The organism is Nostocoides veronense, assembly GCF_039531185.1.
In the GTDB taxonomy this organism is placed as follows: Bacteria; Actinomycetota; Actinomycetes; order Actinomycetales; family Dermatophilaceae; genus Nostocoides_A; species Nostocoides_A veronense.
Map to the genome: position 1 here is coordinate 1 of NZ_BAAAPO010000006.1, position 56991 is coordinate 56991.

General features: G+C 69.3%; 54 protein-coding genes and 1 tRNA gene (1 of these 55 only partly in view). 37 read left to right on the top strand and 18 right to left on the bottom strand.

Features of this window, described 5'->3' with window-relative positions; genetic code table 11:
• From ABD225_RS01040 to ABD225_RS01085, 10 genes are all read right to left on the bottom strand, one after another.
• The coding region (locus ABD225_RS01040; protein ID WP_425564293.1) for an IS110 family transposase at positions 1 to 356 on the bottom strand (356 nt) is incomplete at its 3' end.
• 201 nt (positions 357 to 557) lie between these two features.
• On the bottom strand, positions 558 to 1127 hold the full coding sequence (locus ABD225_RS01045; protein WP_344079978.1) for an AMIN-like domain-containing (lipo)protein: 570 nt from the start codon (positions 1125 to 1127) through the stop codon (positions 558 to 560).
• Between the two features lie 154 nt (positions 1128 to 1281).
• Positions 1282 to 2949, bottom strand: a complete 1668-nt coding sequence (locus ABD225_RS01050; RefSeq protein WP_344080663.1) for a solute symporter family protein — start codon at positions 2947 to 2949, stop codon at positions 1282 to 1284.
• Positions 2950 to 2956: 7 nt separating this feature from the next.
• Positions 2957 to 3292: a DUF485 domain-containing protein gene (locus ABD225_RS01055; protein WP_344079981.1), complete on the bottom strand. Its 336-nt coding sequence runs from the start codon at positions 3290 to 3292 to the stop codon at positions 2957 to 2959.
• A gap of 205 nt (positions 3293 to 3497) precedes the next feature.
• Positions 3498 to 5054 (bottom strand): HNH endonuclease, encoded by a 1557-nt coding sequence (locus ABD225_RS01060; protein ID WP_344079984.1) that lies wholly within the window; start codon positions 5052 to 5054, stop codon positions 3498 to 3500.
• 39 nt (positions 5055 to 5093) lie between these two features.
• Positions 5094 to 5327 carry a hypothetical protein gene (locus ABD225_RS01065; protein ID WP_344079987.1) on the bottom strand — a complete coding sequence of 78 codons (234 nt, stop codon included), beginning with the start codon at positions 5325 to 5327 and terminating at the stop codon, positions 5094 to 5096.
• Between the two features lie 205 nt (positions 5328 to 5532).
• The gene (locus ABD225_RS01070) at positions 5533 to 7032 is read right to left on the bottom strand and encodes a sodium/solute symporter (RefSeq protein ID WP_344079990.1); all 1500 of its coding nucleotides are present in this window, start codon (positions 7030 to 7032) and stop codon (positions 5533 to 5535) included.
• A complete protein-coding gene (locus ABD225_RS01075) occupies positions 7032 to 7415 on the bottom strand; it encodes a hypothetical protein (RefSeq protein ID WP_344079993.1) in 384 nt (127 codons plus the stop codon). The genes ABD225_RS01070 and ABD225_RS01075 overlap by 1 nt, the downstream gene beginning before the upstream one ends.
• Positions 7412 to 8152: a LytR/AlgR family response regulator transcription factor gene (locus tag ABD225_RS01080; RefSeq protein WP_344079996.1), complete on the bottom strand. Its 741-nt coding sequence runs from the start codon at positions 8150 to 8152 to the stop codon at positions 7412 to 7414. Before ABD225_RS01080 ends, ABD225_RS01075 begins: the two co-directional genes overlap by 4 nt.
• Positions 8149 to 9369 carry a sensor histidine kinase gene (locus tag ABD225_RS01085; RefSeq protein WP_344079999.1) on the bottom strand — a complete coding sequence of 407 codons (1221 nt, stop codon included), beginning with the start codon at positions 9367 to 9369 and terminating at the stop codon, positions 8149 to 8151. The genes ABD225_RS01080 and ABD225_RS01085 overlap by 4 nt, the downstream gene beginning before the upstream one ends.
• A 204-nt stretch (positions 9370 to 9573) precedes the next feature.
• Here ABD225_RS01085 and ABD225_RS01090 point away from each other — a divergent pair, with 204 nt between their 5' ends.
• The 8 genes from ABD225_RS01090 (at position 9574) to ABD225_RS01125 (ending at position 15252) form a co-directional block, all read left to right on the top strand.
• Positions 9574 to 10410, top strand: coding sequence for a Fic family protein (locus tag ABD225_RS01090; protein ID WP_344080665.1), 837 nt, complete (start codon positions 9574 to 9576; stop codon positions 10408 to 10410).
• A 61-nt stretch (positions 10411 to 10471) separates the two neighbouring features.
• Positions 10472 to 11209: a nucleotide-binding protein gene (locus ABD225_RS01095; protein ID WP_344080002.1), complete on the top strand. Its 738-nt coding sequence runs from the start codon at positions 10472 to 10474 to the stop codon at positions 11207 to 11209.
• The gene (locus ABD225_RS01100; protein ID WP_344080005.1) at positions 11206 to 12231 is read left to right on the top strand and encodes a TadA family conjugal transfer-associated ATPase; all 1026 of its coding nucleotides are present in this window, start codon (positions 11206 to 11208) and stop codon (positions 12229 to 12231) included. The genes ABD225_RS01095 and ABD225_RS01100 overlap by 4 nt, the downstream gene beginning before the upstream one ends.
• Positions 12232 to 12234: 3 nt before the next feature.
• Positions 12235 to 13419, top strand: coding sequence for a type II secretion system F family protein (locus ABD225_RS01105; protein WP_344080008.1), 1185 nt, complete (start codon positions 12235 to 12237; stop codon positions 13417 to 13419).
• A gap of 139 nt (positions 13420 to 13558) precedes the next feature.
• Positions 13559 to 13783: a DUF4244 domain-containing protein gene (locus ABD225_RS01110; protein ID WP_344080011.1), complete on the top strand. Its 225-nt coding sequence runs from the start codon at positions 13559 to 13561 to the stop codon at positions 13781 to 13783.
• 92 nt (positions 13784 to 13875) lie between these two features.
• A complete protein-coding gene (locus ABD225_RS01115; RefSeq protein WP_344080014.1) occupies positions 13876 to 14199 on the top strand; it encodes a TadE family type IV pilus minor pilin in 324 nt (107 codons plus the stop codon).
• A complete protein-coding gene (locus ABD225_RS01120) occupies positions 14199 to 14579 on the top strand; it encodes an Rv3654c family TadE-like protein (protein ID WP_344080017.1) in 381 nt (126 codons plus the stop codon). The genes ABD225_RS01115 and ABD225_RS01120 overlap by 1 nt, the downstream gene beginning before the upstream one ends.
• Before the next feature lie 232 nt (positions 14580 to 14811).
• Positions 14812 to 15252, top strand: coding sequence for a hypothetical protein (locus tag ABD225_RS01125; RefSeq protein ID WP_344080020.1), 441 nt, complete (start codon positions 14812 to 14814; stop codon positions 15250 to 15252).
• A gap of 109 nt (positions 15253 to 15361) precedes the next feature.
• Here ABD225_RS01125 and ABD225_RS01130 read toward each other — a convergent pair whose 3' ends face one another.
• Positions 15362 to 17707 carry a DEAD/DEAH box helicase gene (locus tag ABD225_RS01130; protein WP_425564295.1) on the bottom strand — a complete coding sequence of 782 codons (2346 nt, stop codon included), beginning with the start codon at positions 17705 to 17707 and terminating at the stop codon, positions 15362 to 15364.
• Positions 17708 to 17779: 72 nt separating this feature from the next.
• Between ABD225_RS01130 and ABD225_RS01135 the strand changes: the two genes are divergently transcribed.
• The 5 genes from ABD225_RS01135 (at position 17780) to ABD225_RS01155 (ending at position 24237) form a co-directional block, all read left to right on the top strand.
• Positions 17780 to 18130, top strand: a complete 351-nt coding sequence (locus tag ABD225_RS01135; protein ID WP_344080026.1) for an STAS domain-containing protein — start codon at positions 17780 to 17782, stop codon at positions 18128 to 18130.
• A gap of 146 nt (positions 18131 to 18276) precedes the next feature.
• The gene (locus ABD225_RS01140; protein WP_344080029.1) at positions 18277 to 20730 is read left to right on the top strand and encodes a sodium-translocating pyrophosphatase; all 2454 of its coding nucleotides are present in this window, start codon (positions 18277 to 18279) and stop codon (positions 20728 to 20730) included.
• Positions 20731 to 20909: 179 nt separating this feature from the next.
• A complete protein-coding gene (locus tag ABD225_RS01145; protein ID WP_344080032.1) occupies positions 20910 to 21911 on the top strand; it encodes a 2-hydroxyacid dehydrogenase in 1002 nt (333 codons plus the stop codon).
• A 4-nt stretch (positions 21912 to 21915) separates the two neighbouring features.
• Entirely contained in the window at positions 21916 to 22737 is an 822-nt protein-coding gene (locus ABD225_RS01150) for a hypothetical protein (RefSeq protein ID WP_344080034.1), read from the top strand.
• The gene (locus ABD225_RS01155) at positions 22738 to 24237 is read left to right on the top strand and encodes a DUF7059 domain-containing protein (protein WP_344080037.1); all 1500 of its coding nucleotides are present in this window, start codon (positions 22738 to 22740) and stop codon (positions 24235 to 24237) included. It begins immediately after the preceding gene.
• 121 nt (positions 24238 to 24358) lie between these two features.
• Here ABD225_RS01155 and ABD225_RS01160 read toward each other — a convergent pair whose 3' ends face one another.
• Complete coding sequence (locus tag ABD225_RS01160) at positions 24359 to 25567, bottom strand: CapA family protein (RefSeq protein WP_344080040.1); 1209 nt, start codon at positions 25565 to 25567, stop codon at positions 24359 to 24361.
• A gap of 81 nt (positions 25568 to 25648) precedes the next feature.
• On the bottom strand, positions 25649 to 26431 hold the full coding sequence (locus tag ABD225_RS01165; RefSeq protein ID WP_344080043.1) for a dioxygenase family protein: 783 nt from the start codon (positions 26429 to 26431) through the stop codon (positions 25649 to 25651).
• 141 nt (positions 26432 to 26572) lie between these two features.
• On the opposite strand from ABD225_RS01165, the gene topA reads away from it, so the two are divergent.
• From topA to ABD225_RS01190, 5 genes are all read left to right on the top strand, one after another.
• Positions 26573 to 29326, top strand: coding sequence for a type I DNA topoisomerase (topA, locus tag ABD225_RS01170; protein ID WP_425564296.1), 2754 nt, complete (start codon positions 26573 to 26575; stop codon positions 29324 to 29326).
• 5 nt (positions 29327 to 29331) lie between these two features.
• Positions 29332 to 30888 carry an AMP-binding protein gene (locus ABD225_RS01175; protein ID WP_344080049.1) on the top strand — a complete coding sequence of 519 codons (1557 nt, stop codon included), beginning with the start codon at positions 29332 to 29334 and terminating at the stop codon, positions 30886 to 30888.
• Between the two features lie 293 nt (positions 30889 to 31181).
• Positions 31182 to 31817 (top strand): dTMP kinase, encoded by a 636-nt coding sequence (tmk, locus tag ABD225_RS01180; RefSeq protein WP_344080051.1) that lies wholly within the window; start codon positions 31182 to 31184, stop codon positions 31815 to 31817.
• Positions 31801 to 32940: a DNA polymerase III subunit delta' gene (locus tag ABD225_RS01185; RefSeq protein WP_344080053.1), complete on the top strand. Its 1140-nt coding sequence runs from the start codon at positions 31801 to 31803 to the stop codon at positions 32938 to 32940. Before tmk ends, ABD225_RS01185 begins: the two co-directional genes overlap by 17 nt.
• A gap of 255 nt (positions 32941 to 33195) precedes the next feature.
• On the top strand, positions 33196 to 34755 hold the full coding sequence (locus ABD225_RS01190) for an alpha/beta hydrolase (RefSeq protein WP_344080055.1): 1560 nt from the start codon (positions 33196 to 33198) through the stop codon (positions 34753 to 34755).
• A 59-nt stretch (positions 34756 to 34814) separates the two neighbouring features.
• Here the strand turns inward: ABD225_RS01190 and ABD225_RS01195 are convergent.
• Positions 34815 to 34888 (bottom strand) — tRNA-Thr (locus ABD225_RS01195).
• Between the two features lie 89 nt (positions 34889 to 34977).
• On the opposite strand from ABD225_RS01195, the gene ABD225_RS01200 reads away from it, so the two are divergent.
• The 3 genes from ABD225_RS01200 to ABD225_RS01210 all read left to right on the top strand — a co-directional run bounded on the left by ABD225_RS01200 (position 34978) and on the right by ABD225_RS01210 (position 38546).
• Positions 34978 to 35745 carry a hypothetical protein gene (locus tag ABD225_RS01200; RefSeq protein WP_344080057.1) on the top strand — a complete coding sequence of 256 codons (768 nt, stop codon included), beginning with the start codon at positions 34978 to 34980 and terminating at the stop codon, positions 35743 to 35745.
• Between the two features lie 343 nt (positions 35746 to 36088).
• Positions 36089 to 36862 (top strand): SDR family oxidoreductase, encoded by a 774-nt coding sequence (locus tag ABD225_RS01205; protein ID WP_344080060.1) that lies wholly within the window; start codon positions 36089 to 36091, stop codon positions 36860 to 36862.
• Positions 36863 to 37112: 250 nt separating this feature from the next.
• On the top strand, positions 37113 to 38546 hold the full coding sequence (locus ABD225_RS01210) for a C40 family peptidase (protein WP_344080063.1): 1434 nt from the start codon (positions 37113 to 37115) through the stop codon (positions 38544 to 38546).
• Positions 38547 to 38568: 22 nt separating this feature from the next.
• On the opposite strand, the gene ABD225_RS01215 is transcribed toward ABD225_RS01210, so the two are convergent.
• Entirely contained in the window at positions 38569 to 39195 is a 627-nt protein-coding gene (locus ABD225_RS01215) for an inorganic diphosphatase (protein WP_344080066.1), read from the bottom strand.
• Between the two features lie 47 nt (positions 39196 to 39242).
• On the opposite strand from ABD225_RS01215, the gene ABD225_RS01220 reads away from it, so the two are divergent.
• From ABD225_RS01220 to ABD225_RS01265, 10 genes are all read left to right on the top strand, one after another.
• Positions 39243 to 40319, top strand: a complete 1077-nt coding sequence (locus tag ABD225_RS01220; RefSeq protein WP_344080069.1) for a D-alanyl-D-alanine carboxypeptidase — start codon at positions 39243 to 39245, stop codon at positions 40317 to 40319.
• The gene (locus ABD225_RS01225) at positions 40316 to 40741 is read left to right on the top strand and encodes a D-alanyl-D-alanine carboxypeptidase (RefSeq protein WP_344080072.1); all 426 of its coding nucleotides are present in this window, start codon (positions 40316 to 40318) and stop codon (positions 40739 to 40741) included. The genes ABD225_RS01220 and ABD225_RS01225 overlap by 4 nt, the downstream gene beginning before the upstream one ends.
• Positions 40742 to 40767: 26 nt before the next feature.
• Positions 40768 to 41889, top strand: coding sequence for a zinc-dependent metalloprotease (locus ABD225_RS01230; RefSeq protein WP_344080075.1), 1122 nt, complete (start codon positions 40768 to 40770; stop codon positions 41887 to 41889).
• A 110-nt stretch (positions 41890 to 41999) separates the two neighbouring features.
• Positions 42000 to 42974 carry a tRNA lysidine(34) synthetase TilS gene (tilS, locus tag ABD225_RS01235; protein ID WP_344080078.1) on the top strand — a complete coding sequence of 325 codons (975 nt, stop codon included), beginning with the start codon at positions 42000 to 42002 and terminating at the stop codon, positions 42972 to 42974.
• A 5-nt stretch (positions 42975 to 42979) separates the two neighbouring features.
• Positions 42980 to 43531, top strand: coding sequence for a hypoxanthine phosphoribosyltransferase (gene hpt, locus ABD225_RS01240; RefSeq protein ID WP_344080081.1), 552 nt, complete (start codon positions 42980 to 42982; stop codon positions 43529 to 43531).
• Between the two features lie 239 nt (positions 43532 to 43770).
• Positions 43771 to 45828 (top strand): ATP-dependent zinc metalloprotease FtsH, encoded by a 2058-nt coding sequence (gene ftsH, locus ABD225_RS01245; protein WP_344080668.1) that lies wholly within the window; start codon positions 43771 to 43773, stop codon positions 45826 to 45828.
• Positions 45829 to 45841: 13 nt separating this feature from the next.
• Positions 45842 to 46432, top strand: coding sequence for a GTP cyclohydrolase I FolE (gene folE / locus ABD225_RS01250; protein ID WP_344080084.1), 591 nt, complete (start codon positions 45842 to 45844; stop codon positions 46430 to 46432).
• A gap of 14 nt (positions 46433 to 46446) precedes the next feature.
• Entirely contained in the window at positions 46447 to 47253 is an 807-nt protein-coding gene (gene folP / locus ABD225_RS01255) for a dihydropteroate synthase (RefSeq protein WP_344080671.1), read from the top strand.
• A complete protein-coding gene (gene folK / locus ABD225_RS01260) occupies positions 47250 to 48143 on the top strand; it encodes a 2-amino-4-hydroxy-6-hydroxymethyldihydropteridine diphosphokinase (protein WP_344080087.1) in 894 nt (297 codons plus the stop codon). Before folP ends, folK begins: the two co-directional genes overlap by 4 nt.
• Positions 48144 to 48225: 82 nt before the next feature.
• Entirely contained in the window at positions 48226 to 48690 is a 465-nt protein-coding gene (locus tag ABD225_RS01265) for a DUF3180 domain-containing protein (RefSeq protein WP_344080090.1), read from the top strand.
• Between the two features lie 198 nt (positions 48691 to 48888).
• Here ABD225_RS01265 and ABD225_RS01270 read toward each other — a convergent pair whose 3' ends face one another.
• Positions 48889 to 49401: a DinB family protein gene (locus ABD225_RS01270; RefSeq protein WP_344080093.1), complete on the bottom strand. Its 513-nt coding sequence runs from the start codon at positions 49399 to 49401 to the stop codon at positions 48889 to 48891.
• Between the two features lie 8 nt (positions 49402 to 49409).
• On the bottom strand, positions 49410 to 50513 hold the full coding sequence (locus ABD225_RS01275; RefSeq protein ID WP_344080674.1) for an NADH-quinone oxidoreductase subunit D: 1104 nt from the start codon (positions 50511 to 50513) through the stop codon (positions 49410 to 49412).
• A 242-nt stretch (positions 50514 to 50755) separates the two neighbouring features.
• Between ABD225_RS01275 and ABD225_RS01280 the strand changes: the two genes are divergently transcribed.
• Positions 50756 to 51940, top strand: a complete 1185-nt coding sequence (locus tag ABD225_RS01280) for a cytochrome P450 (RefSeq protein ID WP_344080096.1) — start codon at positions 50756 to 50758, stop codon at positions 51938 to 51940.
• On the opposite strand, the gene ABD225_RS01285 is transcribed toward ABD225_RS01280, so the two are convergent.
• The gene (locus ABD225_RS01285) at positions 51924 to 52889 is read right to left on the bottom strand and encodes an SAM-dependent methyltransferase (RefSeq protein WP_344080099.1); all 966 of its coding nucleotides are present in this window, start codon (positions 52887 to 52889) and stop codon (positions 51924 to 51926) included. The genes ABD225_RS01280 and ABD225_RS01285 overlap by 17 nt on opposite strands.
• 58 nt (positions 52890 to 52947) lie before the next feature.
• Between ABD225_RS01285 and ABD225_RS01290 the strand changes: the two genes are divergently transcribed.
• The 5 genes in view from ABD225_RS01290 to nadC are tightly spaced (at most 11 nt apart) and all read left to right on the top strand, a layout consistent with a single transcriptional unit that may run on beyond the window.
• Positions 52948 to 53841 carry a Rossmann-like and DUF2520 domain-containing protein gene (locus ABD225_RS01290; RefSeq protein WP_344080677.1) on the top strand — a complete coding sequence of 298 codons (894 nt, stop codon included), beginning with the start codon at positions 52948 to 52950 and terminating at the stop codon, positions 53839 to 53841.
• Entirely contained in the window at positions 53838 to 54767 is a 930-nt protein-coding gene (gene panC, locus ABD225_RS01295; RefSeq protein WP_344080102.1) for a pantoate--beta-alanine ligase, read from the top strand. Before ABD225_RS01290 ends, panC begins: the two co-directional genes overlap by 4 nt.
• An 8-nt stretch (positions 54768 to 54775) precedes the next feature.
• Positions 54776 to 55201 (top strand): aspartate 1-decarboxylase, encoded by a 426-nt coding sequence (gene panD / locus ABD225_RS01300; RefSeq protein ID WP_344080105.1) that lies wholly within the window; start codon positions 54776 to 54778, stop codon positions 55199 to 55201.
• 11 nt (positions 55202 to 55212) lie between these two features.
• Positions 55213 to 56901 (top strand): L-aspartate oxidase, encoded by a 1689-nt coding sequence (locus tag ABD225_RS01305; protein ID WP_344080108.1) that lies wholly within the window; start codon positions 55213 to 55215, stop codon positions 56899 to 56901.
• Positions 56898 to 56991 carry the beginning of a carboxylating nicotinate-nucleotide diphosphorylase gene (gene nadC / locus ABD225_RS01310; RefSeq protein WP_344080110.1) on the top strand. It continues 785 nt past the right edge of the window, so the window shows 94 of its 879 coding nt (coding positions 1–94); it begins with the start codon at positions 56898 to 56900; its stop codon lies off the right edge, out of view. Before ABD225_RS01305 ends, nadC begins: the two co-directional genes overlap by 4 nt.

Consider the following 56991-nt stretch of genomic DNA (forward strand, 5'->3'; position numbering starts at 1 on the left):
GTCACCTCACCCAAATGCAGCATCCGCGCCAGCAACAACGCATCCCGACGATCGGTCTTGACCCGATCCCCCGGAGCCCGTAACAACTTCGACGAGGCCGCCACCGACGCCGTCACCCCGGCCGCCATCAACGCCCGATACAACCCGAACCCCGTCGGACCCGACTCATACACCGTCGCCACCGGCCCCGGGAGCTCGCCCAGCCACGCCAGCAACGGATCCACCTCATGCGGCCCGCCGAACCGGGCCTGCCACACCTGACCCGTCGCACCATCCAACGCCGCCGCTACCACCGACCGCGCATGCACATCCAAACCCACACTCGTACGATGACCACTCACCGGGGCCTCCCACATTGTCGGATAGGCCGAGCCGAGAAACCCTCCGCTCGGTAACCCACGAGCGTTGTGCGCGAGGCCCCGGCCCGCAACCCCCAACCCGGGGGCACCCCCATACCGTCTAGCACCAGTTAGGTGACTGGCACCAGGTTGCAACCAGTGTTCAGTCACCCAACGTGTGTTAGCAGAGGTTAGGAAACCCCGGCCCGGCCGCTCACCTCACCAGGCGTGGGCGACGTCGATCACGAGACGGCTGGTGGTGGCGTCGGTCAGGGTGAAGACGCGGAAGGGCAGGCGGGCTCGGACGCCGAGGCCGAGGTCGCTATAGCCCTCATACGACCCGAGCCAGCGGACCTGCCGGAAGGTCTGGTAGCCACTGACATTCACGACCTCCTTGGGGTTGGCCGGCTGGTAGGCCGGTGAGCCGTCGGGGTTGTATGCCGGTGCGTTGACCGTGATCTGCAGCTTCGCCCCGCCGCGGATCGAAACCGCGGCGCCCGATCCGGGCTGGGTGAGTTGGGAGACGTACTCGACCCGGTAGCCAGCCGGCTTGCCGCGCAGATCGACGACGAGCCGGTCGAAGCACGCGTGCCGTCCGGCGCGCACGTTGCTCATCGGTCCGGCCACCATGGTGGATTTCGTCTTCGGCAGCGATCCCCAGGTGACTGAGCAGGCCGAGTCGGCCGACGGTGTTGCTGTGCGCGTCGGAGTCGCCTGCGCTGACGCGGCGACCCCCGTCGCGGCCAGCGCGGTGACGGCCAGGATGGTGGTGGTGCGGACGGTCTTCATGGGGTGCTCCTTCGGATTTCGGTCATTGCTGTGGACACCTTCTCCACGCGCGACCGGGGCGGAGGGTTGACGTTCCCCACGGCATACGCATGAGCACAAAGAACGGCGGGCCCGCGCATGGTGCGCGGGCCCGCAGCGGGTGGAGCGGGGCGACTCAGTGCTCGAGCGCCTCGGCCACACCATGACCGGTGAGGGAGCGGACCTCCATCTCGGCATACTTCCCGGCATCGAATTCCTTGCTCGTCACAGAGCCCAGCCAGCCGAGGAAGAAGGCGAGCGGGATCGAGATGAGCCCGGGGTTGTCGAGCGGGAACCAGTGGAAGTCGATCGACGGGTCGGTGATCATCGAGGCAGACAGGCCAGTCTTGGGGTCGGCAGGCTTGCCGGAGACGACCGGGCTGAAGAAGATCAGAATGATCGAGGACAGCAGGCCGCCATAAATCGACCACAGCGCGCCGCGGGTGTTGAAGCGCTTCCAGAACAGGCTGTAGAGGATCGTTGGCAGGTTGGCCGAGGCCGCCACCGCGAAGGCCAGCGCGACGAGGAAGGCGATGTTCTGGCTCTTGGCGAACATGCCGCCGAAGATGGCCACCGCGCCGATCGCCAGGGCCGCGATCCGGGCCACCCGAACCTCGGCCTCCTGGGTGGTCTTGCCCTTCTTGAAGACCTCCTTGTAGAGGTCGTGGGCGAAGGTCGCGCTGGAGGTGATCGTCAGGCCCGCGACCACCGCGAGGATGGTGGCGAAGGCGATACCGGCCACGACCCCGAGCAGCACCGAGCCGCCCAGTTCGTAGGCCAGCAGCGGCGCGGCCGCATTCGCCTTGCCTGGGGCGGCGGCGATCTTGTCCGGTCCCACCAGGGCGCCGGCGCCGAAGCCGATGGTCAGGGTCAGTAGGTAGAAGCCACCGATGAGCCAGATGGCCCACTCGACCGACTTGCGAGCCTGCTTGCTCGTGGGCACCGTGTAGAAGCGCTGCAGCACGTGCGGCAGACCGGCGGTGCCCAGGACCAGGGCGAGCGAGAGCGAGATGAAGTCGATCTTGGTCGTCATGTTGAGGCCGTACTTCAGGCCCGGGGTGAGCAGGTGCTCGGCATTGGCGGCGGTCTTGGCGTTCGCCGAGGCCGCAGTGGTGTCGACCGCTCCCTGGAAGAGGCTGGAGATGTTGAAGCCGTACTTGGCCAGCACCCAGACCGACATGATGAAGGCGGCGAAGATCAGCAGGATCGCCTTGATGATCTGCACCCAGGTGGTGCCCTTCATACCGCCGATCAGCACGTAGAGGACCATCACGACGCCGACCACGGCGATGACCAGGTTCTGTGCTGCCTCGCCGGAGACGCCGAGCAGCAGCGAGACCAGGCCACCGGCACCGGCCATCTGCGCGAGCAGGTAGAAGAAGGAGACAGCCAGGACCGAGCAGGAGACGGCGATCCGGACCGGGCGCTGCCGCAGCCGGTAGGACAGCACGTCGGCCATCGTGAACCGGCCGGTGTTGCGCATCAGTTCCGCAACCAGCAGCAGGGCGACGAGCCAGGCGACCAGGAAGCCGATGGAGTAGAGGAAGCCGTCATAGCCCTGCAGGGCGATGGCGCCGGCGATGCCGAGGAAGGAGGCAGCCGAGAGGTAGTCGCCGGCGATGGCGATGCCGTTCTGCTTGCCGGAGAAGGCACCCCCAGCCGTGTAGTACTCGCCGGCGGTCTTCTTGCCGGCGGCGACCTTGATGACGATGCCGAGGGTGACGGCGACGAAGATCGCGAAGATCGCGATGTTCAGCGTCGGGGAGCCGTACTTCGCGGTCTCCGCCGTGACCAGGTTGATCATGCTCACGTCAGTGCTCCGTTCCACCGTCGAGGCGCCGGCCGATGGCGTCGGCGAGCGGGTCGAACTGTCGGTTTGCCCACCGGGCGTAGATGAACGTGATCACGAAGGTCGTCACGAACTGACCGAGGCCGAAGATCAGACCGATCGTGATATTGCCGAAAACCTTGGTGCCCATGAACTTTGGCGCGAAGATCGACAGCAGGACGTAAAGGAAGTACCACGCGAGGAAGAAGGCCGTGGTCGGGAAGACGAAGCTGCGGAACTTCTTCCGGAGCGTCTGGAACTCTTCGCTCGCCTGGACGGCTTGGTACGCCTCGCTCGTGGTGGTTGGGTTGACGCTCACGCGAATCCACCTTCGTGCTGACGCGGCGAGCCCCATTGCCCACCGGCTGTGAACTCACCTTTTATGACGCTCGCCGGTGCGCGCCATCTCGCCGCGCCTCCTCGCGCCGGGCGGGTGAGGTGATTCGGTGGGCGGGTCCGCCCGCTGCGCTGAGCGGTCGCCCTGGCGCGACGAACGGCGCGGCCAGGGGATCCCCCCTGGCCAGTCAGTCGAGTAGTGGGGGTGCGACGGAGCGGTATGTGTGGCCGGTGGGCGTGGTCACCTCGGTCACGTGGGTATGAGGTCCGGCTGCGTGCTCTGGCTGCGCTTCGAGGAGTTGGGTGGTGAAGCCGGGGAGTTCTTTGGTGTAGTTGCATCGGGCGCAGAGACCTTGGCCGTTGTGCAGTGAAGTGGGTCCGCCCTCGGCGACTGGTTGGATGTGGTCGGCGTGGCGGATGGTGGCGTCGCAGTATGGCGTGCGGCACCGGTCGTCGCGCAGGATCAGGGCGGCGCGCAGTCGCGGTGGGAAGAGCCGTGCGGTGGCGTCGAGGGCGAGGAGGTCGCGGCCGTCCGGGCTGGTGAAGACCCGGGTGAGGAAGACCTGCGCCGGATCAGCTACTCGATTTCTATCCGGATGCCCTGCGCACGGAGGGGACGAATCGTGTTGGGGTGGCATGGTTCTCGCGGCGCCTGGTGGTTCGCACCCGTGGAGGAGGAGTCGTCTGGCGAGTGCGGCGGGGAGTATGCCGTGGCCGGGGATCCGGGCGGGTGTCTCGGCGCTCCGCGGCCCACGCCTTGTGGCGGGCGCCGGGATCGGGTGGGCGCTGTCGCTGTCTGATGGGTGCGCCTGGGTGCCGCCGAACTTTGGGGTCTGGCCGGCCGCGGTGTTCTCGTCGCCCGTCGTGGTCGCCTCAGTGGCGGTGGAGTCGGTGGTCGTTATGTCGGTGTTGGCGGGTTCGGTCGCGAAGAGGCTTTCGGCGGGCATGACGAGGTTGAGGGCGACGGGGCAGGCTTGGCCGGGGGTCAACCCTGACAGCCAGCGCAGCGCGGCGTCGGCCATGACCTGGGTGTGGGTCCGCTCAGCGAGCGGGTCAGCGGGAGTCTCACCGTCGTCGGTTTCGTGGTGGCCGGCGACGACGGCGGTGGCGTGCCGGTGCAAGGCGGCATACGCGCTGACGATCCCGGTCAATGGTCCGAAGATCGACAGGTACGCCATCCCGTCGGGTGCGGGCCGGGTCCACACACCCCGTTCCGACATTGCGCGTTCGTGTTTGGCCACGACAGCGGCGGGGTCGAGTTCCGCGGCGTACCGGGCGGCGGCACCGGTGAGTTGTTTCAGACTCGATGTCGCGAGCCGTGGCGCGATCAACTCATCCACCCGGGCCCGCAGCTCGGGATTGAGGACGTTGGTTTCGCGGACGATCGCGGTGGCGGACCGTTCGTCGATGATCCCGGCGGTGAGCGCGGCTCGCGTGTGCGGCATCCCGGGTAATGCCCGCGCGAGTCCGAGGTGCCGGTCGGCGGTGGCGGGGGAGCAGCGGCGGGCGAGCGCGATCTGTGGCGCGATGGAGGATCGGGCTTTCGGCAGCGAGGCCCGGTTCGCGAGCGCCTCCCGCACCGTCGCCCGCCCGAAATGAGCGGTCGCACGAGCCTGCGCGGCCGCGATCGCACCCATGACCTGCTCCAGCCCGGCGATGAGGTCGATCAATTCCGCCAGTCCCAACTCGGAACCGGGGTTGTCCTCCGGTGCAAGGGTGGCGAGCCAGTCGACGAGGTCTCGCACCGCCGTGACCGGTGAGGCATGACTGGCTGGCTGGTCGCATCACCGCGGCTCCTTCGCGGCGAGTGCCCACGAGTCCCGCTCGTCGGCCTCGTCCACGTCATCCCAGCCGAGCTCGTCCTGCCACGCCTCAAAATCGGCGACCAACTCCTCGACATCCAGCGGCGGCCACCACGCGTCATCAAGTGGAGTTAACCCCTGACACCCGCCCGCCATGCGCAGTCCGGCAGCGGGCCCGAGGGGCCCGCCTGTGGGGTGCTGCGCCATCGCCGTCATCTTCAAATGGTACACCAGTTCGATTCGAGATGCGAGATCAGAGGGGCCGAAAATTATTGATGGACAACGGAATCCACGGATAACTGGAGCACGTCCGTGGTCCATGGATCGTGGCCAGCCCGCCGTGCGCAACGTGCAAGCACGGCCACGTGCGTGACCCGACTTGACACGCGGCATACGCCCTCGGCATACGGCGGTCGCGTGATCACGGAGGAAGCAAGGACTCTGGGGTGTGCAGTCGGTTCAGGGTCCGGTTGGTATGCGGAGGCCGCCGGGAGGGGGTGAGGTGGGAAACGATCACCATGGTCGCGAAGGCGAGTGGGGCGGTCCAGGCCGCCGGGCGGGCGATGAGCGCGGCGAGCCACCCATCGCCCGGGTCGACGCGCAGGAAGGCGCCGGTGAGGCTGATCAGGGCGCAGAGTGTGCCGACGCCTAGCCCCGCAGCGGCGCCGACCGTGGTGAGCCGGGGCCACCAGACGCCGAGGACGAGCAGCGGCGCGAAGGTCGAGGCGGCGACCGCAAAGGCGAGCGTGACCGTGGTCGCGAGCCCGAGTGGATCCAGCAGCCGCGACAACACAAAAGGCAGAAGCACCGCAATGGCGGTCGCCAGGCGATAGGTCGCCGCGCCCCGGGCATCCTCGCCGGACCGGCGGGCAATCAGTGGTCGAAGCACATCCTGATCGATCACCCCGGCCACCGAAACGATCAGGCCAGAGGTGGTGCTGAGGAAAGCCGCGAACGCCCCGCCGGCAAGCATTGCCGTGAGCACTGTCGCGAGCAGCCCGTCGGTCATCGCGCCGGGGAGTTGGAGGGCCATCGTGTCGAGGCGGGAGCCCGGCGCGAGGCGCGGCAATTCCAGGCGACCCAGGGCGCCATAGATCGGCGGGAAGAGATAGAAGACCGCGAGCAGGCCGATGACGCCGACGGTGGTCCGGCGCGCGTCGCGGCCGTCGGGATTGGTGTAGAAGCGGACGAGCACGTGCGGCAGCCCCATCGTCCCCAAGCAGAGCGCGAGCATGGTGCTGTATGTCGTGTAGAGACCGACCGGGTCGGTGCTCGGGATCGCCCAGTCGCCGAAGTCGACGGACCCGACATCGCCGCGGCTCCAGATCGCGAGCAGGACGAAAGCGGGGATGGCGATGGCCGTCAACTTGATCCAGTACTGCATCGCCTGGACCAGCGTGATCGATCGCATCCCGCCAGCGGCGACGGCAAGGAAGACCACCACCGCGACGACCGCTGATCCGGCCCAGGTCGGCCACCCGGTGGCCTGCCGCAACGCCAGCCCGGCGCCTTGGACTTGCGGCAAGACATAGAGGATGCCGATGCCAATGATCAGCAGCGAAGCGAACGCGCGCAGCGGCCGCGACTCCAACCGCAATTCGGTGAAGTCGGAGAGCGTATAAGCACCCGAGCGCCGCAGCGGCGCCGCGATCAGGACGAGCAGGACGAGATAGCCGACCGTATAGCCGATCGGGAACCACAAGATGTCGATGCCGCTTTGCCAGATCAGACCCGCAACGCCGAGAAAGGATGCGGCGGAAAGGTATTCACCCGCGATGGCGCTGGCGTTGCGCCGCGGGGTGATGGCGCGGCCGGCGACATAAAAGTCTGAGGTGGCGCGCGACATACGCAGCCCCAGGGATCCGACGCTAACGGTCGCCAGGCAGACCGCAGCGATTGCGAGCAGGCTCGCGAGCTGCATCAGCCGCGCCCGATCACATCGACGAAATCCGCCTCCAGTCGCTCGCTGGCCCGCACATAGAAGCGGGCCAGCAGCACGATCGCCGGATAGACCAACACCCCCAACGTGACCCACGGCAGCGGCAGCGGACCAACCTGCATCGACCGGGTCTGCGGCACGATGGCGAAGAGAATCGGCAAGCTCCCCAACAGCAGGACGGTCAACATCAACAGGCTTGCGGCGAGCCGCAATTGGGCTCGCATCAGCCCGCGGACGTAGATATCACCAAGGGCGGTCTGGTCGCTGAGTTCGTCTGCGACGGCGCGGGCGGTATGCCGTGGTGCACTGCGGCGAGATGCCGTCACCCGCACCCGCTCCGAGGCGGGGCGCTGCGCCGCACTCATGACCCGGTGGGGCGGGTGAGGAGTTGCTGGCGCAGCTCGCGCATATGCCGGCGGCTGACCGGCAGATCGGTGTCGCCGACGCGCACCGAGGCTTTCCCGTGGTCCATGCGCACCTGGGTGACGTGCTTCAGCGAGACCAGTGTGCTGCGGTGTATGCGGACGAAACCCGCTGCTGCCCAACGCTCTTCGAGCGTGTTCAGGGGTATGCGGACTAGGTGCGATCCGGTGTCGGTGTGCAGCCGGACATAGTCCCCATGTGCCTGGACGTAGCGAATGTCGCGGCGCGAGACGAATCGGGTGATGCCCCCGAGCTCGACCGGGATCGTCTCGTCCTCGTCGCGGCTTTCGGGGGCCGGGGCGACGGCGCCGACCACGCGGCGTACGGCCTCCGCGAGGCGCTCCGGTCGCACCGGCTTCATCACATAGTCGACCGCCGAGATCGCGAAGGCGTCCACGGCGTGCTGGTCGTGCGCGGTGACGAAGACCACCGCCGGTCGGTGGGCGAAGCGCGCGAGAACCCGAGCGAGCTCCATGCCGTCGAGCCCCGGCATGGAGATATCCGAGAAGACGACATCGACCGGCTCGTTCTCCAGGACGCGAAGGGCGTCGGTGCCCGACGCCGCAACGCGCACGCCGGCGATGCGCTCGTCCTGCTCGAGGAGGTAGCGCAACTCGGAACGCGCCGGCGCCTCGTCGTCGACGACGAGGGCGATCAGGCCGTGGGAATCGGAGGTCATGACGCTGCCAGCCTATGGTCGGCGGTCGCGTGGGCGGCCGGAAGGAACTTCGGAACCCGGAAACTGATCCGCATACCCGCTCCCGGAGCCGTCTCGACGACGAGTCCGCGCTCGTCGCCATAGATCGTGCGCAGGCGCGCGTCGACATTGCCCAGGCCGTGGGAACTGGTCTCCAGAGTGCCATCGAGGATGCCTCGAATTCGTTCGGGATCGGCGCCGGCGCCATCGTCCTCGACCACGATCTCGGCCTCCGAGCCAAGGTCGCCGGCGGTGATCGAAATCGTATGTGTCCCTTCGAGATTCGACATGCCATGCTGGACGGCGTTCTCCACGAGCGGCTGGATCACCAGATACGGGACGGTCACGGGTAGCACTTCCGGGGTGATGAGGAGCGAGAGCTGCAGGCGATCACCGAAGCGCGCCTGCTCCAACATCAGATAGCGCTCGACATTGCGCAACTCCTCGGCCAGGGTCGTGAAGGTGCCGCTGTGCCGTAGGGCATAACGCGTGAAATCGGCGAACTCCAGCAGCAGATCGCGGGCCAGGTCCGGGTCGGTGCGCACGAAGGAGGCGATGGCGCCAAGCGAGTTGTAGATGAAGTGCGGGGAAATCTGGGCCCGGAGCGCCGCGAGTTCGGCCTCGGAGGCGCGGGCGCGTTCCTTGCCGAGTTCGGCCAACTCGACCTGGGCGGAGAGCCAGCCGGCAACTTCGGAGGTGGCCCGGGCGAGGCCGGCGCCGACATATGGCGCATAGGCCGCGAGCGCTCCGACGACCCGGCCCTCGGAGGCGATCGGAGCGATCACGGCTACTCGGATCGGGCAATCGGCCTGGTCGCAGCCCACCTCGTCGGCGTCGAGAACGATGGTCTCGCCGTCCCGCAGGGCGGGGGCGGCGAGGCGGGCCGTGGCCTCGGCGTGGTGGCTGGACGGTCCGTCCCAGGTGACCGAGCCGCCGGGCCCGACGATGGCGATCGCCGGAGCGTCGAGGAGCGCGCGGACGTGGCGGGCGGCCTTGCCGCTGCCGTGGGGGGTCAGCCCGCTGCCGAGATGGCGGGCCGCGAGCGCGGCCGTATGCAGTGTCTCGTAGGTCGCCCGGTTGGCGTCGCTGAGGAAGCCACGAGAGCGGCCGCGGACCTTCGAGGCGAGGCGGATGGCGGCCCACACGACGGCGACAACCAGCAGCGTGACCAAGGCGGTCGGCACGTCGAAAGCCGTCATGGGTGCTCAACTTAAACCCCCGCACCGGCTTGGGGCATAAGGTGCGGGCCCGGCCGGGGGGGATCGGCCGGGCCCGCGGCGTTGAGATGCCCTCGGGGGGTAGGCACCCAACGCAGGTTGCTCAACCCGAAGGGAGCGACCTAATCAACTATGGTCCTGCACAGCCGCCTTGACCGCAACTGCACGCACTCTGGAGTGAGCGAAATGTCCGATCCGGTTGGTGCTCTGCGCAGCCTGGCTGAGCACGAGCGGATCGCGGCCGCATCGGCGGCCGCGCGCGAGGCCTGCACCCAGTTGCGCTGGCATCAGGCCTTGCGGCGCCGCATCCCGGAGGCGGCCGCGGAATCGCGGGTTCGGGGGGCCTGGGCGTCGGCCGAATTGGATGGTTCGCGCAGCAGCATCGCGTTGGTCCGTGACCTGATGCGGGGGGCCCGACCGTGGTCGCCAGACCCGGATCCGGGGGAGGAGGTCCTGCGGGCTGCGGTGGGTGCCACGGCGGCGACGGAGAGGTATGCCGATCTCGCGCCCTTCTCGACGCGGCAGGTTCTCGCGGGCGTGCATCTCGCGGCGGCCGGGCGCTTGTTGGTGGCGGAAGAGGTGGGGCGACCGCGCACCGGGGATTGCGGCGAGTTTGCGCTTTTGGGCCCCGCTCCGGCGCCGGCTGAGGCGGCCGCTCGGTTGGCGGCACTGGATGCCGTGGTGGCGGCGCGGGACCTGCCGGCCGTGCTCGTGCTGGCCATAGTGCACGCCGAACTCGCCCACGCGCGGCCCTTCGCGCGGGGCAACGGACTCGTGGCGCGGGCGATGGACCGGGTGCTGGCCCGCGTCCTCGGACTCGACCCCACCGGGGTCGCGGTCCTCGAAGCCGGCCATGGGGCCAGTGGCGGCGCGGCCTATCAAGGGGCGCTTCAGGCATACGGCCTGGGCACGGTGGACGGCCTGGTGCTGTGGGTGGAGCACTGCGGCGAGGCGATCGTCGCGGGAGCCCAAGAGGGGCACGCCATCGCCGACTCCGTGCTCGCGGGGCGCCTGAGCGACTAGTTATCCACAGGCTGGCTCGGGAGCCCTCGCCGGATCGGCACTTCGTGGGCACCCTTGGGGTATGACGATTCTGGGGGTGATCGGCCCGTCCGGCGGTGTGGGGTGCTCCACCGTGGTGGCGGCGCTGGGGATGCGCGCGGCGCAGGCTGGGGTGCGGGTTGCGGTCGTCGACGGCGACCCCTTGCGCGGCGGCCTGCAGGTGACGATGGCGGCCGAGCACTTGCCCGGTCATCGGTGGTCGCACCTCGTGGAAGTGGACGGGGAGGTGGGTGGCGAGCGGCTGCTGAACCGGCTGCCGACGGTGGAGGGGTGCGCAGTGCTCTCCGGTGGCCGGGCCAGCTCTGATTTGGAAGCCGTTGTGCCCGAACAGGTTCCGGACGAAGCCTTCGAGGCTGTGCTGGCCGCGCTGGACCGCGCGTGTGACCTGGTGGTCATCGATTGGGGTCGGGTGGCGCGCCTCGGGTGGGGTGCCTCGGTGCTGATCCTTCCGGTGACGGCGCGCGGCCTGGCGGACGCGCAGGCGTGGCTGGGCGGGAACGGGCACGAGGGTCTGGCGGGGGTGGTGACCCGCGGGTCCGGGCGTGAGCAGCGCATCGCGGACGATCTGGCGCGGGGCTTGGGTCTGCCGCTGCTCGGGCATCTTCGCGACGACCGGTCGGTCCGGGCGGCGGAGCGGCAAGGGGTGCCCCCGGGTCTGCGGAAACGCGGCGGGGTGGCCCGGCTCTCCGACAGCTTGGTGGCGTCCGTGCTGGCTGTGGCCGATGCCCAGGCGGGGGATCCCGTGGGGTCACGAGTATGAAGTTCGACGAGGGCATCGAAGAGGCCGTCCGGTCCGGGCGCGCGCCGGATCGCCGGGCCATCCGGGAGGTCGTCGACACCGCGGCCGAGCGGCTGGGGGAGCGTGGCATCGCGCGGACGACGAACCGTTTAGAGGCCGATCTGGCGGGCCTCGGGCCCCTCGCGGGTCTGGCGCGGCAGGCGGGCGTCACGGACATTCTCGTCAATGGCTCGGGGGAGTCGTGGGCCGACCGGGGTGGGGGTTTGGAGCGGGTCCCGGATCACGACTTCGAGTCCGGGGAGCACGTGCGCCGGTTCGCCGTGCGCCTGGCGGGCGTGGCGGGGCGGCGTTTGGACGACGCGCAGCCGTGGGTGGACGGCTTGCTGCCGGGGGCGGTGCGTTTGCACGCGATCCTGCCGCCGCTCGCGGCGGGTGGCACGTGCATCAGCTTGCGCATGCTGCGCCGCGATGCCGTGCGCCTGGACGATCTGGAGCGGGTCGAGATGTGCACGCCCGAGCAGGCGGCGCGACTGCGGCAGATGGTGATCGATCGGGATGCCTTCGTCGTGACAGGGGGCACCGGGGCGGGCAAGACGACGCTTCTGGCGGCCTTGCTCGGCGAGGTCGATCCGGCGGACCGGATCCTCGTGGTCGAGGACGTGCTGGAGATTCCCTTGAACACCGGCCACGTCGTGCGTCTGCAGGCGCGGCCCCCGAATGTCGAGGGGCACGGCTCGGTCACGCTGGTCGACCTCGTCCGCCAGGCCCTGCGGATGCGGCCGGACCGGGTTGTCGTCGGCGAGGTGCGCGGCGCCGAGGTGCGAGAGTTGTTGCAGGCGTTGAACACTGGGCACGAGGGTGGCTGCGCGACGCTGCACGCGAACCGGCCTGCCGATGTGCCGGCGCGCCTCGAGGCGCTCGGGGCCCTGGCCGGGATGTCGCCTGCTGCGGTGCGAGCGCAGGTCGCCACAGCGCTGAAAACCGTTGTGCACGTTGCGCGTACGCCGGCGGGTCGGCGGATTACTGCCATCGAGGATCTCTAGGCGATGGGCGCCGCGGTGGCGGTCGCCTTGCTCTTGGCGGCTGCGTATGCCGCCTGGCCCCGCCCGTCCGCGCCGGGGTCGAGGCGGGCTCTGGGGCGCGCGCCGGATCGGGTGGAATCGGTGGCTGGTGCGCTGGAATCGATCGCCCTGTGTTTGCAGGCCGGCTTGACTCCCGTGCAGGCGGTGTCGATTGCGCTGGAACAGCTTCCGGGCGATTCCCTGGGCTCGTTCGAGGACTCGACCGGGATTGCTGACGGCAACGATTCGCCGGCGGGTGCGGACGTCGCGGTCGATGACCGCGGTCTGATCCGCGATGTCCTCCTCGAAGTGCGGCGCGCGCTCGCCCGTGGTGCGCCGGGAGGGCCCGCCTGGACCCGGCATACGGCCCAGGTCCCGGAACTGCGGCTGGTGGCGGGTGCCTGGACGTTGACCGAGGCAAGCGGCTCTGCCCTCCACCCGGCCGTCATGTGGGCCGTCGGGCAGTTGCGGGAGAAGCGCGCGGCGCGAGAGCGGCTGGCTGCGGTGACGGCGGGCGCGACCTCCTCGATGGGGATGATGTTGATCCTGCCGCTGTCGGGTATGCCGATCGGTCTGCTGGTCGGGGTCACGCCGCGGGAGCTCTATGGCTCGTGGACGACCTTCCTGTGTTGTGTCGTTGGGCTTGGGCTGGCTGCGCTCGGGGTGGTGTTGTCCCGGAGGGCGTTGCGAAAAGCATTGGCGCCCAAGAAGATCGCCTCGGTGCCAGGTGAGGCGGATGCGACGATGGATGACTTGGCCGATGCCGCGCTGATGCTGCAACTGGCGCTGTCGTCCGGTGCGGGAATCATCGAAAGCTTGGAGCAGGTGGCCGAGGTCTCGCCCCGGCGGGTGCGAGCCGAGCTGCGGCGGGTGGTGGCGGCATACCGCTGGGGCCTGGGGCATGAGCGTGCCTGGACGTATGCCGATCCCGCCTGGGAGCCGGTCTCCGCGGCGCTCGCGCTCGCACTGCAGCATGGCGCTGCGCCGGCGGCAAGTGTCAAGGCCGCTGGGGAGCGGCTGGCGAGCACGGAGAAGTCGCGGTTGGCCGCTGCGGCGGGGAAGGCAGAGACCTTCTTGATGATCCCCTTGGTGGTCTTCTTCCTGCCGGCCTTTGCGCTGACCACCGTGCTGCCGTTGGTGGTCGCGCTGGTGCCGCGCAGCCTCTTCTAGCCGGCCGGTTATCCACAGTCTCGAAGGTCCAAAAGCCTTGATCCACAGGTTTTTTCGGGTATCTGGCGGAGGTCGCGTTGGGCGGGAAGAGTGGTCTCACCGACCGGCGCGGGGCCGGCGGATCCGAAAGGGGAAGTTCATGTCTCACAAGCTCGCAGCCCGCTACACCACGGCTCGTGCCCGGCTGATCGATGCCGCCTCCCGGCGCGAGGACCAGGCCGGCCTGACCACCATCGAGTGGGCGCTGGTCACGCTCATGGTATGCGCCTTCGCCGTCACGGCCCTTGGGGTTCTGGGGGGACTGGGCGAGGAAGGCATCTCGGGCTTGATCAAGAAGGCGTTTGCCAAGGGCGACGGCAAGTGATGGCTCGCCCGTCGCTCGCCCGGTGCACCAGGCCGGGCGCGGCCGCACCGGGCCGCGGCGGGCGCCAGTCGTCGGCGCGCGAGGCCGGGACGGTGACCATCGAACTGGCGCTGGGGATGGTGACTTTCGCGCTCCTCTTGCTGCTGACGCTGACGGCCATCGCGATCGGCGTCGACCACCTGCGGTGCGCGGAGGCCAGCCGGGTCGGTGCCCGGCTGGCCGCCCGCGGCGAACCGGTGAGCCAGATCGTCGCCGGTGCCCAGCAATCGGCGCCTGAGGGCTCGCGGATCACCGTCGATGCCGTGAGGTCAACCGTGATCGTCACGGTGCGCGCCCCTGAACGCGGGATCTTCGCCGGCCTCGGGATCGACGTCACCGCCGTGGGACGATCCGTCGCGCCGAAGGAGTTGCGCTGATGGCCGGCGTGGTGCGGGACAGGCCCGAGAGCGGGTCGGGGACCGTGCTCACCGTGATCCTTGTCGGCGCGATGGTGATCCTGTTGCCGGCCGTGCTCGCGCTCTACTCGGCATATGCCAGCACCCAGCGGGCCCGCGCGGCGGCCGACCTGGGGGCGATCGCCGCCGTGTCCGCCTTTTTTGATGGCCAGGACGCCGCTACTGCGTGCCGGCGAGCCGCGGCCATCATGGCCGACAACCGGGCAAGCCCCGCCGGCTGCTTCATCACGCCCGAAGGGCAGGCCCTGGTCTCCACCCGGGTGAGCGTGCGCTTGCCGATCGTCGGTGAGCGCACCGCTCGCGGCACCGCCCGCGCCGGCCCCGTCCTGACCCGCCGCTGACGACCTCGCGTCCTGGCTGATCCCGGGTGCTCGCCGGTCCCGTGGGCTGGCCGGTCCTGCGTTCCGAAGCCCCGCAGGCCGGGTGTCTTGCGAGCGACTGGACACTCCGCAGCTTGTTGTCGTGGCTGCCGGGCTACCGTTGTCTGGTCGCCTCGACGGACGGGGCGACGAGCGGCAGCAGCCGTGCGCCCGAGCGTCGGGTGGTCGAGCGAGAAGAGGAGCGTCGCGGTCCATGATCGTGCTCGGACTGTTGTTCATCCTGCTGGTTGCCCTGGCGGGCACGTGGTTCTATTTGGCGCTGGCTGATCTCGCCGGCGGGGGACCGGCTAACGATCTGACGGCATTCGGCATCACCATCGGCCTCTCGCCGGCCGCCCTGCTGCTGACCGGCTTCGGCCTAGCCATTGCGTTGGCGATCGGCCTCTACCTCATCAAAGCCGGTCTGTCCGCTGGCGCCCGACGTCGCCGGGAGCGCAAAGAACTCGAGCGCACGGCCGTGGAGAACCGCAAGGCCGCGGAGGCGGCGGCGGCCGAACGCCTGCGCACCGAGCGGGCTCACCCGCGCAGCGTTGACGCCGATTCTTCCGAGTCCCGCGGGCGTGGCAGCATCACCGAACCGGTCCGCGACACCCCCATTGGCTGGACCCCCGGCGACGGCCGCCGCGACGCCTAACACCGCCCAGCGAGCGCTGCGCCAGACCTACCGTGCGTCCTACCGTGCAGTGCGCGGGCTCATCACGACGGGTACTGCACGGTAACCGTACGGTAGCGGCTACTTGCTGCTATCGGCCCGGGTCAGAGGTGAGCACGACGTCGAGGAGGGCCACCGCGCCGGCCTTGTCGAGGGGCTCGTTGCCATTGCCGCACTTGGGCGAGACGACGCAGCCGGGGCAGCCGGCCTCGCACGGGCACGCCGCGATCAGGTCGCGCGTCGCCGTCAGCCACGCGTCGAAGACCTCGAAGCCGCGCGCGGCATAGCCGGCGCCGCCGGGGTAGCCGTCATACACCAGGATCGTCGGCTCTCCGGTGGCGGGATGGCAGGCCGTGGACACCCCGCCGATATCCCACCGGTCGCAGGTGGCGAAGAGCGGCAGCATGCCGATTGCCGCGTGCTCCGCCGCATGCGCGGCCCCCGGAATGTGCGCCTCCGTCAGCCCAACGCTTAAGAGCAGGGAATCCGGCAGGTGCCACCACACGCCCTCGGTGGTGAACTCGCGTTCCGGCATATCCAGCCCGTGATAGCCCAGCACCGCACCCGTCGGCAGCCGCCGAGCAAAGGACACGACCTGGCTGCGCACGGTGACCGGCCCACGGCATACGGTTAAGCCCCCGCGCAGGCGGACCTCGTCCGGTGTCGCCAGGTCAAAGCTGCTCTGCGACTGGGCCACCGTCGACCACCCAGGATCACCCGCCACCACCGTGGCCGTCGCATTCGCGCGGTCGAGTTCGGTCACGACATAGGTACTGCCCTGGTGCAGGTGCACCGCCCCCGGATGCACCTGATGATCGGCCGACGCCTCGTCGATCGTCCCGATCACCCGGCCACTCGCGCCTTCCACGATCGCTACGACCTCCCCAGCGGTGCGCAGCGAGCCGACGGCATCGGGCCGGCGATCCTCGGGCCAGAACCAGCCTCGTGGGCGCCGCCGCAGCTGGCCGGCGGCGACGAGCGCGTCGAGAGCGGGCGTCATATCCGGCCCGAAGTAGCTCTCGTCGGCCTCGGTCAGGGGCACTTCGTAGGCCGCGGCCACCAGATGGCGGGGCAGCAGCCGCGGGTTCGCCGGATTGATGACGGTCTTCTCGACGCAGCCATCGAAGATCAGCTCCGGGTGGTCCATCAGGTAGGCATCGAGCGGATCGTCCGCCGCGACGAGGATGGCCAGGGATGAACCCCCCGCCCGCCCCGCGCGCCCGGCCTGCTGCCACAGCGAGGACAGCCGCCCCGGCCAGCCCGCCATGACCACCGCATCGAGCCCGTGCACGTCGATCCCCAACTCGAGGGCATTCGTCGCGGCCAGCCCGCGCAAGGCCCCGGTGCGCAGCGCGTGCTCCAAGGCCCGCCGCTCCTCCGGCAGATAGCCCCCGCGGTATGCCGACACGCGCGCCGGGTGCCCCCGCGCCTCGAGTAGCCGGTTGGCCGCCGCGGACACCCCCTCCACGCCTGCCCGGGAGCGGGCGAACGCGATCGTCTGGACATCCGCCGCGACCAGCCCGGCGAGCAGCCGGGCCGCCTCGGTGGACGCAGACGGCCGCCGCTCCTGCCCATCCGCGCCGACCGTGACCATCGGTTCCCACAGCGCAAAGGTCACCGCCCCCCGCGGCGAGCCGTCCCCGGTGATCTCGGTGACCGGCAGCCCGATCAGTTCCGCGCCGTGCGCGCCGGGATCGCCCGCCGTCGCCGACGCCAGGACGAAGACCGGCTCGCGGCGATACCTGGCCAGGACCCGCCGCAGGCGGCGGATCACCAGCGCGACGCTGGAGCCGAAGATGCCCCGATAGGCGTGGGCCTCATCAATGACGACCATCGTCAGCGCGCGCAGAAAGGACGCCCAGTGGGCATGCCCCGGCAGCATCGAGTGATGAATCAGGTCCGGATTGGTCAGCACGACATTCGCATGCTCGCGAATCCAGCGCCGCTCATCCGGCGGGGTGTCGCCGTCATAGGTCGCCACGCGCACCCCCGGCAAGCCGAGGCCCTCGATGTGCGCGGCTTGGTCGGCCGCCAGCGCCTTCGTGGGGGCCAGATAGAGCATTGTCGCGCCCCGGGCGTTCGGCGCCCGCGTTCCCTCCAGGACCGCGGTCAGCCCCGGCAGGAGGTAGCACAAGGACTTGCCCGAGGCCGTCCCTGTCGCAATGGCGACATTCCGACATTGGCGGGTTTCCTCCACCGCGGCCGCCTGGTGACTCCACAGCCGATGCACACCCCGATAGGCGAGAGCCCCGCGTAATTCCGGATCAACCCAGCTTGGGAGGTCAGTCTGCACAGCGGGACGGGGTGGGAACTCGCGCAGTGAGCGCAACGGTCCAGTCGGCGCCACACCCCCCAGGGTGAGCAGAATCTGTCGGTCCGCAGCCGAACGTGGCAACGCAACCCGCTGGCCTGCAAGGTCGTCTGGTGTGGGGCTCATTGGTGGTCTACGGTAAGCGCGCCACGTCAGAACGTTGACCTTTCACCCGTTCGAAGGAGTTGGGTTTCCGCAATGTTGTCCGTTTCTACCGACGATCACGATCCCGTGATGGTCATCCATGTCGCCGGCGACGTGGATGCGACGACGGCCGGACTCTTGCGGGACGCTCTGACATCGGCCATGGCCGATGGGCGCCTGGCACTGGTCGCCGACCTCAGCGCCGTCGACTTCATGGACTCCACGGGCCTCGGTGTCCTCGTCGGCCGCCTCAAGGCGGTCCGCCAGCTCGGCGGCGTCCTGCACTGTGTGGTCACCACCGACCGGATTCGGCACATTTTCTTGGCCACCGGCCTGGAACGGGTGCTGCCCTTGCACGAGTCCGTGGACGAAGCTGTCGCTGCCGTCACCGAGCTGCCGTCCTGAGCCCCACGGCGTGACCGCCTGACGTGATGCGGCCCACATCGATTTCGGGGCCGTCGACTTCCACATATAGCCTGACCGCGCAGTCCTGGCCGCAATGACCTGCGCCCAGGACCTTTTCGCGAAAAAACCATCGAGGAGGATGGCTGATGACGGGTCTGGTACCCATGGTGCCCGCAGCGGCGTCAAACCTGGAACTGACCGGGAACAACCTCTACCTGACCTACGCCGTCGCGGGTATCGCCGCGATTTCGCTGGTCATGGGCTGGGTCTTCCGCTCGCAGGTGCTGGCCCACAGTCCGGGCACCGAGAACATGCAGACAATCGGCGCGGCCGTCGAGGAAGGCGCGCAGGCCTACCTGCGTCGCCAGTTCAAGACGCTCGGCATCTTCGTGGTCCTCGTCTTCTTCCTGCTGCTCTTCCTCCCCGCGGACAGCTCATCGGTGATGTGGGGCCGCTCGGCCTTCTTCATCGTCGGTGCGGCCTTCTCCGCCGCCATCGGCTATCTCGGCATGAGCCTGGCCGTTAAGGCCAACGTCCGCGTCGCGGAGGCAGCCCGCAAGGGCAGCCGCGATGAGGGCATGAAGGTCGCCTTCCGCACCGGTGGTGTCGTGGGTATGGCGACCGTCGGCCTCGGTCTGCTCGGCGCCTCCGTCGTCGTCATGATGTACAAGGGCGACGCCCCCAAGGTCCTCGAAGGCTTCGGCTTCGGCGCGGCCCTCCTTGCGATGTTCATGCGAGTCGGCGGCGGCATCTTCACCAAGGCTGCCGATGTCGGCGCCGACCTCGTCGGCAAGGTCGAGGCGGGCATCCCCGAGGATGACCCCCGCAATGCGGCAACCATCGCCGACAATGTCGGCGACAACGTCGGTGACTGCGCCGGTATGGCCGCCGACCTCTTCGAGTCGTATGCCGTCACCCTGGTCGCCGCGCTCATCCTCGGCTCGGTCGCCTTCGGCAGCTTCGGCCTCGTCTTCCCGCTGATCGTCCCGGCCATCGGTGCCATCACCGCCCTCCTCGGCGTCTACATCACCAAGGCCCGGCCCGGCGAGAACGCCCTGAAGGCGATCAACCGCGGCTTCTACATCGCCGCCGCCGTCTCCGCGGTCTTGACCGCCGTCGCGGCCTACACCTACCTGCCTGGCACCTTCGCCGAACTCGGGTCGGAGAATGCCGATATCAGCGCGCTCGCGGGCGACCCCCGTCGCACCGCGCTGCTCGCGGTCATCATCGGCATCGTCCTGGCCGGCATCATCTTGTGGCTGACCGGCTACTTCACCGGCACCGAGGACAAGCCGACCAATGACGTCGCCCGCACCTCGCTGACCGGCCCGGCCACCGTGGTTCTGTCGGGTATCGGGGTCGGACTGGAGTCCGCGGTCTACACCACCGGCATCATCGCCGGTGCGGTCTACCTCGCCTTCCTCCTCGGCGGCGGCAGCACCGCCCTGGCGCTCTTCCTCGTCGCCCTGGCCGGCTGTGGCCTGCTGACCACCGTCGGCGTCATCGTCGCGATGGACACCTTCGGCCCCGTCTCCGACAACGCCCAGGGCATTGCCGAGATGTCTGGCGATGTGCACGACGAGGGCGCGCAGATCCTCACCGAGCTCGACGCGGTCGGCAACACCACCAAGGCCATCACTAAGGGCATCGCGATCGCCACCGCCGTTCTTGCGGCGACCGCGCTCTTCGGTTCCTACTCGGACGCCTGGCAGGGGCAGTTCACCAAGATGCTCGCCGAGGGCAAGCTCGATGGCATCTCGCAGGACGACGGCACGGCCTTCGTCAACAACGCGCAGGCGCTCGTCACCGCGCCGCACGCCCTGGTCGGCCTGCTGCTCGGCGCCGCTGTCGTCTTCCTCTTCTCCGGTCTGGCCATCAATGCCGTCACGCGCGCGGCCGGCGCCATCGTCTTCGAGGTGCGCCGCCAGTTCCGCGAGATCCCCGGGATCATGGAGGGCACGGCCAAGCCCGAATATGGCAAGGTCGTCGACATCTGCACCCGCGACAGCCTGCGCGAACTCGCGACCCCCGGTCTGCTCGCTGCCTTGATGCCGGTCGCCGTGGGCTTCGGCCTCGGCATCGGCGCGCTCGCGGGCTTCCTCGCCGGCGCGATCGGCGCCGGCGCCCTGATGGCCGTCTTCCTCGCCAACTCCGGTGGCGCGTGGGATAACGCCAAGAAGATCGTCGAGGACGGCCACTTCGGCGGCAAGGGCACCGACGCCCACGCGGCCACGGTCATCGGTGACACCGTCGGTGACCCGTTCAAGGACACCGCTGGCCCGGCGATCAACCCGCTGATCAAGGTCATGAACTTGGTCTCGGTGCTCGTCGCGCCGGCCATCGTGTCGCTGAGCATCGGCTCCAGCGAGAACAAGGCCATGCGCTACACGATCGCCGGTGCTGCCCTGCTGATCGTCATCGCCGCGGTCTTCGTCTCGAAGCGCCGCTCGATCTCGATCGCGTCCGAGGTCGCGGCCCCGGCTGCCCTCGCCCCCGCCGCGGATGCCCCGGCGGTGCCGTCCTCGATCAGCGCGCCGAACACCGCGGCCGCCGTCGACGAGAGCGATGTCTTGCCCCCGAGCTACACCGGAAACAACTGATCGAGGCCGCGTAACCGAGCCATAACGATCCAGCGTAGGCCCGGCGTGGGCAGCCCCTGAAGCTGCTCACGCCGGGCCTACGGTCATTTCCGGACACAACCTTCCGGCGTGCTGCCGCGTCAGGGGAGGTATGCAGTGGGTGGCAGGGAGGCCGCCCACGGGTCGAGGAGGGCGGCGAGATGGCCAAGGTCGTGGTGTTGAGCAGAGCGGGCCGGGCGAGCCTGCCGGAGGCGGTGCTGGGGGCGCTGGAGGTGCGGCATACGGTCCGCTTCGCGCAACGGCATACCGCTCCGGAGCGACACGAGGCGGCCTCGCTGCTGCGTGACGCCGAGGTTCTCGCCTCGACGAATGTCACCCTTCCCGTCCTTGATGACGGGCTGCTGGATCAGCTGCCCGGCCTGCGGCACATCGTGCTTTATGCCACCGGTTATGAGCACCTCGACCTCGCCGGTCTGGCCGAGCGCGGCATCACGGTCTCGACGCTGCCTGAATACGCCACCAATGCCGTCGCCGAGCACGCCCTCGCTCTGCTCTTCGCCAGCGCGACCCGACTGCATCTGGCCCATGACAAAGCCGCCGGCCGCGCCCCCTTCGAGGTCTCGCTGCGCGGTGTCGAGATCACCAGCCGCACCCTGGCGATCATCGGGCTCGGCCGCATCGGGCGGCGCCTGGCCAGGCTGGCCTCCGGCTTGGGTATGCGGGTCGTCGGCGTCGACATCGACCCGGCCGCGCTCGCGGCGGCGCAGGCGGACGGCATACCCACCCTCGGGCAGGCGGAGGCCTTGCGAGAGGCGGACCTCGTCGCCCTGACGGCCTCGACGATCGAGGGCCACTACCCGATCCTCGACGCAGGGCAGCTTGCCCTGCTGGACAAGGACGCCTTCGTCGTCAATGTCGGGCGGCCGGTCCTCGCGGACGCCGACGCGCTGCGCGGCGCCCTGCTGGCGGGCCGCCTGCGAGGGTATGCCGTCGACGAGATCGTCCTCGACCCCCACGACCCGATCGACGCCCTGCTCATCGCCGAGGGCCGCGTGCTGCAGAGCGCGCACAGCGCGTGGTGGCGCGATGAGGTGCTCGCCCGCGGCGCGCAGATGTTCGGCCGGGCCATCCAGGCGGCCGCCGATGGCGCGCCGATCCATGTCGTGCCTGCGCCGCCGCGCCTGGCCCGTGCGGCAGGGTAGTCCGGTGCATCCACTCATCGCCCGCGCTCGAACGCGCCTGGTCATCGCCCTGATGCTGCTGGCCGTGCTGGCGCCCGCCGCGCTCGCGGCAGCGCAGTATCCGCGCTATTGGGAATGGATCGCGCTCGAGCTGACCCCCATGACCTGGCTGCAGACGGTCCTGCTCATGCTGGCCGCGGCCACGGCGGCCGCGCTGGCGGTCGCGGGGGTCGTGCGCGAGTGGCCACGGTCGCACCGGCTGGCGTATGTCGTGCTGGCCCTCGGCTTCTCCTACCTGGCGCTGGACGACCGGTTCGCGATCCACGAGCGGATCCGGGACCGCATCCTGGCGCCGCGCGACATCCGCATACCCGGGCTCGACTTCCTGGCCCCTGGCGACTTCCAGGTCCTGCTCATGGGGGTGGCGGGTCTGCTCGCCCTGCCCTTCGTGCTCCGGGCGCTGCGCGCCGACCGGCTCGCGCTTTGGCTCTTCGTCCTCGGCGTGCTCTGCTCGGTCACGGCGATCGGGATGGACGCGATCGACCCGGCGACCATGCCGGTCGATGTCGAGCGGCTCGAGCAAACGCTCGAGGAGTGCGTGGAGTTGCTCGCCGGGTGCTTGTATGCCGCCGCCCTCGGGGTCCGCCTGCTGGCGCTGCTCGACGTGCCGCGGGCGAGCGCGCCGGAGCTAGTCGCCCCCGAGGTGCAGGCGTCCCGCGCGGCCGCTGATCCAACGGCGCCGCCGCCTGCAGCGACTGAGCGGGACACGAACCTCGGCGAGGTGGCGGGGGAGCACGGGGTGGATCGGCGTGCCGACGCGGTGACGGGTTCCGCTAGCGTTCGCTGAATGCTGGACACCGATCCCTCCCTGATCGCCGCCCTGCGCGCGGACTTGGCAGCCGCCGACTATTCGGTGACGCGCGTCCTGGACCTGCTAGGCCCGGTGGCCGCGAACGCCTTGGCGCGCGAGCAGGTCATCCCGGCCGAGCGCGTCACTCGTGAGAGCACGGACCCAGCGGCCGTTCTCGTGCGGCTGTTCACCCTCGGGGATCCGGTCGACCAGGCGCGGGTGGAGGCGGCCCTACCGCGCCTCGGTGCCGCCGGCGCCCTGCGGCTCGGTCTGGTGCGCGCCGAGGGGGATGCGCTGCTGGCCCTGGTCGACCTGCGCCCCTATGGCGATGACGAGCACACCTGGTGGATCGCCTCCGATCTGTCCGAACTCGCCACCCGCGCCCCGCTCCCGGTCGACCATGTCCTCGGCGTCGGCGGCGCCTCCGCGACGCTCGCCGCGTGGACACCGCGTCCGCGGGTCCGGCGGGCCCTCGACCTCGGCACCGGCTGCGGCGTCCAGGCCCTGCACCTGAGCACGCATGCCGAGGAAATCGTCGCCACCGATATCTCCGAGCGGGCGCTGAATATTGTCCGTTTCAATGCCGCGCTCAACGAGCAGGACTGGGACATCCGCCAAGGCTCGATGCTGGAACCCGTTGCGGGGGAACGCTTCTCGCTCATCGTCAGCAATCCACCCTTCGTCATCACCCCGCGCGACCATGGCTTGCCGACCTACGAATATCGCGACGGCGGGCAGTCCGGTGATGCCGTCGTCGAGCACCTCGTGACCCACCTCGGCGAGCACCTAGAGCCCGGCGGGATCGCGCAGATCATCGGCAACTGGGAGGTCGTCGGTGACGCGGCCTGGGGCGAGCGGGTTGCGGACTGGGCCGCGCGTGCCGGGGTCGATGTCCTCGTGCTGATGCGCGAGATGCAGGATCCCGCGCAGTATGCCGAGACCTGGGCCCGCGACGGCGGCCAACAGTCGGGGACCGGCGAGTTTGCCCGGATGTATGCCGCCTGGCTCGACGACTTCGCCGCCCGCGGAGTCAGCGGCATCGCGTTCGGCCTGATCACCCTTCACCGGCCGGCGGACGAGCGGACGCCCTGGATCGAGATCCGCGATGCGCGCGGCCCGGTCCGGCCGCCGCTCGGGCCGGTGCTGCTCGCCCAGGTCGAGGCGCGGGACTGGCTGGCTCGGCATACGGATCAGGAGGTCCTCGACACGGCGTGGACCGTCGCCCCCGATGTCACCCTCGTCCAGGTCAGCCGGCCTGGGGAGCCCGACCTGTCGTATCTCGAGCTGCGCCAGAGCGAGGGTTTGCAGCAATCGGACCTGCTGAGCGGCGACTTCGGCACGGCCGCCGCGGCATATATCGGGGTCGCCGACGGCGAACTCACCGCCCGCCAGGCGATCGTGGCCATCGCGGCCCTGCTCGATCGCGACCAGGCCGTCCTCCTCGACGACTTCACGATCCGCATCCGCCAGTGGGTCGCCGACGGCATCCTGCGCTGACCCCATCGACCGCCCCTAACGACCGAGCTACCGCCTGGTATGAGCCGTGATCACGACCAATACCAGGCGGTAGGTCGGTCGTTAGCTCTCGGTTTCGTCAGCCCGCCGGCCAGCTCACCGCTCAGTTCGCCGGGGTGAGCGGGCAGTCGCCGAGGCTCTCCAGGGTCTTGGTGACCCGGTCGTATGTCGTGGGGTTGCCGGCCTTGGTGGCCGGGGTGATCACGTGGCCGGCGAGGTTGACCTTGGTCGGCTGGTAGCTCGCCGTCGAGGAGACCGTGCCGTCCGCGTCCTTGGTCAGCGTCACGGTCACGTGGATGCCTTCTTGGGTTTGCGGGATGAGCGAGGAGTCGACGCTGGGGGACTGGTTGGACAAGAAGTTGCCGAGGCCATAGAAGACGTACTTGCCGTCGATCTGCGAGCAGGGCTGGACCCGGTGGACGTGGGTGCCGAGGATCACGTCGACCTCGGGAGATGTCAGCAGGGCCTTGGCGATCGAGGTCTGATCGGCGGTGGGCTCGGCGACATACTCCTGGCCCCAATGCATCGACACGACAACGAAATCCGCGCCATCGGCCTTGGCCTGCTTGGCGTCCTTGATGATGCCCTCGGCGGTCACCGCGGGCCAGAGCGACTCCGCCAGCCAGGGTGCTTCGGGCGGGACGTCGGTGTTGGGCCCCCAGTTGTTGTAGATCGTGTAGGTATAGGCCAGGTGGGCGATGCGGACGCCATGGCTTTCGTAGGTCCCGGTCTCCTTGGGGGAGGCCTCAGTGGCCCCCGGGGCGGCGAGCCCGAGGCCCGCGGTGTCGAAGACATTGATCGTGTCTGCGAGGCCGGCCAAGCCCATGTCCCACGTGTGATTGGACGCGAAATCGCAGCCCTCGTAGCCCGTGCTCTTGACGGCATCCGCGAGTTCGTGGGGGGTGTTGAAGACGAGGATGCCCGGCCGGCTCAGGTTGGTGTTCGTGGACGTGAGCGGAGTTTCCATGTGGCACAACGAGATATCGGCCGAGGAGATCAACTTCTTGACCTTGGCAAACATGGGCGAGAAGTCGTACTTCCCGGCGCGGCCGGCGTACGCCTCGGCGCTGCGGCGGACGGCGACATGGGTGAGCAGATCGCCGCTCGCGCCGATCGTGATGGTCTTCGGCGGGTCCGGAGTGGGGGTGGTCGTCGACGAGCTGCTGGCCGAGGTCGCGGAGCCGGTCGAGCTGGATGAGGCGCCGGGTTTCGTGACCGCAGAGGGGTCGCCGGAGCCGCCCGAACACGCCGCGAGCCCGGCAAGCCCGGTGAGCAGGGCGAGCGTCACCGCATGGCGTCGGCGGGCGGGCATACCCGTCAATTTACGGCGCCGACCTGGACGATCAGGGCAGCGACCCGGCCACCGCCTGAGCCGCCACCACGGCGCGGCGGATCAGGCGGCGAACTGCCAGGAGCGCTTCGACAGGCCGAACCAGAAGCCGTCGACGGCGCTCTCGTTGGCGATGCCGCCGCTCTCGTATGCCGCCCCGAGAGCGACATAGAGCGGCGCCCAGTGCTCGGTGCGCGGGTGCGCCTCGCGAGCGGCGGGCGCCCGGTCGGAGAACTGCAGCAGCGCGTCGAGGTCCTCATTGGCCATGGCCTCGGCCGCCCAGTGGTCGAACTCGACGGACGGCGCCGGCGCGGGGCCGTCGGCCGGCATACTCGGGTTGAACCAGCGCAGATTGTGGGTCGTGAAGCCGGAGCCGATGATCATCGCGCCCTCGTCGCGCAGCCGTGACAGGGCGCGGCCGAGCTCAAAAAGCGGGACCGGGTTGAGGGTCGGCAGCGAAAGTTGCAGGACGGGGATGTCCGCCTCGGGGTACATCTCCACGAGCGGGACATAGGCGCCATGGTCGAGGCCGCGGCTCTCGTCGCGGGCCACCTGGCCGCCGAGCAGCCGCGTGACATCGGCGGCGAGCTCCGGAGCGGTGGGGCTGTCGTAGGTGACCTCGTAGTACTTCTGCGGGAAGCCCCAAAAGTCATAGAGCAGCGGGGCCTTGGTCGCGGAGGCGCTGATCGTGACCGGCGCCGCCTCCCAGTGCGCCGAGACCATCAGGATGCTCTTCGGGCGCTCGAATCGGCTCGACCAGTCCCCCAGCTGGGCCGTCCACGTGGGGTCATCGGCAAGCGGCGGGGCGCCGTGGCTGAGATAGAGAATCGGGGCGCGATCGGTCATACGGCGAGCATATCGCAGGTTAGTTAAACTTTCAACCAACGATGGCGGTTCGACGGGACCCCCGGTGCCCGGTATACGGTGCATCCCGTTACCACCCGGCCGATCAGCGCTTAGGGCGGTCCGGGAAAGGTGAGTGAGGGTGTGGCCGGGCGCAAGCTCGTGATCGTGGAGTCGCCGAACAAGATCAAGAACATCTCGGCGTATCTCGGCCCCGACTTCGATGTCGAGGCCTCCGTGGGGCACATTCGTGACATCCCCACGCCCTCCGAGATGCCCGCGGAGATGAAGAAGGGGCCGTTCGGCAAGTTCGGCGTCGACATCGAGAACGACTTCGCGCCGTATTACATCGTTGATGCGGACAAGAAGAAGAAGGTCGCCGAGCTCAAGCGGCTGCTGAAGAATGCCGACGAGCTCTACCTCGCCACCGATGAAGACCGCGAGGGCGAGGCCATCGCCTGGCACTTGTATGAGGCGCTGCAGCCCAAGGTGCCCGTCAAGCGGATGGTCTTCAACGAGATCACTCGCGAGGCCATCCAGCGCGCCGTCACCAACACCCGCGAGATCGACAAGGATCTCGTCGACGCCCAGGAGACCCGGCGCATCCTCGACCGGCTTTATGGGTATGAAGTCTCGCCCGTCCTGTGGCGCAAGGTCCGGGCCGGCCTGTCCGCCGGCCGGGTGCAGAGCGTCGCGACCCGGATGGTCGTCGAGCGCGAGCGCGAGCGGATGGCCTTCCGGTCGGCGTCCTATTGGGATGTCGAGGCAGACTTCGCGACCGCCGCGCCGGAGGTCTTCGGGGCGCGACTCACAGCCGTTGACGACCGGCGCGTGGCCACCGGCCGCGACTTCGGCGATGACGGAAATCTCAACTCCCAGAAGGTGATCCATCTCGACGAGGCCGCGGCGCGCGCCATCGCCGACGGCGTGCGCACGGCTCCGGTGACCGTGACCTCGGTCCAGGACAAGCCGTATACCCGTCGCCCGTCGGCGCCCTTCATCACCTCGACGCTGCAGCAGGAGGCCTCGCGCAAACTGCGGCTCTCCGCCGCCGAAACCATGCGGGTCGCGCAGCGGCTGTATGAAAACGGCTTCATCACCTATATGCGGACCGACTCGACCGTCTTGTCGGAGTCGGCGCTCAGCGCCGCCCGCGCCCAGGCCCGGGAGATGTATGGCGCGGACCACGTCCCGAGCGAGCCGCGCCGCTATCGCTCGAGCAATCCCGGAGCCCAGGAGGCGCACGAGGCGATCCGGCCGGCGGGCGAGCGCTTCCGCAGCCCGGCGCAGGTGACGGGGCAGTTGCGCGGCGCGGAATTGGCGCTCTATGACCTGATTTGGAAGCGCACCGTCGCCTCGCAGATGGCCGATGCGGTCGGGTCGACGGCCACCGTGAAGGTGGGGGCTCGTCTCGCCGACGGGCGCGTCGCCGAGTTCAGCGCCTCCGGCACGGTCATCACCTTCCGCGGTTTCCTCGCGGCCTACGAGGAGGGCCGCGATGAGGAGGACACCCGCCGCAAGAAGGAGGCGAAGCTCGCCGCCCAGGAGGAGCGCCGCCTGCCGATCCTGGTCGAGGGCGAGTCGCTGACGACGCAGCGCGTCGAGGCGGACGGTCACGAGACCACGCCGCCGCCGCGCTACACCGAGGCCACCTTGGTGAAAGCCTTGGAGGAGAAGCGGATTGGCCGGCCCTCGACATACGCCTCCATCCTCGGGACCATCCAGGACCGGGGGTATGTCAGCAGCCAGGGCTCCGCGCTGGTGCCCTCCTGGCTCGCGTTTGCCGTGACCCGGCTGATGGAAGAGCACTTCTCGCGGCTCGTCGATTACGACTTCACCGCCTCGATGGAGTCCGACCTCGACGACATCGCCCGCGGGGACGCGCATCGCGTGGAATGGTTGCGCCGCTTCTATTTTGGCGACGAGGCGACCTCGGCCGAGGGCTTGCGTGATCTGGTCGCCGACCTCGGGGATATCGACGCCCGCGCCATCTCCACGATCGACATCGGCGACGGCATGGTCGTGCGCGTCGGTCGTTATGGGCCCTATGTCGAGGAGGTCGCGCCGGGTGGTGTCGACCCGACGACGGGTGAGATGGCCGAGGGCGCTGCGACCGCGCCGCGTCGCGCAACGATCGGTGATGAGGTCCCGCCGGCCGATCTGACGCCGGAGATGGCGCGCCAATTGCTTGAGGCGTCGGCGGACGACGGGCGCGAGCTGGGTGTCGATCCGGCCAGCGGTCATCCGATCGTCGCCCGGGCCGGGCGCTATGGCCCCTATGTCACCGAGGTGCTCCCAGACCCGCCGGCCGATGCGCCGCGGACCCGCAAGACGGCGGCCGTCAAGCCCCGCACGGCCTCGCTCTTTAAGGACATGGACCTCTCGACGATCGACCTCGAGACGGCGCTGAAGCTGATGAGCCTGCCGCGCATCGTCGGTGCGCACCCGGAGACCGGTGCCGAGATCACCGCTCAGAACGGCCGCTACGGGCCCTATCTGAAGATGGGCACCGACTCCCGCTCGCTGGAGACCGAGTCTCAGCTCTTCGACATCACGCTCGATGAGGCGCTGGCGATCTATGCCCAGCCCAAGACGCGGGGCCGGGCCGCCGCCAAGCCGCCGCTGAAGGAACTCGGCAACGACCCCGTCAGCGGCAAGCCGGTCACGGTCAAGGACGGCCGCTTCGGCGCGTATGTCACCGACGGCGAGACGAATGCGACGCTGCGCCGTGACGACGACCCGGAGACGATCACGCCCGAGCGGGGCTTCGAGTTGCTCGAAGAGAAGCGCGCCAAGGGCCCGACGACGCGCCGGGGCGCGAAGAAGACGACCCGGAAGTCACCGGCGAAGAAGGCACCGGCCAAGAAGACGACGCGCAAGGCGCCGGCGAAGAAGTAGCCGTCATGAATGTGGGCGTGCCACCTCATGTCGTCGTCCGGACCTTCGTGCAGCGCGGCCTGGTGCAGGTGCAGCCACCGCATCGCACGGTGGCGCAGCTGTGGGCGCTGAAGCGTTGGGGCTATGGCCTGGTGGGCAGCATCCGTTCTGCGGCAACGGTTTCCGGATCGCAGATCGCGCTGGTCGACGAGTCGCGCTCGCTGACCTATGCCGATGTGGTCACCCTCGGTGAGCGGCTGGCGGGCGTGCTGGTCGAGCGCGGGATCGGCCCGGGCACGGTCGTCGGGCTGCTCGCGCCCAATGGTGTCGACTTCGTCCTCGCCTGCTTCGCCGCCGAATCGCTCGGCTGCGATGTCGTGCTCGTCAATGCCGGCTTCACGCCCGAGCAGGTCACCCGCACGATCCAGCGGTATGCCGTGACCGCCCTCCTCGTGGACCCCGACCTCGCGAGCCTGGCCACCGGCGCGCCGGTGACCCACGACCTCGGCGAGCTGATCGGGGCGGCCGAGGGTCAGGCATACCCGCCGGCGCGGCCGCCTGCCCGGACGGGGCGCGCGATCGTGCTGACCAGCGGCACGACCGGCACCCCCAAGGGCGCTCCGCGGCGCCCGCCCGTCGGCGCCTCCACTTTGGTGACGATGATCGAGCGCATCCCGATGCGAAGGGGCGAGCGCGTCTTCCTCGGCGCCCCGCTCTTCCACACCTGGGGGCTGGCGGCGCTGCAACTGGCGATCGGCCTGCGGGCGACGATCGTGCTGCGGCGCCGGGCCGAGCCGTCGGCAACCCTTGCGCTCCTGGCGCAGGAGCGGATCCGCACGTGGATCTCGGTGCCGGTCATCGTCGATCGCGTGCTGCTCGCGCGGCGCGCCACGCCGACCGCGCTGCCCGACCTCGAGCTGATCGTCGTCAGCGGATCGGCGCTGCGGCCGGGTCTGAGCACCGAGGTGCTCGATGCCTTCGGGCCGGTGCTCTACAGCGTCTATGGCTCCACGGAGGCCTCCTGGGCCACCATCGCCACCCCGGCCGACTTCCGCGCCGATCCGGCCACCGCCGGCCGCCCGCCGGTCGGCACCCGGGTGGTCGTCGCCGATTCCGCGGGCCGGCCGGTGCCGGAGGGTGTCGAGGGCCGGGTCCTGGTCGGCAACGAGATGCTCTTCGAGGGCTATCTCGGCGTCGGCAGGCCCGAGATGCAGGACGGGCTGCTCGACACCGGTGACCTCGGCTTCTGGCGCGACGGCCGTCTGCGCGTCACCGGGCGGGCGGACCAGATGATCGTCTCCGGAGGCGAGAACGTCTATCCCCAGGAACTCGAGTTCGCCCTCCACGCCCTGCCCGGCGTGCGCGAGGCCGCCGCCGTCGGCGTCCCGGACGACACCTTTGGTGCTCGGCTGGTGGCGTATGTCGTCCCCGCCCCCGGCGCGTCGCTCACGCCGGCGGGCATCCAGCGCGCACTGCGCTCCGCCGTCGCCCGCCACGTCCGCCCGCGCGAGGTGTATGTCGTTCCCGACCTCCCGCGCAATGCCACCGGCAAGATCGACCTCACCGCCCTCCGCGCCCGCTGATCGCCTCCGTCAAAGTGACGATCTCGGCGCGAAGTCGTCACTTTGGGCTGACGTCGTCACATCAACCTGACGATCTGGGCCAAACCTGACGACCTCGGTGACCACGCTGATCCCGAAGGACGAGTTCCGGCGTGTCGCGGGATGCTCGGATGCGCTGCCCGGGCCACCCGCGCGCCCTGTGGACAAGGACGAAGGAGGTGCAGGATTCGGCGCCGGTGCGGAATCCTGCACCACGTGCAGCGCGAGCTTCCCGGGATGAGGGCCTGTCGGGGGTCGCGGATAGGGTGGCGGGCGTGGAAGCGGGCCTCTTCATCGCCTTCGAGGGCGGGGACGGCGCGGGCAAGTCGACCCAGGTGCGGCGGCTCGCGGCGGCCTTCGAGGCGGCCGGGCGCGAGGTCGTTGTCACGAGGCAGCCGGGCGGCACCCCACTCGGGCAGGCGTTGCGCGATTTGGTGCTGCACGGCGACCATATGTCGGCGCGCGCGGAGGCCCTGATCTTCGCCGCCGACAAGGCACAGCATGTCGAGGCGGTCATCCGGCCGGCCCTGGAGCGCGGCGCCGTCGTCATCACCGATCGGTATGTCGATTCCTCCATCGCCTATCAGGGCGCCGGCCGCGATCTGGGCGTCGAGGAGGTCCGGGCCCTGCAGATGTGGGCGGTGGACTCCCTTAGGCCAGGCCTGACGGTGATCGTCGACATCAGCGCCGAGGAGGGGCGGCGCCGGCGAGGTGCTGTCCACGATCGGCTGGAGTCCGAGGGCGATGCCTACCACGAGGCCGTCCGTCGCAACTTTCTCGACCTCGCCGCCGCCGAAGAGTGGCGCTATCTCGTCGTCGACGGCACGCACGATCCCGACGACGTGCACGAGCAGATTTGGGCGCGCTTGCGTCTGGGGCAGGAGGGGGTTCCCGGTGAGCGTCTGGCGTGAAGTCGTCGGCCAGGAACCGGCGCTCGCGATCCTCACCAAGGCGGTGGCTGACCCTGCAGCGCTGACGCACGCCTGGCTCTTCACCGGCCCGCCCGGGTCGGGACGCTCGGTCGCGGCCCGCGCCTTCGCCGGTGCGCTGCTCTGTCCTCAAGGAGGCTGCGGCGAGTGCCGCGAATGCCGCACGGCGGTCGACGGCACGCATGCCGATGTCGACATCGTCGCGACCGAGGGGCTCTCGATCAAGGTCGACCAGGCCCGCGACCTGGTCCAACTCGCCGCCCGACGGCCGTCCGTGGGGCGCTGGCGCATCATCATCGTCGAAGACGCCGACCGCCTGACTGAGCACTCCGGCAATGGCCTGCTCAAAGCCATCGAAGAGCCGACCGCCCGCACGATCTGGGTCCTGTGCGCCCCAAGCGTCGAGGACGTCTTGATCACCCTCCGCTCGCGCTCGCGCCAGGTCCGGCTGCGTACCCCGCCCGTCGAGGCCGTTGCTGCCCTGCTCGTCGAACGCGATGGAATCGACCCGGCGATGGCCCGGTATGCCGCCCGCGCCGCCCAGTCCCATGTCGGCGTCGCCCGCCGGCTGGCCCGCGACGAGGGCGCGCGCATCCGGCGTCGTCAGGTCATCACGATGCCGATGCGGATCTCCGGCGTCGGCGATGCGATCGGCGCCGCCTCGGATCTGATGGCGATCGCCGAGGAGGAAAAGGAGGGCGCGCTGACCGAACGCAATACGGCGGAGAAGGAGCGCCTGCTCGCGACTCTCGGTGCCGACCCGGCCGCCCGCACCCAGCCACCCCACATACGCAGCCAGCTCGCGGCGCTGGAGAAGGAACAGAAAACGCGCGCCACCCGCTTCACCCGCGATGTCGTGGACCGCACCCTGGTGGACCTGCTCTCCGCATACCGCGACGCCCTGGTGCTGCGCACCCAGGCCCCGGTCGCGCTGGTCAATGAGGACACGATGGACACGGTCAGCGGCTTGGCCCGCGCCTTCGGTGCCGACGGCCTGCTGCGCGCCATGACGGCCATCGGCACCGCGCGGGAGCGGATCGCCGCCAACGTCCCGCCGCTGCTCGCCCTCGAGGCGATGGCGATCTCGCTGCGCGTGCCTCGCTGAGCGGTATACCCCGGCCCAGCCCCCGAGCCGAGCGGCTCTTCTGAGTGGGAGCGGGGCTATATCCCCGTTCGCACGCACAAAGCCCGCTCCGCTCGGCAGGACCCCGCTCGCGTGCGCGAACCCCGCTCGCGTGCGCGAACCCCGCTCCGCTCGGGCGGGGCGTCATACCGAATCGTCACCGAACCCGGGCACATCGTTATCCCGGTGCGACCTGACGCGCGGGGTCGCCCAAGATTCGTCCGTTAACTTCGGGGTATGCCGCCGCGCCCCGCCCGTGCCCGCCGCGCCCTCGTCGGCGCGGCCGTCGTGGCGCTCGCCGCAACCGGATGCTCGGTGCCCAATCCGTTCGACCGGGGCAGCAGCGTCACGAGCACCCCGCTCGCGACGAGCGAGAAGGTGCCGCAGGGCCAGCAGGCGCTGGAGCGCTTCTACACGCAAGAGATCACCTGGACCGAGTGCGGCGGCCCCAAGTGCGGCAAGCTCACGGTCCCGATCGACTACAGCAAGCCCGATGGCGCAACCATCCAGCTCAGCGTCCTGAAGGTCGAAAAGCGCGGTTCCGGTGCCAAGGCCGGCTCGCTCGTCGTCAATCCTGGCGGGCCGGGCGGCAGCGGCGTCGACTACGCAAAATATGCCGACTTCATCGTCGGCACACCGGTGCGCAAGGCGTATGACGTGGTCGGCTTCGACCCGCGCGGCGTGCAATCCTCAGCCCCCATCGAGTGCGTCCAGCCCGCCCAGATGGACACCTTCCTCGGCCAGGACCCGACCCCTGACGATGCGGCCGAGCGCGACCAGGCCGTCAAACTCGCCAAAGACTTCGGCGCCTCCTGCGAGAAGAACGCCGGCGCGCTCCTGGGGCACGTCTCGACCGTCGAGGCGGCCAAGGACATGGACATCCTGCGAGCAGTGCTCGGCGATGCGAAGCTGAACTATCTCGGCAAGTCCTATGGCACCTATCTCGGGGCTACCTATGCCGGCCTCTTCCCTGCCCGCGTCGGCCGTTTCGTCCTCGATGGTGCGCTCGCGCCCGATCTGAGCGCCGAGGAGGTCGCGATCGGGCAGGCGCGCGGCTTCGACACGGCCACCAAGGCGTGGGCGGCCGATTGCGTCGACCAAGGCAAGTGCCCGCTCGGGTCGAGCACCGAGCAGGTCATGACCAAGTTGGCCGCGCTGCTCGCCACCCTCGACAAGACCCCCGCGACGGTGTCGGGTGACGCGCGCATCACGAAGCTCACCGAGGGCTGGGCGTCCTATGGCGTGGCCGCCGCGATGTACGACCAGGGCATGTGGTCCCAGCTCACCGACGCCCTGCGCGCCGTCGTCGACAGCAATGACGGCAGCGGCCTGATGGAGCTCGCCGATGCGTATGCCGAGCGCAACAGTTCCGGCTCCTATACCGGCAACATGATGCAGGTCATCTATGCCGTCAACTGCCTCGATTCGCCAGACAGCAAGGATGTCGCGGTCTATGAGGCCCGCGAGAAGAAGGCTGCCGAGCAGGCGCCGCTCTTTGGCCGACTGCTCGCCTGGTCCGGTCTGACCTGCGGATATTGGCCGATCCAGACGCAAAACACGCCAGCGAAGATCACCGCCTCCGGCTCGGGCCCGATCGTCGTTGTCGGCACGACCCGCGACCCGGCGACGCCCTACGAATGGGCCGTCCGCCTCGCCGACCAACTCGCCTCCGGCGTCCTGGTGACGATGGACGGGGACGGCCATACGGCATACATGCGGGCCAATAGCTGTATCGACAATGCCATCAACGACTACTACGTCAAGGACAAGGTCCCCGCCGACGGCCTGTCCTGCTGACGCCGGTCACCAACAGCGAAAGCCCCCGCGCTCCAAGGAGTTCGGGGGCTTTGCGTCTGAGCCGCTTGTCGGAATCGAACCGACGACCTATTCATTACGAGTGAATCGCTCTGGCCGACTGAGCTAAAGCGGCGATGCGCCGATGGCGCCCATGCAGTATAACGTAAGAGCGAGCAGCGCGCCCAATCGCGATTGCCGTCCCAGACCGAGGGGGGAGTGGGTATGCCGAAGCGCCCGTCGCCGGTCCCCGGCGACCCGCGGGGGACGCCGATTGAGGTGGCGTATGGCAGCCTTCCCAGCCAGTCGGGCGCCTCGGGAATGAGCCGCCTCACCCCGGTGCCACCACCGCCCGGTCGTCGGGGACCGATCCGCCGGGTCAAGGATTGGTGGTCAGCCAAGAGCCCTCGCACGCGCTTCGTCGCTCCGCTCGCCGCGCTGACGGTTGTGGCGGGCGCGGCGGCATATCCCGGCACCACCTTGCTCATGCCCGCTCGCAACTCGGGGCCCTTGGAGTTCGGCGGCGGTGGGGCCGGCATTTGCATGAGCACCGTGCCGGTCGGTCGGGTGATCACGGTTGGCGAGGCGGTTATGCGCAACCGGTCGCCGAAGGGCCTGGAAATCCTGCACGCGGAATTCGCGGAGGCATCGGGGATGGAGATCACCGGCGTCTTCGTCGTGCCCATGACGAAGGTCGGCGACGGCGGGAGGCTCGTCGGCACGGCGCCGACCTTCCCGCCCCCCGAGGACCAGGGCCATCCCATGATCCAATGGGACCGCGCGCACGGACTCCCGGTCACCTTGCCGCCGGGCGAGGACATCGAGCAGGTCGCCTTCGCCGTCCGGATCACGCAGCCTCATGCCTGGGCGAAGAGCGTCGTGATCACCTACCGCTCTGGCTGGTACAAGCACCGGGTGAGTAACCAGATGGAGTACGGCACCTCGGATGGCGACGACTGCATGACGCCGAGCGACATGCGCAATGGCGATTAGTGCTGACAAAAGAGGCTGGCGGGGGCGCGGGCCTCAGGCCGGCGCCCCCGCCTCATCGTCCGGCAACCTCGAGGACAATCCCGAAGGATTGGCTCCCACCTCGCGTCGACACACAGACGATGTGTAGAGGGAAACTACCCTGTCCGGGAGCCTCAAGGGCTCTTTTCGACGCAAATCGGTCGAGTAATCTCGACCACTCAGCGCGTTCGAACTGAGTAATTACTGTTTTCCCGCATAGCAAATCACACGCTGCAACCCCCCGTCCAGTCGCACGAACTGACGTCATACGGGTGCTTTCTGTGGGCAAATGGTCCAGGTCGCTCCGCGCCATAAGATCTTGGGCATGGTCACCGCCCAGCGTCCGAGTGCCCTCATCACCGGCGGCGGCACCGGCATCGGAGCCGCGTGCGCCGAGCGTCTGGCAGGCATGGGGTTTGATGTCATTCTTGCTGGCCGACGCTTCGAGCCCCTGGCCCAGGTCGCCGCCCGGATTGGCGCGGCCGCCTCGACCCTGATCCTCGATGTCGCCGACGCCGACGCGGTGTCTGCAGCGCTGGCACACCTCCCGCAGCTCGATGTGGTCATCAATAACGCCGGCGGCGCGCTGGGGCTCGCGCCGATCAGCGAGGCCGATGACGAGCAGTGGCGCGCCATGTTCGAGGTCAACGTCCTCGGGACCGTGCACATCGTGCGGGCTGCGCTCCCGCTCCTGCGGCGCTCGCCGCGCGCCACGATCATCGACATCAGCTCGACCGCGGGAGAGATTGTCTACGAAGGCGGCGCCGGGTATGCCGTGGCCAAGCACGGGACCTCCGTCATCTCCGAAACCCTGCGGTTGGAGTTGTCCGGCACCCACATCCGGGTCACCGATATCCGCCCGGGCATGGTGGCGACCGATGGGTTCGCGCTGACCCGATTCGGCGGCGACGCCGAGCGCGCCGCCAGCGTGTATGCCGGAGTCGACCGGCCGCTCGTCGCCGACGATGTCGCAGCCTGCGTGGAGTTCGTCGTCGGCCTGCCGCAGCACGTCAATATCGATGTGCTGACGGTCCGCCCGGTCGCCCAGGCGGCCCAGCACAAGACCCATCGCGGCCCGATCGACTGGCAAACCGGCTGATCAGCGGGCCTTTCCGGCCGCCGAAGGCGCCGCACGACCTGCCCGCGCAACGCGGCCGCGCGCATTCGTTATTGCTTCGTTATCCCGTCGGTCACCTGGCCGCTGGGCTGCGAAAAAACATCCGTGTCATTCCGGATCAGCGCCCGTAGTGAGGGCACAGCAGGATGTTTGCTGTGACGGATGTGACGTGTGGTATCAGGCGTCAGTACCCTGACTGGCGCGTAATGCCCCACCCCCAGGAGCGAGAACCATGCCCGTCCGGCCGACGACGCGCCCGCGCGCCCGCCTTCGGGCCTCCCAGGTGCTGGGTGGGGGAGCCGTCATCGGCGCGCTGGTCCTGGGGTCCGCATACTCCGCCCACGCCGAGCCCCAGGGCCCGAGCCAGGAGCAGGTCGACAACGCGAAGGCCGATGTCGCTATGGCCGGCCAGGAGGCCGCCGCGGTAGATCAGCAGTATGCCGCCGCCGCCGCCGCGCTCGTCGGCCTGCGCCAGCGGGCTGCCGCCTTTGCCGAGGCGGCCAATGGCGCGAAGTGGGAGCTTGAGCAGGCGACCATCGCCGCAGCCGAGGCCCGCCGCGCCGCCAATGCGGCCCACGCTGGGGCGACGAGCGCGCGTGCCGACCTGCGCGCCTATGCGGCGGCCATCTATCAGCAAGGCGGCACCCTCGCCACCTTCGCGCCGATCCTCGATGCCGGCGACCCCCAGGAACTCATCGACCGCGCCAGCGCCCTCGAACTGGTCGGCGCCCGTCAGGACGACCGTCTGACCGACGCTTTGCAGGTCAGCGGCACCGCGGAGAGCCTGGAACGCGCAGCGGCTTCAGCCGAGACCGCTCGTGCGGCCGCATCGGACAAGGCCGCCCGTGCCGATCGGATCGCCCGTGACGAACTCGCGATGGCCGACGCGCAAGCCTCACGCCTTTCCTCCCAGCGCACCAGCCTCGCGCAGCGTCTTGCGACCTTGCGCGACACCAGCGCGCGATTGGAGAAGCAGCGCCTGGACGCGATTGCCAAGGCGGCCGAGGCCCAGGCGGAGCAGAACGCCCCGGCGGACACCGATCCCGCGCCGACGACACATACCTCCAGCTCCACGACGACGCAGACGCCCACGGGCACCTCCACGTCCCATCCGACGTCGTCGAGCACGACCACCCGGCCCACGTCGACCTCCACCTCGACCAGGCCCACGTCGACAAGCACGACGACCCGCCCGACCAGCACGTCGACGACGACCCGCCCGACGAGCACCTCGACCACCCCGACCTCAACGACCACCACGCCGAAATCGACCAGCACTTCGACCCCCGCGCCGCCCCCTCCGGCCACGGGCGCGGCGGCGGCCATCGCCTACGCGCAGGCCCAAATCGGCAAGCCCTACGAATGGGGCGCCGAGGGCCCGGACACCTTCGACTGTTCAGGGTTGACGATGATGGCGTGGCGGCAGGCCGGGGTCTATCTCTCGCACTACACCGGCGCGCAGTGGGCCGAGACCTCGCGCGTCTCCATCGACCAACTCGCCCCTGGGGACCTGGTCTTCTTCGGCTCCTCCGGCCCGACCAGCCACCATATGGGCTTGTATGTCGGCGGCGGCCAAATGATCGAAGCGCCCTACACCGGGGCCTACGTCCGCTATGCCTCGATCTACCGCTCGGATCTGCTGCCGTATGGCGGCCGGGTCGGCTGACCCGACCGCCATCACGCCTGGCTCAGTCGTCGGTTAGCGGGTTTTCCTTGGTCGCGAGATTGCGCCCAACGCGCGCTGATTCCTCGCGGGCCTGATCAGAGGAGCTGACCGGGTCAGCCTGCGAGCGCGACTCGTGGGTCGGCATACGCCAGCGGGCGGTCGTCATTCCGGCGTCCTTGGCGCGCTGAATCGCCTCCAAGACGGTCTGCTCCGCCTCCTCGCGGCCGGTCCAGTGCGCCCCTTCGACGGACTTGCCGGGCTCGAGATCCTTATAGGTCTCGAAAAAGTGCTGGATCTCCAGGACGTCGAACTTGCTGACGTGCTCCAACTCGGTGATGTGGTTCTGCCGGGGGTCACCGGCCGGGACACAGAGCAGCTTGTCGTCGCCGCCGGCCTCATCCTTCATCCGGAACATCCCGATCGGCCGGGCTCGCACCAGGCAGCCGGGCCACGTCGGCTCGGCGAGCAGGATGAGCGCATCGAGCGGGTCGCCGTCCTCGCCGAGCGAGTCCTCGACATAGCCATAATCGGCCGGATAGGCCATCGACGTGAACAGCAGCCGGTCGAGCCGGATCCGCCCGGTCTCATGGTCGACTTCGTACTTGTTGCGGGCACCCTTCGGGATCTCCACGGTCACGTCGAACTCCACGGCTCCTCCTTCGTCAATGAACTAGTCTCCGGGGGACAGTGTTCCGTATGGCGCGCCCCCGGCGCACGGGAGGGGGCGGCGAGGTGCGCAAACCGATCATCGGCCTTGTCGCGGCCGTGCTCGCCCTGGGTGGTTACGCCACCGCGGATGTGTATGACCGTGTGCCTGGCATCCTCACCCTCGACCGGCCGACGCCGCTGCCGGCCCCGACGACGCCCGGGCCGAGCCCGACGCCGGTGCCTCTTCCAAGCCCCGCCTCGGCCCTGCCGTTGTTGGCGCCCATGGCTGCGGATGCTCCCGAGCCGAGCCAGAGCAAGCTCAAGGCCGCGCTCGACGCGGCCTTCGCTGACCCCGCCCTCGGGAATTCGCTCGGGGTGAGCGTGCGCGATGTCGCGACCGGGAAGGCGTTGTATGCCCGCGACGGCGCCACCCCCCGCGTAGTCGCCTCGGCGCAGAAAATCTTGGCCGCCGCGGCGATCACCAGCGAACTCGACCCCCACGAGACGATGTCGACGAGTGTTCGTCTCGAAGCGCCGGGCGAACTCGTCCTCGTCGCGGGCGGCGACACCCTGCTCGCCGAGGGCAAGGGTGACCCGGAGGCGGTCGCGGGCCACGCCGGTTTGGCCGATCTGGCCGAGCAGGTCGCAACCGGGTTGCCAGCCGGCACGCCCTCGAAGGTCACGCTTCGCCTGGACATGACCTATGCAGCGGGGCCCGGCTATCCGGACACCCCGGCATACCCTCCGGGCTGGGCTCCGGGCGATGTGGCGCTGGGGTTCACGCAGAGCGTCGCGATGATCGGCTTGGCGAAGGATCGCCCCAAGCCCTATGTGCCCTCGCCAATTGACCCAGCGGCTGCCGTGCTCAAGGCCTTCGCCGGCGAGCTGACGACGGCCTTCGGGGCCAGCGGGCCCGCGGTGACGGTCACGGACGACCCGGCGACCCGCGCCGAGCCGGTTCCAGCGGAGGCGACGCTGCTTGGGGAGGTGCGTTCGGCGGCATACCAGGACGTCCTGGCCCTGGCCTTGGATGAGAGCGACAACGCCCTGACAGAAAATCTCGCCCGGCAGGCAGCCTCCAGGCGGGCGGCGATGGCTCGTTCTCCGGCAATGCTCGCTTCGTGACGGACCGGCTCGCCACGCTCGGCTTCGACACCTCGGCGACCACCTTGAAAGACACCTCCGGCCTGAGCGCGGGCCAGAGCACCACGGTTGACCTGCTGGGGGAGGTGACCGCCGCCGGCTTGAGCGGCAAACTGCCCGGGCTGGGCGAGGCGCTGGCGCGGCTGCCGGTGGCCGGCCTAGACGGCACTTTGCACGATCGTTTCCTGACTGGCCCGGCCCATGACGCTGCCGGGATCGTTCGCGCAAAGACCGGCACTTTGACGGGGGTCTCCTCGCTGGTCGGGACGACCGTGGACGCCGACGACCGCCAGCTGATGTTCGTCGTCGTCGCGGACCGGGTGCCCGCCTCCAGTGGAACACTGGCCGCCCGAGGCGCGTTGGACAGGGCCATTGCGGTGCTCACAGCGTGTGGGTGCCGATGAGCGCCAGGCACGAGAGGGCAGCCGACATGACCGACCACCCGCAGGATGCCGTCTCGCCGAGCGAGTCCAGGGGCCAGGAGCCCATTCCCACGGAAGCGGGCGAGGGCAAAAGTTTCGTCGACTGGGAGTTCGCCAAGGCCACCGGGCGCCGTCTGGTGTCCGCCGGTCCGGCCGTCAGCGCCGCCGAAGCTGCGGACATCGTCGCAGCCATCCGGCAGGCCGCGGCGGACGCCCAGGCACCGGTCGCCGAGACCTCCCGGATGGATGCCCCGGGTATGGCGCCCCCCGCCCTCGTCGTGGATCGACCGCGGTGGATCGAGCTCAATATTGACTCGATGGCAGCGCTCATGACGCCGGTCTTTGCCAAGGTCGCTGCCGACCGCAAGATGAGTGCCACGGCTCCTGGCATGGGGGTTGGGGCGAAGATCACCGGCGCCGAGTCCGGTGCGCTGATGGCGTTCATGGCGAGCAAAGTTCTCGGGCAGTACGACCTCGCGCCCCAGGGCACGCCGCGCCTGCTGCTCGTCGCCCCGAACCTGGTGCACGTCGAGCGCGAGTTGGAGGTCGACGCCGCCGACTTCCGGGCCTGGGTGTGTATGCACGAGGAGACGCACCGGATCCAGTTCACCGCTGTTCCGTGGTTGCGCGAGCACATGATCCACCGCGCCACCACCCTCGCCGGCGAGCTCACCCCGACCCCGAGCGAACTCGCCGAGCGGATGCAACAGGTCCTCAAGCGGTTGCCCGAGGCCCTCGGCAGCGGCGGCGGCGGACTCGCCGAGCTTTTCGCGACCCCCGAGCAGCGGGCCAAGATCGCCGAGGTCACGGCGATCATGAGCCTGCTCGAGGGCCACGCCGATGTCGTCATGGACGATGTCGGTCCGAAGGTCATTCCGAGCGTCACGGAGATTCGCGCCAAGTTCACCGAGCGCCGCAAGGGCGCCGGAGCCGCGGACAAATTGCTGCGCCGGCTGCTCGGCCTGGAGGCCAAGATGGCGCAATATCGCGACGGGGCCAGCTTTGTTCGTGGCGTCATGGACCAGATCGGCGTCGACGGCTTCAATGCCGTGTGGACCTCCCCGGAGACGCTGCCCTTGCCGGCCGAGATCCTCGACCCCGCCGCCTGGGTCCGCCGCGTCCACGGCTGACAGCGCCCACTTCCAGGTTTTCTCCCACAGCCGGCGTCGCGGCCGCCGCACCAGGCCGAGTCCGCCGCCGACGTGGACGACGACGCTGACTCTGCCTTTAGTCTCGGGCCATGAAAGAGCCGGCGAGTATGGCGGTGCGCGGCGCCGTCCGGGCCGCGCTCGATGATCTTCCGGATGGCTCGTCTGTGCTGGCCGGGGTGTCCGGCGGCGCTGACTCCCTCGCGCTCGCCGCCGCGCTCGCCTGGGTCGCGCAGCGCCAGAACCTGCGCGCTGGGGCGGTGTGCGTCGATCACGGCCTGCAGGCGGGCTCGGCTCAGGTCGCCGCTGCCGCGGCCGAGGTATGCCGTGGCCTCGGCCTCGATCCCGTCGAGGTCGTGCCCGTCGAGGTGGCCGGCGACAGCCGGGAGGGGCCCGAAGCGGCGGCCCGCCGGGTGCGCTATCAGGCGCTAGCGGCGTCGGCCGACCGGCACGGGGCGGCGGCGGTGCTGCTCGGGCATACCCGTGATGACCAGGCCGAACAGGTCTTGCTCGGGCTCGTGCGCGGCTCCGGCGTGCGCTCGCTCGCCGGCATTCCGCCGCGCCGCGGCCAGGTGCGGCGCCCGCTGCTGCAGATCACCCGGGAGCAGACTGAGGCGTCCTGCGCTGAACTGGATCTGACCCCGTGGCGCGACCCGCACAATGACGATGACGCCTTCACGCGCGTCCGGGTCCGGCGCGCACTGCGGGACTTGGAGTCGGACCTCGGGCCGGGCATCCGGGATGCCTTGGCCCGCACCGCCGAGCAGGTTCGCGCCGACGCCGACCTGCTCGATAAGCAGGCCGATGACGCGGCCCGCCATCTGGGGGCGCCGCCGTGGTCGGTGGGGAAGCTCACGGCATACCCCGACCCCATCCGGACCCGGCTGTGGCGACGGCTGCTGATCGCGGCGGGGGCGCCAGCGGGGCAGGTGAGCTCACGGCATACCGACGAATGCGACCGGCTGGTGACCGCCTGGCACGGCCAAGGACCGATCCACGTCCCCGGCGGCTTGCTCGTCCGATCGACCGGCGAGGTCGTGCGCGTCGAGCGCTATGGGGTTAACTAAAGCCCGTGGATGCGGAGCACATGGGCAAAGATCTGGAGCGCGTGCTGGTCACCGAGGAGGAGATCCACGCGCGGCTGGCCGAGCTGGCGCAGGAGATCTGGGACCACTATGCCGGCGAGGAGTTTCTCCTGGTGGGGGTGCTCAAGGGTGCGGTGCTGGTGATGGCCGACCTGATGCGCGCCCTGCCAGGCAGCGCGCCGATGGACTGGATGGCGGTCAGTTCCTATGGCTCGGGCACCAAATCCTCCGGTGTCGTGCGCATCTTGAAGGACCTCGACACCGATATCACCGGCCGGCATGTCGTCATCGTCGAGGACATCATCGACTCGGGCCTGACGCTGTCCTGGATTCGGGCCAACCTCGAATCGCGCGGGCCAAAGTCGGTTGAGATCTGCACCCTGCTGCGCAAGCCCGAGGCGGCCAAGGTCCAGATCGACTGCCGCTGGGTCGGCTTCGACATCCCCAATGAGTTCGTCGTGGGCTATGGCCTGGACTTCGACGAGCAATACCGCAACCTGCGGGTCGTCGGCACGCTCGCCCCGCACGTCTACTCCTGATCACCTGATGGATTGACGGCAGGCGCGGAACAATGGCGCGCCGTTCGTGCGTTGGCATGAACGGACTCGACCACCCGTCGGCGCGCTCTCGTGTGCCGGTGTAGTTTCGTCCAACACGATCCGTCCGTTACCGGTCGGCGCCCGACAGCGCCACCGAGCACCGCAAGGAGCCCGGCCTCTTGGCCAACACGAAGTCCTCCAACGCCAAACGGCTGGCCCGCAACCCGTTGTTGTGGGTCATGGCCCTGCTCACCTTGATGGTCGTCATGTTCTCCATGAACGGCGATGGTGGGTATTCCCGGATCGACACCTCCGCCGCGACCACCTTGATCAATGAGGGCAAGGTCGCCGAGGCGCGCTTCTCCAGCGAGAACGTCCTCGACCTGACGCTCAAGGACGGTCAGACCTACTCCACGGCCGGCGTCCGCGACGCGACCAAGGTGCGCACCGAGTTCATCGACGCCCGGGCCGAGGGACTGGTGAAGCTGGTCGATGAGAAGGTGCCCACGGCATACAACGACACCATCGAGCACCCTAGCGTGCTCGGATCGCTGCTCTTCTCGCTGCTGCCGCTGATCATTCTCATCGGCCTGTTCTGGTTCATGATGAGCCAGATGCAGGGCGGCGGGTCCCGCGTTATGCAGTTCGGCAAGTCAAAGGCCAAGCTCGCCACCAAGGACACCCCGAAGGTCACCTTCGCCGATGTCGCCGGCGCCGATGAGGCCGTCGAGGAATTGCACGAGATCAAGGAGTTCCTCGCGGAGCCGGCGAAGTTCCTCGCCGTCGGGGCCAAGATCCCCAAGGGCGTGCTGCTGTATGGCCCGCCCGGCACCGGCAAGACGCTGCTCGCCCGCGCGGTGGCCGGCGAGGCCGGAGTGCCCTTCTATTCGATTTCGGGTTCCGACTTCGTCGAGATGTTCGTCGGTGTCGGTGCCTCGCGGGTCCGCGACCTCTTCGAGCAGGCTAAGGCCAACGCCCCGGCGATCGTCTTCGTCGACGAGATCGACGCCGTCGGTCGCCACCGGGGCGCCGGCCTCGGCGGTGGCCACGACGAGCGCGAGCAGACCCTGAACCAGTTGCTGGTCGAGATGGACGGCTTCGACGTCAAGACCAATGTCATCCTCATCGCGGCGACCAACCGGCCCGACATCCTTGACCCGGCGCTGCTGCGCCCGGGCCGCTTCGACCGGCAGATCGCGGTCGAGGCGCCGGACATGATCGGCCGCCACCGCATTCTCGAGGTGCACGCCCAGGGCAAGCCCATGGCTCCCGGCGTCGACCTGCTCGCCGTGGCCCGCCGCACGCCCGGTTTCACCGGCGCTGACCTGGCCAATGTCCTGAACGAGGCGGCGCTGCTCACGGCGCGCTCCTCCGGTCACCTGATCACCGACGCCACGCTCGATGAGGCGATCGACCGGGTGATGGCCGGCCCGCAGAAGCGCACCCGGATCATGAGCGCCAAGGAGCGCAAGATCACGGCTTACCACGAGGGCGGGCACGCTCTGGTGGCCGCGGCGATGAACCACACCGATCCGGTCAGCAAGGTGACGATCCTGCCGCGCGGGCGCGCCCTCGGCTACACCATGGTGCTGCCGAGCGACGACAAATACAGCACCACCCGCAACGAGATCCTCGACCAGCTGGCCTACGCCCTCGGTGGCCGCGTGGCCGAAGAGATCATCTTCCACGACCCGACGACGGGCGCCGCGAATGACATCGAGAAGGCCACGGCGATGGCCCGCAAGATGGTCACCGAATACGGCATGTCGGAGCGAGTCGGCGCCATCAAGCTCGGCCAGAGCCAGGGCGAGGTCTTCCTCGGCCGCGACTACGGCCACCAGCGCGACTACTCCGAGCATGTCGCCGGCATCGTCGACGAAGAGGTGCGCCGGCTGATCGAGGCCGCGCATGACGAGGCGTGGCACGCGCTGAATGACAACCGGGACGTCCTGGACCGGCTGGTCTTGGAGTTGCTGGAGCGTGAGACGCTGAACGCCAAGGAGATCGCCGAAGTCTTCCGCGATGTCCGCAAGCGACCGATGCGCCCGACCTGGCTCTCCTCTGAACACCGCTTGCTCTCCGACAAGCCGCCCGTGCTCACCCCCGCCGAACAGGCTGCCCTCAACGGCTCTGGGGCGCCGGCGGGCGCCGTGCCGGTTGCCGGCGATCGCGCGACGGAGGCCGCCATCGACCGGGCAGCCCAGGTCGGCGCCTCGCCCTACGCCCAGGACGGCCCCACGACGCAGGTCATCGAGACGCCCGAGGACGCTCCGGTCAACCCTGACGGCCACCTCTGATGCGGGGCTGTCCATGACTGACTTGTCCCCGGCGCCGGTCGACGGTCCCCGCATCGAAGCGGCGGTTCGCGAGATCCTGCTCGCCATCGGCGAGGACCCTGATCGCGACGGTCTGCAGGACACGCCAGCGCGCGTTGCCCGGGCGTATGCCGAGAGCTTTGCGGGTCTGCACGCGGACCCGGCCGAGGTCTTGGCCAAGAAGTTCGCCGTCGATCACCAGGAATTGGTGATCGTGCGCGATATCGAGATGTACAGCACCTGCGAGCACCACTTGCTTCCCTTCCATGGCGTCGCGCACATCGGCTACCTGCCGCAAGGTGGCGTGGTGACCGGCTTGTCCAAGCTGGCCCGGCTGGTGGATATCTATGCCCGGCGGCCCCAGGTCCAGGAGCGGATGACCGGCCAGATCGCCGACGCGCTCGTGGAGCACCTCGATGTTTTGGGGTGCATCGTCGTCGTCGAGGCCGAGCATCTGTGTATGTCGATGCGCGGCATCCGCAAGCCCGGCGCCAGCACGATCACCTCGGCGGTCCGTGGCATCCTGGCGCGCAGCGCCACCACCCGCGCCGAGGCGATGTCACTGTTGGTGAGCGGGAATCGGTGACCCGCCCGCTCGTCATGGGCGTGGTCAATGTGACGCCCGATTCCTTCTCCGACGGCGGTGCCTGGTTTGACGCGGGGGCGGCGGTCGCGCACGGCCGTAAGCTGGCCGCCGAGGGTGCGGACCTGATCGATGTGGGCGGCGAGTCGACGCGTCCGGGTGCCCAGCGGCCCGATGCGGCGGAGGAACTGCGCCGGGTGGTGCCAGTCGTCTCCGCGCTCGCCGCGGAAGGGCTCGCGGTGTCCGTGGACACGATGCGCGCCGAGGTGGCGGCGCAGGCGCTCGCGGTCGGCGCTCGGGTCGTCAATGATGTCTCCGGCGGCCTCGCTGATCCCGAGATGGCGGGCGTTGTGGCGGGCAGCGGCGCCGATTTTGTGGCGATGCATTGGCGAGGTCACAGCGCCGATATGCAGTCGCGAGCGGTCTATGACGATGTCGTCGCGCAAGTGCGGGATGAATTGCTCGAGCGGGTTGCGGCGCTGACCTCGGCCGGTGTGGACCAGGCGCGCATCGTGCTCGACCCGGGACTCGGCTTCGCTAAATCACCCGAGCACAATTGGGCCGTGCTGCGCGGCTTGGACGGCATCATCGGCCTGGGTCATCGCGTGCTCCTCGGGACCTCCCGGAAGCATTTCCTTGGACTGGTCGGTCGGGGTGCGCAGCCGGCACGGGTGCCGCTGGCCCGCGACACGGCGACTGCCGTGACCAGTGCGTATGCTGCCGACGCCGGGGTTTGGGCCGTCCGCGTGCACGATGTGCCCGGCACGATCGACGCGCTCGATGTGTGGGCGGCCTGGCACGGCCCTTCTGAGGAGTCGATGTGAGGAGTTTGTCGCGGCCCGCGGATCGCATCACCTTGACCGGCCTGCGCGCCACCGGATATCACGGGGTCTTCGAGCACGAGAAGCGCGAAGGTCAAGAGTTCATCGTCGACATCGTGCTGTCGGTGGATCACCGGCTGGCCGGGCGCACCGACGACCTGGACGACACGCTTAATTACGCGCAGGTCGCGGAGGTGGCGATCGCGCGGATTACCGGACCGTCATACGACCTGATCGAGGCACTCGCCGAGGCCATCGCGGGGGACTGCCTGACCCTCGACGGGGTCGCCCACGCGGAGGTGACGGTGCACAAGCCCGGGGCGCCCATTGCGCATACCTTCTCCGATGTCAGCGTTACCGTTACCCGGGCCCGCAGCGCCGAGGTCGTGATCGCGCTGGGGAGCAATCTCGGGGACCGCGAGGCGACGCTGCGCGCCGCGGTCAGCGAATTGCGGGGGGTGCCGGGTCTGCGGGTGCTCGCCGTCTCCCGCCCGGTCGAGACCGATCCGGTGGGCGGGCCCGAGCAGGGCGACTACCTCAATGCCGTTATCCGTGCGCGCACCGACCTGGCGCCATATGACGTGCTGTCGACCCTGCACCGGATCGAGGCCCGACACGGCCGCACGCGCGCCGTGCGCTGGGGTGAGCGCACGCTGGACCTCGACCTGATCCAGTACGGCAGCCCCGGTGAGCGTGACGAGGTCCGCAGCGACGACCCCGCCCTGCTGCTGCCGCACCCGCGGGCCGTCGAACGGGCCTTCGTGCTGCTCCCGTGGCTGGACGCCGATCCGCGCGCGCGGGTGCGCGTCGGGGCGGACATCGTGCCCCTCGCCGCGCTCGTGACGAGCGTCGACTCCTCCGGTGTCCGGCCGTATGCCGGGGTGCTCGGGTGACCGGTCGGGATCGGGTGCCGGGGGTCGTTGGGTTGCCCGGGGGCTCGGGTGAGCGGCGGGCGCTATCTGCGGGGGTGCCCAGATGACCGGCGGGCGCGGTCTGCGCTGGCATATTCCGGCCGGGTTTGCGCTCTTCGTGGCGGGGCTGGTTGCGCTGCTCACGCGCCGGCTGATGCAAAGCGGTACCTTCCCGCCGCGCGTGCCCATGGCGGCCGTGATCCTGATCGCGATCCTCGGCATCGTCGTGTTGTGGTTCGGCTGGGCGGTGCGCGGCTACCTGCGCGGCCGCAAGGCCGACCTGAACGCCATCCGCGCCGCGCGCACCCTGGCCCTCGCCCAAGCGGCCGCCCTAACCGGTGCCGCCCTGATCGGGTTGTATGCCGGCCAGGCTCTCGGCCTCGCCCCGGACTGGGACCTCAAGGCCGCCCAGCGCCTGTTGCGCGGCTACGCCCTTGGCCTCGGCGCCTCCGCCTGGCTCCTCCTCGCCGGCCTGCTCGCCCAATCCTGGTGCCGCATCCCCCCGCGCGAACGCGACGACGCGTCGTGAGGCCGGCGGGCTTCCTAACCTCTGCCAGGCCCTGTTGCGAAACTCCCGGACGGGGTCCCCGCGAAGTATCGGAGCTGGGTCCCACGCTCTGCGTGGGCGGTACGAGCGTGGGTCCCACGCACTGCGTGGGCGAACTTCGTGGGGTGTCCTAGCAGCAGTTAGTCGAATCCGCACACCGTGCAAGCTGTGCGCATTCAACTACCGTGCGCTGACTTCTGCGCCCTGCCGGGCCGCGAGGAGTTGCTCGCGCAGGATGTCGGCGTGGCCGCAGTGCTGGGCCAGTTCGCGCAGGACATGCAGCAGCACGAAGCGCAGGGGCAGCGGGCCGCGCCGGTTGCCGGTGACGATGTCATCGAGGCCCAAGCCGGCGACGCGGGCCCGGGAGGAGATGAGCGCAGCGGCATACGCCTCCTGCACCGAGGCGATGGTGTCGCCTGGTGCCAGGTCGAAGGATGCGTCCACGTCCTCGGGTATGCCGATCTCGGGCCGCGGCCGACCGGTGATCGCCTCGTCGAACCACACCTGCTCGACGAAGGTCGCGTGCTTGACCAACCCAAGCAGGGTGGTCTTGGACGGCACCAAGCGGGCCCGAGCCTCGGCCTCACTCAGCCTGTCGAGGCAACCGGCGAGCAGGGCGCGGTGGTCGTCGATGAAAGCCCACAATTGCTCGGGCGCCGGTGCGTGCCAGATCTGCGGATCGAAAGCCCCCATCGGGCCACTCACTTGTCGACGTCGCCGACGACGAAGAACATCGAGCCGAGGATCGCGACCATATCCGCGATCAGACAGCCGGGCAGAATCTGCGAGAGCACCTGGACGTTGTTGAAGGACGCCGAGCGCAACTTCAGCCGATGCGGCGTCTTCTCGCCGGTGGAGACGAGGTAGTAGCCATTGAAGCCAAGCGGGTTCTCGGTCGCGGTATATAGCTCGCCCTCGGGCACCTTGAGCACCTTGGGCAGTTTCACATTGACGGGCCCGCGCGGCAGCGTTCCGAGCCGCTCGACGCAGGCCTGGGCGAGGTCGAGACTCACGTGCGTCTGCTCCAACAGCACCTCCAGCCGGGCCTGGCAGTCTCCCGCGGAGCGGAGGACGACCCGCCCGGGACCGCCGTCGGCAAAGAGCTCGTCGTATGCCAGATAGGGGGCGTCCCGCCGCAGGTCCACATCGACCCCGCTGGCCCGGGCGATGGGCCCGGACACGCCATAAGCATGCGCGAGCGCAGGGGGGAGGACTCCGACGCCGCGGGTGCGCGCGGCGAGGATCTCGTTGCCGACGATGAGCGACTCAAGGTCCGGCATACGCCCCCGCACCGCCGCGATCGCGTCCTCGACGCGGCCCAGCCAGCCTTGGGGCAGATCGTCTTTCAGGCCGCCGACGCGATTGAACATGTAGTGCATCCGGCCGCCGGAGATCTCCTCCATGACCTGCTGGAGTTCCTCGCGCTCGCGGAAGGCGTAGAAGACCGGAGTGATCGCGCCGAGTTCGAGCGGGTAGGACCCAAGGAACATCAGGTGGTTGAGCACCCGGTTCAACTCGGCAAGCAGAGTGCGGGCCCACACGGCGCGCACGGGCACTTCCATGCCGAGCATCGACTCGACCCCAAGCACCACGCCGAGTTCGTTGCTGAACGCCGAGAGCCAGTCGTGCCGGTTCGCCAGCACGATGATTTGGCGGTAGTCGCGGACCTCGAAAAGCTTCTCGGCCCCTCGGTGCATGTAGCCGATGATCGGGTCGGCCGAGATGATCCGCTCGCCGTCAACGACGATCTTCAGCCGCAAGACGCCATGCGTCGCAGGATGCTGTGGGCCGATATTGAGGACCATGTCGGCCGTGGCCAGGCCGCCCGCGCCCACCCCGACCGTCAGTTCCGTCGGGGCCGGTGTCGTGCTCACCCGGCCACTCTATGGCGCGACCTGCCGATCGTCGCGGAGCCAGCCTCGGTCGTGGACGCGGGCGGGCTCGGGGCGGGAAGTCTGCGCTTACCCCCTGCTCTAAAGCAGGCTCTGGCGCATGCTTTCGGCATCCGGAGAGAAATGGGGGATAGGTGATGCGCCAAGCTTGGGGCGTGCACGCCGATCTCCTCGACTTCAGCGACCCGCAATTCGTTGCCGATCCGTATGCCGCCTTCGCGGCTCAGCGGGCGGCCGCGCCGCTTGCCTGGCATGAGGGCCTGCAGGCCTTCGTCGCGACCTCGCACGCGACCGCCTCGGCAGTGCTGCGCGAGCGGCGGCTAGGGCGCATCTTCGCCGCACGCGAACCCGAAGCGGACTGGGAGACCTTCAACTGGCTGCACGCAGACTCCATTCTCGACTCCGAGCCGCCCAAACACACTCGGCTTCGCCGGCTCGTCGCGGGTGCCTTCGGCCGCGGCCACGTCCAACGGCTGGCGCCGCGCATCGAGGAGCTTGCTTCCGGGCTGCTCGACGAGGCCACCGACGGCGAGGCGCCTTTCGATGTCATTGAGACGTATGCCGAGCCACTGCCGGTCCTCGTCATCGCCGAGTTGCTCGGCTTCCCGGACATCGACCGGCACCTGCTGCGTCCGTGGAGCCAGGCGATCGTGAAGATGTATGAGGTCGATCGGACTCCCTTGCAGGAGAAGGAGGCTCGCGAAGCGTGTCGGGACTTCGCGGCCTATGTTTCGCAGCTCGCGGCGGCGCGGGCTAAGACCCCCGGCGAGGACTTGCTCACCGATCTCGTCCAAATCCGCGATGGCAGCGACAAGCTGTCCGAGCGCGAATTGATCGCCACCGCAGTCCTGCTGCTCAACGCTGGGCACGAGGCCTCGGTCAATGGTTTTGGCAATGGCTTGCATAGTTGGCTCGCTGCAGGGAAGCCCGGCACCGTAGAGCCGGAGAATACGGCAGCCGTGGAGGCGATTGTCGAGGAGTTCCTGCGCCACGACTCGCCGCTGCAGCTTTTCGAGCGCACGGCGACCGACGATCTGGAGATCGACGGTGTGCGAATCGCCAAGGGGCAGAAGGCTCTTGCGCTTCTTGGAGCGGCCAACCGGGACCCGGCACTCTTCCCGGACCCGGATCGCTTCGACCCCGCGCGCACCCCCAACAACCATCTCGCCTTTGGTCTCGGGATCCACTTCTGCATCGGCGCGCCCCTCGCCCGGCTGGAGATGCAGATCTCCACGCGCCTGCTGCTGGAGCGCTATCCCGACGTGCGGCTCGTCGAGGCCATTCGCCGGCCGACCTTCGTCTTGCGCGGCTTCGAAAAGGTCGTCATCGCACCTGCGTGATCGCCCACCAGAAGTCGCCGAGCGGCGCATTCAGCAGCTCTGCGGCCGCCGAGTTGCGCTGCAGCGCAGCAAGATAGGCCGCTGGCTCCCGCCGGGCCAGGTCGTATGACGCCCGCTCACCCCCCACTCCCAACTCCCGGAGCGCTTCGCGCTGGGTGACCAGCCGATGGTGCGGCAGCGCGTCAACGGCGACATGCGAGGTCAGATCGCACGACCCGTCCGCGAGCGGGGGAACCTGCCGCCCGTCGCGATAACCCGTGAGTGTCCCATCGAACGGGCGCCACCCCACGAGATGGCCATAGTCGACGGCCACGACCACTCCACTCCCGACCCGGCCGATGAGATCAGCCAGGGCACGATCACGCGCCAGCCCAACCTCGACGCGCGCCCCCGGCCGCTCGAGCAGATCGGCATACCAACGCCGTGCCCACGCCACCTCAGAAGGCCCGAAGGTCGCGCTGGCCCCGGCCCGTTCGCCCAGCCGCTCCTCGCCGAACGAGTTCACTTCCACCTCGCGCAGGACGCCACGATCGTCCACCTGTCCGATCGGCACCGGGATGACATCGAGCCATTCGTTCGCGAAGACGAGGGTCTTCGTCAGCGCACCGAGATCCGGCAGGGCGGCGCCGCCGGGTGACTGCACCCACTCCACCTGCTCAGCCAGCCCGGCCGGCCGGGAGACGATGTCCACCCCAATCAGCTGCACCGCGCAGCCCGCTTGCGTGACGGCCGCCGCCAGGTGCCCAAGCAACTCCCCGCGCCCCGCCCCGAGGTCGACGATGCCGGCATACCCATCCCGCAACGCCCACCCCACCAGGGCCTCGGCAAGCACCGCGCCGGCCGGCCCGTGGCACGAGGTCGCGAAGTGCCCGGCGGGCCCGGTTGGTCGACGGTAGAAGCCCTGCGCGCCATAGAGCGCCTCGCGCCACGCGCTGACCCACGGCTGCACTCGCCCGAGGCTACCCGCACGCCGCGCGACCCCTGGATGATTGACTTTGCCGGTGACGATGCCGCCGCTGCCGCCCGGACGCCTGCGCGTCGGCGTGGTCGGCGCGGGCAAGGTGGGGGCGGTCCTTGGGGCGGCGCTCGCGGCCGCTGGGCACCTGATCGTCGCGGTGAGCGCGGTCAGCGAGGCGTCCCTCGCGCGAGCCGCCGACCTGCTGCCTGATGCCCCCGTCAAGCCCGTCGACGAGGTGGTCGCCGAGAGCGATCTGGTCCTGCTCGCGGTCCCGGACGACGCCCTCGCGGACCTCGTCGCCGGCCTCGCGGCCACGGGAGTATGGCGGCCGGGCCAGTTGCTGGCCCACACCTCCGGTCGCAGTGGGCTCGGTCCGCTGGCCCCGGCCATCGCACTCGGGGTCGGCGGGATGGCGATCCACCCGGCGATGAGTTTCACGGGCACAGGCATGGACCTGATGCGCCTGCGGGACTGTTGTTTTGGCGTCACCGCTCCGCCAGAACTGCTCGCCCCGGCCAGCGCGCTCGTCGTCGAGATGGGCGGCGAACCCTTGGTCATCGATGAATTCGACCGCGTCAGGTATCACCTGGGCCTCGCGCATGGCTCCAATTACCTTGTCACGCTTGTCGCGCAGGCCGCCCAGATCCTGCGGGGCGCTGGCGTCGACAACACCGACCGGCTCTTGCGTCCCCTGCTGTCGGCCGCCTTGGACAATGCCCTGCGCTCGGGTGACGCAGCCCTCACCGGGCCCGTCGCGCGCGGGGATGCCGGTACCGTGGCCGAGCACTTGCAGGTTCTCGAGCGGGAAAGCTCGGACGTTGACGAGGTCTACCGCGCCCTCGCCGCGGCCACCACGACCCGCGCAGAGAACGGCCGCCGGCTTTCGGCGGCCGCGGCGCGCAGCATACGAGAGGTTCTGGACCCATCGAAGGAGACACCGTGACCAGCTCGCCGGAGACATCCGGACCCGTCGTCGCCCGCACCCGCGACGAATTACGCGCGGCGCGGAAAGCGCTGACCGGCAACGAGATTGCCGTCGTCATGACGATGGGCGCGCTGCATGACGGACACGCAACGCTGATTCGGCAGGCGCGGGCGAGCGCCGATCGCGTCATCGTGACGATCTTCCTCAACCCCCTGCAGTTCGGGCCGCGTGAAGACCTCTCGCGTTATCCGCGCACCTTCGATGCCGACCTGGAGATTTGCACCGAGTTCGGGGCGGATGTCGTCTTCGCGCCCACTCCCGATGTCATCTATCAGGACGGCGATCCGGGCGTCCGCCTGTCCGCCGGGCCGCTCGGGGACGTGCTCGAAGGTCAGTCCCGGCCAGGGCATTTCGATGGGATGCTGACCGTCGTCGCGAAGCTGATGCACCTAACCGGAGGATCGGCGTTCTATTTCGGACAGAAGGACGCTCAGCAGTTGCTGCTCATCCGACGGATGGTCCGAGACCTCGATTTCCCCGGCCGCGTCATCTCGGTGCCGACCGTGCGCGAAAGCGACGGGCTAGCGATGTCGAGCCGCAATATGTACCTCACCGACAGCGATCGCGAGGTGGCGCTCAGCCTGTCCCGCGCTCTGAAAGCCGGTGCCGCAGCCGCCACCGAAGGACCGTCCGCGGTGCGTCGGGCGGCCCGAGCCGTCCTCGTCGCCGAACCGCTCGTGCTGGTCGACTACCTCGTCCTTGTCCACCCGACGACGCTCAAGGACGTGCCGGAGTGGTATCGCGGCGAAGCGCTCCTCGCGGTCGCCGGCAAGGTCGGAACGACCCGCCTCATCGACAATCTGCCCGTCCTCGTCGGCCCCGGCGGCGGCGCGCTCCAGGTCTTCAGCAATCCCGACCAACTCGGCCCGGCCGAGCTGAGGTAAGGCAGCCCATGCTCCGAAATATGTTGCACTGCAAGATCCATCGCGCCACCGTCACGCAGGCGGAGTTGCACTATGTCGGGTCGCTGACCATCGATCGCGACCTGATGGATGCCGCGGGATTGCTGCCCGGTCAGCAGGTTGATGTCGTCGATGTCGACAACGGTCACCGGCTGACGACCTACGCGATCGAGGGTGAGCGCGGGAGTGGAACGGTGTGCATCAATGGCGCGGCGGCTCGCCTCATCTCACCCGGTGACCTCGTCATCATCATTGCCTACGCCTTGATGACCGATGAGGAGGCAACGACCTTCGAGCCGCAGGTCGTCTTCGTCGATCGGCGCAATCGGATCGTCGAGGTCGGCCACGACGCCGGCGATGTTCCGGACGGATTCGGACTGCAGACCTCCGCCGTCACCAAGCGTCGCCACCAGTGAATCCTGTTGCCATGAAAGACTTTCCGCGTATGCCGGATGCTCGCCTCCCGCGGTATCTGCGCGCTGGCGCCCCCGGCTGGACGACGAGCGCCGAGGTCGTCGTGGTCGGTTCCGGCATCGCGGGGCTGACCTGCGCCTTGCGATTGCGCGAGCAGGTTGACCGGGTCCTGCTCGTCACCAAGACCGTCTTATCGGCCGGCTCGACGCAATGGGCGCAGGGTGGGATCGCTGCTGCGCTGGACCCTGAGGACTCCCCGCAGGAGCACCTCGATGACACGCTTGTGGCGGGTGTTGGGCTCTGCGACGAGGAAGCCGTGCGCGTGCTCGTCACCGAGGGTCCGGTGCGGGTGCGCGAACTCGTCTCTCTCGGAGCGGAATTCGATCGCGCTGCGAGTGGCGAGATCCTGCTCACGCGCGAGGGCGGTCACCACCGGGACCGGATCGCGCACGCCGGGGGAGACGCCACCGGGGCTGAGATTTCGCGGGCGCTCATCGAAGCGCTGAACCGGGTCAAGAATGACCCCGGCATCGAGGTCATCGAGCACGCGCTCGTCGTCGACCTGCTCACCGGCGACGCCGGACAGGTATGCGGGGTCACCCTCCACGTCATCGGCGAGGGCCAGCACGACGGTATCGGATCGGCATACGCCCGGGCTGTGGTCCTGGCGACCGGCGGGCTCGGCCAGGTCTATTCCTCGACGACCAATCCCTCCGTGGCGACCGGCGACGGCATGGCGGCGGCGCTGCGCGCCGGGGCGCGGCTCGCTGACCTGGAGTTCGTGCAATTCCACCCGACGGTGATGTTCCTCGGCGAGGGGTCGACGGGGCAGCAGCCACTGATCAGCGAGGCCGTCCGCGGTGAGGGCGCCTTCCTCGTCGACGACGCGGGCGTCCGCTTCATGCAGGGATTGCACCCGCAGGCCGATCTCGCGCCGCGCGATGTCGTCGCGCGAGCGATCGTCGCGCGGATGCGGGAAACGGGCGCCGATCACGTCTGGCTCGATGGCCGACATCTCGGAAAAGACTTCTTGGAGAAGCGCTTTCCTTCGATCGTCGCCCGGTGCCGCGAGCTCGGCTACGACCCTGCCACGCAACTGCTCCCTGTCGCGCCCGCGCAGCACTATGCCTCCGGTGGCATCTGGACCGACCTCGCCGGCCGGTCAACGCTGGATGGGCTGTATGCCTGCGGTGAGACCGCCTGCACCGGTGTCCATGGCGCAAACCGGCTCGCCTCCAACTCCCTGCTCGAGGGTCTGGTCTTCGCCAACCGAATCGCCGATGACATCGCCGAGCGCATCGGCCGTGGCGAACTGACGCCCGCGACGCCGGTGCCGCCACGTGATGACGCCGTGCTCCTCGATGCCTCGCGCCGCCTCGATGTTCAACGCACGATGACGCGGGGTAGCGGTGTGGTGCGCACCGCGGAGGGGACGCGGGCGGCATATGACGCGCTCGTCGCCCTGCTGGCGGAGCAGAGCACGGCGATTCCCACGACCGAGGCCTGGGAGACGACCAATCTCGCGCAACTCGGCCTGGCGCTCACCGCGGCCGCGCACGCCCGGGAGGAAACACGTGGCGGGCACGAGCGACTCGACTTCCCCGAGCGCGATGATGCCCACTGGCTCGGGCACCTACACCACCTTCGCACGCCCGATAGCGTGGCGATGTCCTATGTCGCACAGGAGGATTCGGCCAGATGACTGGTTTTGACCTGCCCATCGAGGATGCCGTGCGCGTGGTGCGCGCCGCCCTCATCGAAGACCTCGGTGGCCTCGACGGCGTCGACGTCA

Bases quoted from the DNA above. Each gene is read 5' to 3' on its own strand.
- ABD225_RS01045 (WP_344079978.1), bottom strand. From the start codon at position 1,127: ATGAAGACCGTCCGCACCACCACCATCCTGGCCGTCACCGCGCTGGCC.
- ABD225_RS01050 (WP_344080663.1), bottom strand. From the start codon at position 2,949: ATGATCAACCTGGTCACGGCGGAGACCGCGAAGTACGGCTCCCCGACG.
- ABD225_RS01065 (WP_344079987.1), bottom strand. From the start codon at position 5,327: ATGACGGCGATGGCGCAGCACCCCACAGGCGGGCCCCTCGGGCCCGCT.
- ABD225_RS01070 (WP_344079990.1), bottom strand. From the start codon at position 7,032: ATGCAGCTCGCGAGCCTGCTCGCAATCGCTGCGGTCTGCCTGGCGACC.
- ABD225_RS01075 (WP_344079993.1), bottom strand. From the start codon at position 7,415: ATGAGTGCGGCGCAGCGCCCCGCCTCGGAGCGGGTGCGGGTGACGGCA.
- ABD225_RS01080 (WP_344079996.1), bottom strand. From the start codon at position 8,152: ATGACCTCCGATTCCCACGGCCTGATCGCCCTCGTCGTCGACGACGAG.
- ABD225_RS01085 (WP_344079999.1), bottom strand. From the start codon at position 9,369: ATGACGGCTTTCGACGTGCCGACCGCCTTGGTCACGCTGCTGGTTGTC.
- ABD225_RS01090 (WP_344080665.1), top strand. From the start codon at position 9,574: ATGTCCGATCCGGTTGGTGCTCTGCGCAGCCTGGCTGAGCACGAGCGG.
- ABD225_RS01095 (WP_344080002.1), top strand. From the start codon at position 10,472: ATGACGATTCTGGGGGTGATCGGCCCGTCCGGCGGTGTGGGGTGCTCC.
- ABD225_RS01100 (WP_344080005.1), top strand. From the start codon at position 11,206: ATGAAGTTCGACGAGGGCATCGAAGAGGCCGTCCGGTCCGGGCGCGCG.
- ABD225_RS01105 (WP_344080008.1), top strand. From the start codon at position 12,235: ATGGGCGCCGCGGTGGCGGTCGCCTTGCTCTTGGCGGCTGCGTATGCC.
- ABD225_RS01110 (WP_344080011.1), top strand. From the start codon at position 13,559: ATGTCTCACAAGCTCGCAGCCCGCTACACCACGGCTCGTGCCCGGCTG.
- ABD225_RS01120 (WP_344080017.1), top strand. From the start codon at position 14,199: ATGGCCGGCGTGGTGCGGGACAGGCCCGAGAGCGGGTCGGGGACCGTG.
- ABD225_RS01125 (WP_344080020.1), top strand. From the start codon at position 14,812: ATGATCGTGCTCGGACTGTTGTTCATCCTGCTGGTTGCCCTGGCGGGC.
- ABD225_RS01130 (WP_425564295.1), bottom strand. From the start codon at position 17,707: ATGAGCCCCACACCAGACGACCTTGCAGGCCAGCGGGTTGCGTTGCCA.
- ABD225_RS01135 (WP_344080026.1), top strand. From the start codon at position 17,780: ATGTTGTCCGTTTCTACCGACGATCACGATCCCGTGATGGTCATCCAT.
- ABD225_RS01140 (WP_344080029.1), top strand. From the start codon at position 18,277: ATGACGGGTCTGGTACCCATGGTGCCCGCAGCGGCGTCAAACCTGGAA.
- ABD225_RS01145 (WP_344080032.1), top strand. From the start codon at position 20,910: ATGGCCAAGGTCGTGGTGTTGAGCAGAGCGGGCCGGGCGAGCCTGCCG.
- ABD225_RS01155 (WP_344080037.1), top strand. From the start codon at position 22,738: ATGCTGGACACCGATCCCTCCCTGATCGCCGCCCTGCGCGCGGACTTG.
- ABD225_RS01160 (WP_344080040.1), bottom strand. From the start codon at position 25,567: ATGCCCGCCCGCCGACGCCATGCGGTGACGCTCGCCCTGCTCACCGGG.
- ABD225_RS01165 (WP_344080043.1), bottom strand. From the start codon at position 26,431: ATGACCGATCGCGCCCCGATTCTCTATCTCAGCCACGGCGCCCCGCCG.
- ABD225_RS01175 (WP_344080049.1), top strand. From the start codon at position 29,332: ATGAATGTGGGCGTGCCACCTCATGTCGTCGTCCGGACCTTCGTGCAG.
- ABD225_RS01190 (WP_344080055.1), top strand. From the start codon at position 33,196: ATGCCGCCGCGCCCCGCCCGTGCCCGCCGCGCCCTCGTCGGCGCGGCC.
- ABD225_RS01200 (WP_344080057.1), top strand. From the start codon at position 34,978: ATGCCGAAGCGCCCGTCGCCGGTCCCCGGCGACCCGCGGGGGACGCCG.
- ABD225_RS01205 (WP_344080060.1), top strand. From the start codon at position 36,089: ATGGTCACCGCCCAGCGTCCGAGTGCCCTCATCACCGGCGGCGGCACC.
- ABD225_RS01210 (WP_344080063.1), top strand. From the start codon at position 37,113: ATGCCCGTCCGGCCGACGACGCGCCCGCGCGCCCGCCTTCGGGCCTCC.
- ABD225_RS01220 (WP_344080069.1), top strand. From the start codon at position 39,243: ATGGCGCGCCCCCGGCGCACGGGAGGGGGCGGCGAGGTGCGCAAACCG.
- ABD225_RS01230 (WP_344080075.1), top strand. From the start codon at position 40,768: ATGACCGACCACCCGCAGGATGCCGTCTCGCCGAGCGAGTCCAGGGGC.
- tilS (WP_344080078.1), top strand. From the start codon at position 42,000: ATGAAAGAGCCGGCGAGTATGGCGGTGCGCGGCGCCGTCCGGGCCGCG.
- ftsH (WP_344080668.1), top strand. From the start codon at position 43,771: ATGGCCCTGCTCACCTTGATGGTCGTCATGTTCTCCATGAACGGCGAT.
- folE (WP_344080084.1), top strand. From the start codon at position 45,842: ATGACTGACTTGTCCCCGGCGCCGGTCGACGGTCCCCGCATCGAAGCG.
- folP (WP_344080671.1), top strand. From the start codon at position 46,447: ATGGGCGTGGTCAATGTGACGCCCGATTCCTTCTCCGACGGCGGTGCC.
- ABD225_RS01265 (WP_344080090.1), top strand. From the start codon at position 48,226: ATGACCGGCGGGCGCGGTCTGCGCTGGCATATTCCGGCCGGGTTTGCG.
- ABD225_RS01270 (WP_344080093.1), bottom strand. From the start codon at position 49,401: ATGGGGGCTTTCGATCCGCAGATCTGGCACGCACCGGCGCCCGAGCAA.
- ABD225_RS01275 (WP_344080674.1), bottom strand. From the start codon at position 50,513: ATGGTCCTCAATATCGGCCCACAGCATCCTGCGACGCATGGCGTCTTG.
- ABD225_RS01290 (WP_344080677.1), top strand. From the start codon at position 52,948: ATGCCGCCGCTGCCGCCCGGACGCCTGCGCGTCGGCGTGGTCGGCGCG.
- panD (WP_344080105.1), top strand. From the start codon at position 54,776: ATGCTCCGAAATATGTTGCACTGCAAGATCCATCGCGCCACCGTCACG.
- ABD225_RS01305 (WP_344080108.1), top strand. From the start codon at position 55,213: ATGAAAGACTTTCCGCGTATGCCGGATGCTCGCCTCCCGCGGTATCTG.